This window comes from Allobosea caraganae, from assembly GCF_003351345.1.
Taxonomy (GTDB): domain Bacteria; phylum Pseudomonadota; class Alphaproteobacteria; order Rhizobiales; family Beijerinckiaceae; genus Allobosea; species Allobosea caraganae.
The window spans coordinates 1-56,366 of sequence record NZ_QQTO01000007.1; the positions used below are offsets into that span (position 1 = coordinate 1).

Below are 56,366 nucleotides of genomic sequence, written 5' to 3' on the forward strand. Positions count from 1 at the left end.
ACGCCCAGCGCCACCTCGTCGAATGCTGCTTCAGCAAGCTCAAACAGTTCCGAAGGGTCGCAACCCGCTTCGAGAAGACCGCAAGGAACTACCTCGCCGTGATCACCCTCGCAGCAATCATCCTGTGGCTACGATAAGTGTCCACGCAACCTAGTGGCCATCAGCGACACATGGGCCTCCAACGGCGGCCGCAGTTCGAACGCCTGCGGCTCTCGTGCGAAATTCCACAACCGCACCAGTCGCCAATCGTCACGACGCTCCTCGGCAACGGCCAGTTCATTGCGCGTGATGTGAAACGGTGTGAGCTCCCAGCCATTGGTCGTTTTCACCTCGATCAGCCGATCGCTGCCGTCGGTTTCGAAGCTCAAGATGTCATAGCCGGCACCATCACCATCGACGTGCGACACCCAGCGGATGCGCTCGGCAAGATCGGTCCGACCGACAGCGAGCAGGCTGGCACGCTCGTGGGCAAGGACGCGCTCTTCGCCTGCGCGGCCCAATGCTCGATTGCGGGCATCACGCTCGGCGACATCGTATTTGCGGGCGATGGCGGTCATCTGCTGGAGCTCGTCAGGCGGCGGCGCATTGCTGTGCGTCGGCGGCGGGCCGATCCACAGCATGGCTTCTTCCCGAAGCACTGCTGGCGACGGCCCCATTGCCATTCGCGCGGTGGGGGCGAGCCAATCCGGATGGCGATCGAGCCATCGCACCACCGCATCGACGAGCGAGGCCTGGAAATTAAAGGCGGGCTTGTAGCCGGGAATCCAGTCCTCACCGAGACCTTTGAGCACAGCACTGATGTTCTGATGCTTATATTCGATCGACCCGCGCGGGCGGCCGATCACTGCCTGCAGGAAGCGGTTGTGCTTGGCCTTGCTGTAGGGCCGCCCGACGATGTCGTTCGCGAGCATCACGAAATAGTCCGCCACGATTGCGTCGTTCTGCTCGTCGGGCCAGTCACCGGCCATGGCGGCTCCCGAGCGGGCCGGCCAAGCTGGAGAAGGCCCGGATCACGCCAGCAACTGCGCTGGCACGCCAAGCGCTGGCCCGGCATCGGCGAGCCGCTGATCGAGCGTATGCACCGTGGCGCCATGCTCCGAGGCGATGGCGAGGTGCAATGCATCCCCAGCACGAAGCCCAAGTGCATGCTGATCGGCAAACCTGGCCGCCGCCCGGAACTGCCCGCCTGTCACGCCTAGCATCGTGAAGCTCTCGGCGACGAGCTTGTTGAACGTGGCGAGCGCCGCCGCTCGCTGCTCTAGGCTGATCTGTCCGGTCCGCAGTTTGATCGCCATGGCCGAGGACATCTCGGTGACGGTCCAGTCGCTGATCAGGAGCTGCGCCGGGTCTTGCTCCGCCAGCCAGGCCTGAACGCGCGGCGTCATCGCTTCGTTGGAGAGCGCCGCGACGATCAGCGACGTGTCGAGATAGAGCATCAGTAGCGATCGCCATCCCGCATCGAGCGCACGAGATCGGCGGCGCTCTGGGACTGTGGCGGCATCGCCTCCGTCAGCGATTGTAGCAATGCGGCATCGATCGGCTTGCGCGGCCTCGCCACGGCGGTGAGCCGCGCGACCGGTTTGCCGCGGCGAGTGATGTCGATCGAATCGCCCGCTTCGACCCGGTCGACCAACTCGCTCAGATGGGCTTTGGCGTCCGCCAGATTGATCGCATCCATGTCATGCTCCTGACCATATAGATAGTCATATAGCGTGTTTGCCTTAAGAATTCTAGCGGGGCCTCGCTCATGATAGGAGAGATCAGCAGCTACTCGCCGTCGGAAAGCCATCGCGCCGTTCGGCGCGATGGCTCCGCCAATGCGCTGGGCTCAGCGCTCCCTCACCGGGCGCGTCTTGCGCAGGCGGACGTCAGGCGATGGCGCTTTCCTGATGCGGCCGGCATCACTGTCCGCACGACGCTGTCTCAGCCAAGCCTCCACCTCGCCGAGGTCCCACACCACGCTTCGTGGCGTGAGATAGAAGCGGCGCGGGAATTCGCCTCTGACCTCCATGTCGTAAATCGTCGAATCCGCCAGAGGAACGATCATGCGCAGCTCATGTCGGCGGGCCGTCCGGGTCAGCCCGGTCAGCACGGTGGGTGGGCCGGCATGTTCGGGCAGTTCGGTAGGTTTGCCGTCCTCGTATGGCGCCATCAAGATAGGAAGGCGATTGGGAGTTCTGGTCATGGTCATCTCCATCTTGGATTGAGATGACAGGACAGGCGTGCCGAACGTTGAGCGTCCAGCTTTGGTCGGAAACACGACTGGATGGCGGGACGGGTCGAACTTAATCGCCGACGTGGCGCTTTGGCGATTGAGAAGTGTCAGAAAACTGCATAGATTTCTGACGGCGAGGACGTGATGCAGGGACTGGCAGAACGGATCATGGCACATGCGGGCGGCTTGCCCGAAGGTGCCGCCGTGTCCGCAAAGGGGCTGCTCCATCTCGGCAATCGCGCGGCGATTGATCAGGCATTGTCGCGCCTTGCCGAACGGGGCCGGCTGATCCGGGCAGGGCGCGGTGTGTATGTTTGTCCGGTCACAGGTCGGTTCGGCACAAGGGCCCCGTCGGTCGAGCAGGCGGTCCAGGCGTTTGCCAGACTGCGGGGCGAGGTCGTCGTTCCGAGTGGAGCTGCTGCGGCTAACAGCCTTCGCCTCACAACCCAGGTGCCTGTTCGATTGGTCTATCTGACCTCGGGTCGTTCCCGGAGCATGAGTTTTGGCAAGCAGGTCGTCGAGCTTCGAAAAGCGCCGAAATGGCAACTGGTTCTCGAGGATCGGCCGGCTGGCAGCGCGATCCGAGCGCTGGGCTGGCTGGGGTCGGAGAATGCGGACGCCGCTTTGAAGATATTGAAGCGCAGGCTTTCGTCGACCGACTTCAGCGAACTCGTAGCGGCCGTACCGCAGTTGCCAACCTGGCTCGCTCAGGCCGTTGGGAAGGCCGCATATAGCTGAAATCTTTTGGGCTCTGATGCCGGCTTAAAATGTCCGATGCTGTCGATAGATGGCGAAGGGTGCGTTTCCTGGAAACGCCGAAATTTGCCAATGAAATCAACAGCGAGCTTTTCGAGACGGTACGGGTGACGGTAGTCTTCGGGCGCGAAATTTTTTACACCAGCAATTTCAATGTGCTAACTGTAGAGCGAACAATCGAGTGGGAGTGAGGGGGGCGAGACGGCGGCACTAGCGTCGGTAAACCAGACCGGCGCCTCACCCGGAATCGAGAAAACGGGATGCCCTGACTAACTTTGGGATTCCCTGCTCATCCGCCTCCTCATCAGGACCGGCATAACTAAGCGTGTCTACGGTCGCCGGTCGTTCTCAGGCGTCTCCGGCCTGGCAGCCGGCACGTGCGGCCTGGACGCGGAGCTCGGGGGATACAGGACCCATGGCCAAGACCTTGTCCCAATCAACTGGAGACCTGCCCGGTCACGGCCTTGTCCGGGCGCTGTCGGGCAAGATGATCGCGCTGGGGATCATCCTGATCATTTGCGGGGGCGTCGCGATCGCGAGCCCTGCCATCTCGACCATGGCCGTCACCTTGTTCCTCGGACTGGTCCTGGCGGTGGGCGGCATCGTGAAGATCGTCCAGTCCTTCCTGATGAAGGAATGGGGCGGCTTCGTCTGGCAATTGCTGGTCGGAATGATCGAATTGCTCGGTGGCCTGCTCGTCTACTTCAACCCGATGAAGGGTGCGGTCGCCATCGCCATCGTCATCGCGCTCGTGCTGATGGCGGAGGGGCTCGCCCAGCTCGGGCTCGCCTTCAGGATGCGCGCGCGGCGCGGCGTGGTCTGGATGTTCCTGTCCGGCATCGTCTCGATCGTGGTCGGCGCGGCGCTGGCGCTGCGGCTGCCCTATGACGGGGTCTATGCGCCCGGCACGCTCGTCGGCATCTCGCTCGTCTTCGCCGGCTGGGCCTATATCGCGATCGTGCTGGCCGCCCGCAGGGCCGCCGCCTGAGGGCGAAGACGAGATTCCCGAAGGGCGACAGGATGCGTGGTTTCATCGGCAAGACGCTGAGGCGAGGCGCTGCGGTTCTCGTGATCGTCGCGCTCTCCCTGTTCGGATTGCGCATCTACGACACCCAGCGCGGTGCGCCGCTCGAGCCCTGGCATACCTTCGTCCCGCAGGAGCTCTCGCTCGCCGAGCTCGATCGCGGCAGTTGGGCCGACTACCTGAAGGCGGAGGATGCCGCGTTTGCCAGCGTCCGGGCCGAGGTCACGCAGAAGCTGGCGCCGGACGAGCGCATCCCGGTCAATCGCTATTTCGATGGCAGCGCGATCTATCCCGGCCATTTCAAGCAGGACTGGAACCGGTCCTACGTCATGGAGCCGCAGGGCAAGCCGGTCGGCGTTGCGGTCTTCCTGCACGGGTTGACGGATTCGCCCTACAGCCTGCGCCATGTCGCCCGGCAATATCGCGATCGCGGCTTCCTCGCCATCGCGATCCGCCTGCCCGGCCATGGCACGGTCCCGGCCGGCCTCAGCGAGGTCGAATGGGAGGATTGGCTTGCGGCGACGCGCCTGGCCGTGCGAGAGGCGAGGCGGCGTGTCGCTCCCGACGTGCCGCTGCATCTGGTCGGCTTCTCGAATGGCGGGGCGCTCGCACTGATGTATGCGCTCGACGCGATCGAGAACCCTGAGCTGGCGCGGCCGGACCGCATCGTGCTGATCTCACCGATGGTCGGCATTACCGCCTTTGCGCGCTTCGCCGGGCTTGCGGCGCTGCCCGCGTTCCTGCCGCGCTTTGCCAAGGCGGCCTGGCTGAGCGTCCTGCCGGAGTTCAACCCGTTCAAGTACAATTCGTTTCCGGTCAATGGCGCGCGGCAGTCGCATCTGCTGACCAATGCCTTGCAGCAGAAGATTTTGCAGCTGGCGCGTGCTGACCGGTTGAAGGACCTGGCGCCGCTCATCACCTTCCAGTCGGTGATGGATTTCACCGTGAGCACGCGGGCCATCATCACCTCGCTCTATGCGCATCTTCCCGCCAATGGCAGTGAGCTCGTGCTGTTCGACCTGAATCGCTCGACCAAGTTCGGGCCGCTGCTCAGCTCGGCCTCCGACACGCTGCTGACCCGCATCCTGCCGGCGCCACCGCGCAATTTCCGGGTTGCGGTCATCACCAATGCCAGCGCTGATTCCAGCGCCATGGTCGAACGGGTGACGGAGGCTGGCGCGAGCGCGGAGACGGTGCGCGATCTCGGCCTGTCCTATCCGTTCGACGTGTTCTCGCTCTCCCACGTCGCCCTGCCGTTTCCGACCAGCGATGCGCTCTATGGCCTCAACCCCGATCCGGGCGAGGACTTTGGCATCAAGCTCGGCGCCGTCGCGGCGCGGGGCGAGCGCGGCACCCTCATCGTGAACCTGGATTCGCTGCTGCGCATGTCGTCGAACCCGTTCTTTCCCTATCTGATCGACAGGGTCGACGAGCCGTTGCGCGGTATGGCGCCGGCATCGACGGCGGTGCCGACCAGCAAGTAGCGTCGGACTTCGCTCAGAACCGCCAGATCAGCGGCACGTAGAACACCGACATGATGAAGAACCAGATCATCAGCGGCGTGCCGAGTTTCCAGTAGCTGCTGAAGCTGTAGCCGCCCGGGCCCATCACCATCAGGTTGGTGGCGGTGGCGATCGGGGTCAGGAAGGAGGCTGCGCCAGCAACGCATAGGCTCATCATGATCGGCCGCGGCGAGACGCCCATGCTGGTCGCCGCCGCCATGGCGATCGGGATCACCAGCATGGTCGTCGCCGTGTTGCTCATGATCTGGCCGAGGCTCGCGGTCAGCACGAAGAGCCCGGCGAGAAAGACGAGCGGACCGGCGCCACCCGTGAGCGCGACGAGGTGGTCGGCGACGAGCTGGGCCGCGCCCGATTGCACCATGGCGGTCGAGAGCGGCATCATCGCGCCGACGAGGATCACGGTCGTCCAGTTGATGGCGCGATAGGACTGCTCGACCGAGACGATACCCGCGACGATCAGCGCGCAGGCTGCCGTCAGCCCCGCGACCGCCGGCGGCACGATGCCGGTGGCGAGCATCAGCACGAGGCCGGCAAGCGCCGCGACTGCGATACCGGCGCCGGTGCCCATCGGCACGGCCTGCCGCCTGACGAGATCGGGCGAGTTGACCACTAGCACGTCGGGATCGTCGAGTCGGAGGTCGAGTGCCTTCCAGCTGCCCTCCAGCAGGATCGTGTCGCCGGCCTGGAGCACATCGCTCGGTTCGAGGTCGGCGCCCGCACGCTGCACCGCGAGCACGACGAGGTCGCCGCTATCGGTGACCATGCCCGGGAACATCTGGCGGCCGATCAGGGCTGAGCGCGGCGGGATGACGACTTCGGCAAGGCCGGAATGACGGCTGAACAGGCTCTGCCCTTCGTCGGCGGCATCGTCGCGCAGGGCGAGGTGCTTCTCCGCCGCGAACTTTGCCGCCGCTTCGGCATCACCCTTCACCAGCAGGTAGTCGCCCTCGGAGACTGCTGGCGCACGCAGTGGCGTTGCGGAGGCCCCGGCCTGCACCGCCATCAGCTCGAGGCCCGGATACCCGGCCAAATCCACATCCGCCGGCGCCATGCCGACATAGGGGGAGCTGGCGCGGATGCGCAGCCGGAAGACGCCGTCGACCAGTCCGTAATGCTCGACCAGCGTCTGGGCGTGGCGACTGAAATCGGCGGGCAGCCGCGCGCTGCTCTGCTCCGGTAGCAGGCGCCTGCCGAGCAGCAGGATGATCGCCATCGTGCCCAGCAGGAGCGGCAGCCCGACCAGCGCGAACTCGGCGAAGCCGAAGCCCGGCAGGCCGGCATCCTCCAGCGCCTCCGAGACCAGGATGTTCTTCGGCGCGCCGGTGAGCAGCATGTTCGCTCCGGCATGGGCGGAGAAGGCAAGCGGCATCAGCAGTTGCGAGGGCGACTGGCGCAGGCGGATCGCCGCCATGACCACGACCGGCATCAGCGCCGCCACCGCCCCGCCGCCGCTGATCAGGGCGGTCAGGCAGCCGGCGGCCGTCATGATGATGATCAGCAGGCGCGTGCGGTTGTTCTCGCCGGCCTTGGCGATGAGGATCTGGCCGGCCCAGGCGGTCACGCCGGTCTTTTCGAGCGCCGCGCTGACGATGAACAGGCTGGCGATGAAGAGCACGGCGCGATCGCCGAAGCCTGCCAACGCCTGTTCCAGCGTGACCACGCCGGCCGCCCAGAGCGACAGGGCGGCGGCGAAGGCGACGACGATCACCGGCAGCCTGTTCCACGCGAACAGGGCGATCGTGACGGCGATGATGATCGCGGTGCTTTCAATCGGGCTCACGTGTCGCGTCGTCCCGTGTTGAGGAAGCTTGTATTTCGTCCGGAGCGGCGGCCGGCCCTGACGCCGCTCGTTTCAGCCCCTGCATCGGCGTGTCGTCCGGAGACCGGGATGCTGCATCGTGACATGGATCAGGCTCCAAGCATCAGCGCGCCTGCGAGCAGGGCTGCAATTGTCACGAGTGACAGCCCTGCTGCCGGCCATCGACGCAAGGCGGCGTCGGCCTGCTGGATGCCGAGGATCAGGCGGCCGAGGGCCGGACTCCCAACCTCTGCGAGCACGACGATATCACCTTCCGGAATGGCTCCCCGCAATTTCGGAAGCCGGCTGACGGCGATCATCGCGAGCCCACCCAATGCCATCGGCCAGAGCAGCTTCCAGAGCGCCTCGGCCTGGAACAGGCTCTGCACGGTCTCGCCGGCAATGGCGGGGTAGAGCGACCAGGGGATGACCAGCGAAGCTGCCGCGACTGCGAGCCAGGGCAAGACCTGTCCGGGCGGGGCCGAGGCTTCGGGATTCTGCCTGGCATCACGGGCGACCGTCGCGAGGAAATGCAGCATCAGGAGCGTGCTGCCGACTCCGGCAAGGGTCATGGCGTAGCCGAGTGCGCCATAGCCGAGCATCGGCTTGGTCGCGAGCTTGGCCAGCGCGCCGCTGGTCAGCGGCATGCCGCCGAGGCTGAGCGCGAGGATGGCCGTCAGCAACAGGACGGGGCGCAGGCGCGCACCGCCGGTTGCGGCCAGGATGCCGACGGCCAGGAAGAGTGCGCCCTTCACCAGCGTGTGGTGCACCGCGTAATAGGCGACAAGCGTCGTCGCGCCCGTGTCGGCGTTTTCGAGGCCGGTGCCGATCAGCACGGCGAGCAGGCCCATCTGGCTGACCGTGGAATAGGCGAGGACGGTCTTGGCCCGCGTCTGGGTCACGCCAATGGCGACGCCATAATAGGCCGTGACGATTCCGACCGCGATCAGCACGGTTCCCCAGACCGGCACTCCGGTCTCGAAGGGCAGGAAGCGGATCAAGCCGATCACGCCGGCCTTGACCACCACGCCGCTGAGCACGGCCGAGGCCGGCATCGGGGCGGCCGGGTGGGCCAGCGGCAACCAGATATGCAGCGGCACGAGCCCCATCTTCAGCCCGAAGCCGAGGATGAGGAGGGCCATGATACTGTCGCGCATCGGCGACGCGGGCAAGGTCGCGACGACGTCGCGGATCAGCGGGTTGGCGTCGGGATGGCTGGCCGCGAGCATGACGAAGGCCAGCAGCAGGCAGGCTTCGCTGAGCAGGGCGAGGACGACATAGACGACGCCCGCCCTGTGTGCGCTCGCCGTTTGTTCGTGGACGATGAGCCCGTAGGCGGCCAGGCTGACCAGCGTGTAGACGAGGTAGAAGCTCGCGACGTCGCCGACGATGAAGACGCCGAGGCTCCCAGCCAGGGTCAGCAGCCACCAGACCGCGAAGCGCACCGTCGCCGGCTTCCGGCCCATATAGGGCGAGGCGAAGGCGCCGGCAGCGCTCCACAGAAGAGCCGCGCCGCCGAGCAGGATGGCGCCGGGCCGATCAAGCACCAGCGACATCCGGAACGGAGCCGGAAAGAACACGAAGGTGCCGTCCGGGACTAAGAACGCAGCCAGCAGCGCCGGGAGCGGCGCGGCGGCGAGCAGGAACGGTGCGCGCGCGCGGATGCCGCGGGACAGGCAGCAAGCCGCCATGGCGAGCGGCACGAGCACCGCGGCGGCCAGCAGCAGGCCGGAGGCGGTCATGGCGCGATCACCGTCAGACTGTCGGGCCTGCCCAGTTGCAGGAATCCGAACGGCTGGAGCGGCACGAGGCCGAGCAGGACGGCCGCCAGTGCCAGGACCAGCGCCGCGAGTTCGAGCCGGCGCGGAATCGGCTTGCGCGGGGCGAGCGGGATCGCCGGCGTCGCCAGGGCGCGGTCGACGACACGGAAGACATAGCCACCTGCGAGCAGCCCGCCGGCCAGGATGGTGGCGGCGAGCCAGGGGTGGCCGCCAATGACGGCAGCTGTCAGCAGTAGGCATTTCGCGACGAAGCCGCCGCTCGGCGGAATCCCCATCAGCGACAATCCGGCAAGGCCGAAAGCCGCTGCGCTGATCGGGAGCGCCCGGCCGAAGCCGCCGAGATCGGAGATGCGGTCATGGCCGAAGGCCTCGGCGATGACGCCTGCCGCCAGGAACATGGCGGCCTTGGCGAGCGCGTGCGAGACGAGCTGGAGCGCCCCGCCGGTCCAGGCGATCGTGCCCCAGGGCGGCAACGTCTCGCTGCCGGCGGCGAGCGGGAAGACGATGAAGAGATAGCCGATCTGCGCCACCGTGGAGTAGGCGATCATCAGCTTCAGCCGCGCCTGCTTCAGCGCCATGACGCTGCAGAACAGGATCGAGGCGGCGCCGAGAATGGCGAGGACCTGCCCGGCATAGGCCGCGGCCTGCGGCGGGGCGACATCGAGGATGAGCCGCAGGATCAGGAAGAACGGCGCCTTGATGACCAGCGCCGAGAGGACCGCGCTCGCGGCGGCCGGGGCGCCGGCATGGGCGGGCGGCAGCCAGAGATGCAGCGGGAACAGGGCGGCCTTGGCGAGAAGGCCGGCGATCATCAGCGCCAGCGCCACCGAGAAGCCCGGTCCCTCCGCGCTTGCCTCCGAGAGCAGCCCGATGTCGAGCGTGCCGAAGCTGCCATAGAGCAGGGCGGTGCCGAGCAGGTAGAGCAGCGAGCCGAGCAGTGCGAACATCAGGTAGCGCAGCGCCGCGGCCACGGTTTCGGCGCGGCCGTCGAGGCAGACGAGCGGCACCGCAGCGAAGGTCAGCAGTTCCAGGGCGACGTAGAGGTTGAACAGGTCCTCGCCGACGAAGATCGCGTTCAGCGCGCTCCAGACCGCCATCAGCAGGATCCAGAACGTCGTCGGCGCCCGGCCGTGGCGCGTCGTGGGTTCGAGCCCATGCTGCGCATGGGCGAAGAAGCCGATGGCCGCGACGACCAGGGCCGTCATCGCCAGCATCGCCACCGAGAGCCCGTCGGCCCGCAATGCGAGCCCCAGCGGGGGCTGCCAGCCGCCCACGACATAGGTGAGTGCGGCGCCGGTCCGCAGCAGTTCGACCACGATGGCGATGGCGACGCCCAGGCCGGTGGCGAGGGTCGTCAGTGCGATGCGCGCGGTCTGGCGCGGGCCGAGGGCCAGCATCGCGAGCACGGCGACCACCGGCAGCATGACCGCGAGGACAAGCAGGAAGCCGCCCGGCGTCGCGACATGGGCGGGCGCAGCCGCGAGCGGGGTCATGGCTCGCTCCGCGGCAGATGCTCCGGCTGCGCTTCCAGCGTCTCGCGCCCGGTCAGGTCGAACAGGCGTTGCAGCAGCGCGACGGCGAGGGCCGTGGCCGAGAAGGCGACGACGATGCCGGTGATCACCATCGCCTGCGGCACCGGATCGCCCTCGAAGCCGGCGCCGGCCCCGCGCCGGGCAACCGCGCCGAAGACGAGGAAGATGCCCGCGCCAAGGAGGTTGAAACCGACGATCCGGCGCAAGAGGCCGGGATGGGTGATCACCACGAACAGGCCGATGCCGACGAGGGCCGCCCCGCACAGCCCAAACAGCGTCGCCGGGCCGAGCCATGCGGCAGTCATCGACCGGGCGCCGTCTGCGCGGGGCCGGCAACGAGCAGGCCCAATGTCGCGGCGATCGACAGGGTCAGGGCTGCCTCGATGCCGACGATCAGCGGCTTGGCGATGCTCTCCGGATAGGCGAGGAAGCCGCCGGCCATCGCGAAGCCGAGAAAGCCGATCGCCAGGAACAGCGTCGGCCCGCCGATCAGGACGAGCCGCACTGATCTGCGCCGCGTCTCGGGGGCAGGACGCAACCTGGCCAGCATGACGAGCAGCCACATCGCCGCAAGCACGGTGCCTCCCTGGAAGGTCCCGCCCGGGGCATCGGCTCCGACCCAGAACATGTACACCGCGATCAGGACGCCGAAGGGCGGCAGCGTCTGCGCGAGATAGGCGAGCGGCTCGGGCACGACGTCCGGGCGCAGGCTCGGGGCCCCGCCCCAGAGATGGTCGGGGGCGAGCGACCACACACCGATCAGCGCCAGGATGAGGACGACCTTTTCCAGCAGGGTGTCGAGCGCGCGATAGGCGAGCAGGACCGCCGTCACCGGATTGCCGAGGCCGGTGCTGGGCAGAGCCGTCGCCGCGGCTGGCGCGAGCGTCGGAGCCGGGGAGGGGAAGGCGAGGACGGCGAGCGCGAGGCCGGCCGCGACCATCGCGCAGGCGATGGCTGCCAGCGTCTTGCCGCCGTGGCTCACTGAGGCGCCGCTGGCCTTGCCCGGGCGCAAATGCGCCTCGGCCCGGAGTAGCAGCACGCCGGTGACGCCGCCGCCGATCGCGGCCTCGGTCAACGCGACGTCGAGCGACGCGAGCCGCGTCCAGCCGAGCCCGAGCAGCAGGCCGAAGCCGATGAAGGCGACGATGGCGTTCCGGTCGTCGCGGACGCGGGCGATGTGCAGCGCCAAGGCCAGCAGCCACGCGACCAGAGCAAGGTCGAGCAGCAGGGTCACGGGCCGGACTTGCGGCGATACACGGCGCCGGCGATGAGCTGGCTCGCGGTCGCGGCCGAGAGTTGCGCCAGCAGCCAGACGCAGACCAGTTTCAGGCCGGCCGTCACGCTGTCGCATTGGGGCAGGAGGCCAATGACGATCAGGCCGAGCCCGAGATTGTCGGCCTTGCTGAGCGCGTGCAGGCGGCTCAGCGTATCGGGAAAGCGCAGCAGGCCGAGCGTGCCGGCGAGAAACAGGATCGCGCCGGCCGTGACGAAGAGCAGCGTGAAGGCGTCGGCCGGTGCCATCACGCGCCATCCTCCCTGCGTTCGGCCCCTTCGACGCTGGGGCTCGCCTGGCCGAGTGCGAAGGCTGCGCAGGAGAAGGCGGCGAACAGCATAAGCAGCAGGGCGACGTCGGTCATCGCGCCCGTCCCGGAGGCTGCTCCGAGAAGCAGGAGTGCGGCGGCCCCTCCGGTGCCGAGCAATTGCACGGCCATCATGCGCTCGACCGCGAATTCGGCGCGCAGCACCCGGAACAAACCGAGCGCCGTAACGGCCAGGATGAAGAGTGCTGCGCCGGTCAGGATGTCAGCCATGGCCGGCTCCGTCCCGCAGCATGCCGCAGAAGGCCGCCTCGTCCGCTGCGGTCTGCTCTTTGATGGGCTCGCGCTGGTCGAGGCAGTGAATGTGGAGCGTGCCGTCCGGATCGACCGCGACCGGCAGCTTGCCGGGCTGGAGGCTCATCAGCGCGCACATGGCGCGGCGGGCCGTCCCGGCTGGGAGGCTCGTCCGGCAGGCGACCAGCCCTGGCTGGAGCATTGGGTGAGGCGCGAACGCACGGCGCGCCACGTCCACGCCGGCGACGATTGACTGGGGCAGGAAACGCAGCACGAAGCGCAGGAGGCCGAGAGCGTCGATCCCGCCATGGGCAGGCCAAAGCAGCCCGCTTGCCCAGGTCGCGGCGGCTGCGGCGGCCAAGCCAATGAGCAGGTTGATCGGCGTCGTGCCGATCAGGACGACCCAGAGGATCAGGAAGCCCACACCCCTGGCGAGGAGCGATGAGAGCGGTCGTGGGCCGATCGCTGGCGTCATGGGCATCCACCGTTGATGAGATCGGCGAGTAATCGTCTTAATTGCCTGATAATAAAGTAGCATTCGCCCCTTGGGCGGTCATCGACCACCTGTCCCACTTCTGTGCCTGGCGTCCCAATCTGGCCCTGGCCGCGTTGCGCCGGCCGCGAGCGCGTGCAAGGCCGTGGCATCGGCGGTATGTCCTTGGACATGGCCGGCCGGTTCGGCCGTCCGGGCGTCGCGGCGGGGGCGAAGCATGACAGTTCGGCGCCAGTTTCGGCCGATCAGCACCGTCAGCGTCGCGCTCAGTGAGCCGCGGCCATGATCATCGAACCGCGCGCCGGCGACGCCGAGGACGATGCCAGCAGCACCAAGAAGCGCTCCCTGCTCGCCATCGCCGGAAGCCTGCTCGGAGAGATCAACCTGCCCAAGCTCGCGCTGGCTTGGATAATCCTCGCCGGCCTGCCCGGCCTGTTGCTCGGGCTCGCGCCATTGGTCGTCACGGCCTGGTTCGCGTCAGTCTCGGACAGGATCACCGCGCTCGCGAGCATCGGGCCATTGCTGATCCTCGCGCTGGTCGCGGCCTTGGGCTGGTATGGTGTCCGCCCGCTGTTTCGAGCCGCTGAGCGTAGCTTCTGGTCGCTGAATTCGCTGATGGTCCAGCCGGGCTATGCCCTGTGCCGGGAGGGTCTGCGACACCTGGCTGAACGCTTTCTGGCGTCGGAGGCCAGCGAGGACAAGCGCGCCCGGTTGCGGGCCGCGACGGCGTTCGGCGCCGGACTCGGCGCCTGCGCTGCCGCCGCCGGGCTGGCCGCGCTCGTCTGGCCATCGACGCGCTGGTCCGGCGAGTTCGCGGACCTCGCCCAGCCCTTGCGACTGGTCGTTCCCGCGCTCGCCAATACCGTCGTGCTGATGGCAGGCTATTTCGCGATCGCCTCGCTCGCCTGGGGCGTGGCCGATGCGAGCATGGACCAGCCGCGCGATCTGGCGGCCTTCGACGAGGTGCCGCCCTCAGCCGCCAGATGGCGCGTCGCCCATCTCTCCGACATCCATGTCGTCGGCGAGCGCTACGGCTTCAGGATCGAGAGCGGCCGGGCCGGTCCGCGCGGCAACGAGCGGCTCGCCCAGGTCCTCGAAACGCTCGGCCAGATCCATGCGAAAGACCCGCTCGATCTCGTCCTGATCACCGGCGACATGACCGATGCCGGTCGTTCGGCCGAATGGGCCGAGTTCCTCGACGCGTTGGCGCGCCATCCCGCGCTGTCCGAACGGACCTTCATCCTGCCCGGCAATCATGACGTGAACATCGTCGACCGCGCCAATCCGGCCCGGCTGGAACTGCCGACGAGCCCGGGCAAGCGGCTGCGGCAGATGCGGACGCTCTCCACAATGGCTGCGGTTCAGGGCGAGCGTGTCCGTGTTCTCGACCAAAGCAGGACACAGCTCGGCGGCACGCTATCGGAGGCGCTGGAGCCGTATCGCCGGACCATCGCGAGCTTCGCTGATGCCGGGACGCTGCGCCTGTCGGCAGGGCTGGCCAATATCTGGGCCGATGTCTTCCCGATGGTGCTGCCACCGGCCGATGAAGACGGGCTCGGAGTGGTGCTGCTCAACTCGAATGCCGAAACGCATTTTTCCTTCACCAATGCGCTCGGGCTGGTGGCGGAGGAGGACATGCAGGCGATGCTCGCGATCCTCAGGCAGTTTCCGAAGGCGCGCTGGATCATCGCCCTGCATCATCATCCGGTCGAGTACCCCAGGAGGGCGAAGGCCTTCTCGGAGCGGATCGGTACGGCGCTGATCAATGGCAGCCGCTTCGTGCGCCAGCTCAAGCCATTGGGCCATCGCCTGGTCGCGATGCACGGGCATCGCCATATCGACTGGATCGGCCGCTGCGGCCCGCTGAAGATCGTCTCGGCCCCGTCTCCCGTCATGGAAGCGACGGATGACCAGCCAACGAGCTTCTACATCCATACGCTGGCTGCGGCGCCGGATGGCGGATTGGCGCTCCTCGCACCGCAGCGGATCGATATCGCGCCGGAGCCGGCTGCGGACCTTACGTCTTGAGAGGCTCAGGGTCCTTCTCCGGTGAGCCAAAAAGTTCCGCCAGCCACAGGCTCGACGGATGCTGGGCGCAGAAGGTCAGGAAGGCGATGGTGATCGGCACGCCGATGAAGGCGCCGAAGACGCCCCAGAGATAGCTCCAGAAGAACACCGAGAACAGCACAGTCGCGGGCGAGATCGAGAGTGCGCTGCCGGCGACGCGCGGCTCGATATAGCTGCCGACGATGAACTGGATCAGATTGAGGCAGGCGAAGACGGCGACCACGGCCTGCCACGAGCCGAACTGCGTCATCGCGAACACGGTCGGGAACACCGTCGCGACCAGCGGTCCGATGAAGGGGATGTAGTTCAGCGAGAAGGCGATGAAGCCCCATTCCGCCGCGAGCGGCAGGCCGACCAGCGTGGCGAAGCCCCAGACCAGAAGGCCAGTGATGACGCTCATCAGCGTCCGGACCAGCATGTAGCGCCGGATCTTGCCGGCGGTGGCCGAACTTCCCCGGAACAGGACCTCGCCGGTCTCGCGATTGCGCATCGCGCGCACCTTGCGCCCGAAATCATCGACCTCGAGCAGCCCGAGGATGACGTAGACCAGCACCACCAGCCAGAAGCTCATGGTGCTGTTGAGCCGGCCGGTCAGGGTCTGCGCCGTGCGCAGGACCCAGCCCATGTTGAAGTTCTCGGACCAGACGCCGGCCACCGCGATGCCGTGCCCCTCCAGCCAGGTGGTGATCTGGTCGTAGAAGAGCTGGAAGCGCGCCGCGTCGCTGACGATCCAGCGGCCGACCCGCCCGAAGGCCCAGACGATCAGCGAGCCGAACCCGGCGAAGGCCACGACCATGATCACGACGCTGATGGCGAGCGCGAGCAGCTTGGGCAGCACGCTTTGCAGCCCCTTCTGCAACGGCCAGACCAGCGCGATGATGAAGAGCGCGAAGGCGACGGGCGCAAACACCGAGCTCGCCACCGAGAGGGCGGCGACTGCCAGGATGGTCGCGATCAGGATCTGCGCGCCGTGTTGGATCTTGCCGGTTGTCATCTGAATCCCTGGTCAGGCAGGTCGAGCGAAGTCCGGGTGGACACGCAGCGTGGCGCGCCGTCTCGCGGGGTCATACCCCCTCGGTCAACTCGTCGAGGTCCAGCGTCGACCGCTTGCCGAGATCGTCCTTGTGCTCGCGGTAGAACGCTTCGGCCGAGTGCCGCCCTTCGTCGTGGAGCATGGTCAGGAACTCCCACTCCGCGTTGAGCTTGGAAGAATAGCCGAGATCGGCCATCGCCGCGCTGGTGACGCGGTGGATGCGCATCTTCGCCCAGCGTTCGCATTCACCGCTCTTGGGATTGGCCTGCTGTTGCAGCATCGCCATCATCCGCAGTTCCTTCAGCAGCACGGCGTTGAACGAGACCTCGTTGAGGCGGTTGAGGATGTCGCGCGCGGTGCGCGGCGTGCCCGGGCGCTCGACCGGGTTGATCTGCACCAGGATGGTATCGAGCGCGTGGCTGTCCCGGATCAGCGGCGTCATGGTCGGGTTGCCGGAATAGCCGCCGTCCCAGTAGCCGTCGCCGTCGATCTCGACCGCCTGGAACAGTGTCGGCAGGCAGGCGGAGGCCAGCAGGGCGTCCGGCGTGATCTCGGCGTTGCGGAAGACGCGGCCGCGGCCGGTGCGCACATTGGTCGCGGTGACGAAGAGCTGGATCGGCCCAGTGGCCAGCGAACCGAAATCGATGACCTCGGACAGAATGTCCGTCAGCGGATTGCTCCCGCCCGGGTTCAGGCTGTAGGGCGAGACGAGCCGGGACATCATGTCCATGGTGACGAAGAGCGGCGAGTTGTCGAGCGTCCAGCGGCCGAGCAGGACATCGAGCGGGCTGCGCTGGAACGGGCTGAACCGGGCGGCGTCGGAGACCTTGCGCCAGAACAGCTCGAGCGCCTGGCGCGCTCCCTCGCGTCCGCCCTTGGCATAGCCGGAAGCCAGCACGGCGGCGTTCATGGCGCCGGCCGACGTGCCGGAGATCGCGTTGATCTCGAGCCAGTCCTCTTCGAGGATCCGGTCGAGCACGCCCCAGGTGAAGGCGCCGTGCGCGCCGCCGCCCTGAAGCGCGAGGTCGATGGTCAGGAGCTCGCGTTTGCCGGTGCCGTGGCGGTCTCTCTCCGCGCTGGCAACTGAGGGAGCGCTGGTCATGTCGTTCTCATCCTGGTTGCAAGGCGAGCGGCCGGGTCACGGCGACTTCACCAATCCCGAAAAGCCGGCCACCGCCAGCAGGCTCAGAGCCCAGCCGACGATCGACTGGAAGTAGAAATAGTTGATGGCGATGCGACCGCCCGGCTTGGATGGGTTGGGCCGCCAGAAGGTCCTTTGTCCCATGTCCAGCACCGGCAACAGCGTATCGAGCGAGTACATCCAGGGGCTGAAGGCCGGGTAGCTCGATGCCTCCCAGCGCCGGCGGAAGCAGTCGAGCTGGGTCTGGCCCGGCTCGGCCAGCCCGTTCGTCTGCTGGGTAGCGAAGAGCGAGCGGTGCTCGGATCTGTCGATGCCGCACAGGGTCCATTCGGGCGCTCGCAGGACCACGGCGCTGTTCGGCATCACGGCGCCCCGATGTTCGGCATAGCCGAAGATGACAACGCCCAGGAACCAGAAGAGGATCAGCCAGACGAAGGCCAGCAGAGGCTGACGGCCATAGGCAAGCGTGACTCCGAGCACGCCGTCGGCGGCCGTCAGAAGTCCGCGCAGCAGGGGATTGCCGGCCCGTGCTCGCCGTGCCTTGCGCTGCAGGCGTTCCTTGACGACGAGCACGGCGCGAGCGTCCTCGCCATGGCCCATTTCGCGAAAGACGACTGCGAGCTGTTCATAAGGCTGGGGCCAGAAATCCTCGCCGCAGCGTTCGGGCATCTGACGCGCCAGCCAGTCGAGTCGGCTGTCGGCATCGACCGGACCGTCGATGAAGGCGCCGTAGCGGCAACGGTTGAGCAGCAGATCGCCGGTTTTCGGCCATGATGAGGCCTCGTCATGGATCGTGCCGACGGAGGCGCCGGTCAGCGTCAGCATGCCATTGATCTTGGCCTCGCGGCGCAGGAAGAACGCGCCCTCGACCACCGCGCGGCTCATGTCCAGTGCGGCCTCGCCGGGATTGTCGAGAACCGCGCCCGAGCAGTCCATGTCGGCGCCGATCCGGGACGCCGTCAGGCGGGTCTCGCCCTCGATGCGGGCGCTGCGCAGCAAGACGCTGCCGCGAGCCTCGAGCTCGCTCGCCTCGATGGCCACGCCGTCGGCGCGGGTGACGACGGCGCCGGCGCAGTCGAAATCGGCTGCGAGCTGCGCGCCCGACAGGTTGATGCCGCCGCGAAGATTCGAGCCGCGCAGCAGCACGTTGCGTACCTCCAGGCTGGGGGCGAGCAGGGCGTAGCCGCCGGGGGCACGGATGCTCGCGCCGTCGCATTCGAGATTGCCGCCGAGGCGGGACTGGACGAGGTTGACCTCGCCATTGATCTCGGCGCCGCGCAGATAGACGCCGCCGCGCGCCTCCAGCCGCTCGGCCTGGAGGCCCGGCAGCAGCGAGCCGTCGAGGAACAGGCGGTTGATGATCGCGGCCCGTAGGATGGGCGCCGCTTCGAAATGGCAGTCGTTCAGGCCGATGTCGCGGAAGATGCGGCAGGCCTCGAGGTCGAGCACTTCCGTGATCCAGGCGCCGCTGATCCTGATGCCTTTCTCATGCGGCCGGCAGCCTTCCTCGCCGCCGAGCAGGAGGAAGCGCAGGAAGCGCGCCCGGACGAGCCGCGCCGGGTCGGGTTCGACCGGGCGCGAGCCGTCTCCGAGCCGGTCGAAGCTCCCGCTCAGAAGCTTGGCGACGACGTCCTCTTCCGCTGGCAGGAGTGGCCGGAAGTCGTCGAGGTGCGCGGTTGCGGTGGCCCACTGGGCTCGCTCCGCTTCCGCCCCGACGCCCCAGTCCGTCATCATGTGGCCGCTGGAGCTGCCGCCTCGCTGGTCGCGTGAGCCGCCAGCGCCTCGCGCAGAGCCGCTTCCTTGGTCTCGTCGAAGGAGGTGCTGATGAGCGTGCCGCCGACGCCCTTGAGGTCGGCGAGGACCTTGTCGGTCGTCATCTTGCGGATCAGCAGGAAGAGGCCGGCGGTGTTGGGCTGGAGGGCGCCGGCGGCATCCTTCATGAACTTGTCGTTGATGCCGACATCGCTGAGCTTGCCGCCGAGCGCGCCCGAGGCGGCGCCCAGCGCCGTCCCGACCAGAGGTGCCAGGAAGATGAAGCCGATCAGCGTGCCCCAGAGGGCGCCCGAGGCCGCGCCCGCCGCGGTGAGGTTCATCATCTGGTTGAGCTTCACGTTGCCCTTGTCGTCCTTGACGACGACGACGGCGTCGCCGAGCTCGATCAGATACTCGCGCTGGAGGGAAAGAACCTTCTGACGGACCTCTTCTGCTTTCTGCTCGGTCGGGAAGGCGATGAAAACCAGATCGCTCATGAGTTTAGTTCCATTGTTGGGGGTTGGGAGAGTGGGCGGCTGAGCGCCGGCGCCGATTCCGCGGCGCGGCTGATGAGGAACTCGGCGAGCAGCGGCACGGGGCGACCGGTCGAGGCCTTGGCGGCTCCCGAGATCGAGGCAGTGCCGGCAATGTCGAGATGGGCCCAAGGATAGGCCGTGGCGAAGCGGGCCAGAAAGCAGGCCGCGGTGATCGCGCCGGCGGCGCGCCCGCCGAGATTGCTGGTATCGGCAAAGCTGCTGCCGAGCTGGCCGACATAGTCGTCCCAGATCGGAAGCTGCCAGACACGGTCCCCGGACACGCTCCCGCACCTCAGCAACTCGGCGGCGAGGGCGTCGTCATTGGCGAACAGGCCGCTCGCATGCGAGCCGAGGGCCACGACGCAGGCCTCGGTCAGGGTCGCGACATCGATCACGCAGGCCGGTGCGAAGCGCTCGGCATAGGTCAGGACATCGCATAGCAGCAGCCTGCCCTCGGCCTCGTGGGTGCGGATCTCGATGGTCTGGCCCGACATCGATGTCACCACGTCGCCCGGGCGGCTGGCGCTTCCGACCGGCATGCTCTCGGCCGCGGCGATCAGGCCGACGACGTTGATGGGCACCGCCAGGCGCGCGATGGTACGCATCACGCCCAGGACGCTGCCGGCTCCGCTCATGTTGAACTTCATCTCGTCGGGGTCGGCGCCCGGCGTCAGTGGGGTGCCGCCGATATCGAAGGTGATGCCCTTGCCGACGAGGACGACCGGCCTGCTGCCGATCCCGCCGCCGTTGGACTTCAGCACGATGAGCTTGCAGGGGTTGGCGGAGCTCCGGCCGACCACCAGGAAGGCCCCCATGCCGAGCGCCTCGAGATCCTGGCGCTCCAGAATCTCGACCTCGAAGCCGAATTCCTCGCCCATCTCCCGCGCGGTCTCGGCCAGGTAGGCGGGCGTACAGATGTTGCCCGGCAGGTTTCCGAGGTCTTTCGCCAGCGCGACGCCCTCCGCGATCGCGACGCCCCGCCGCAAGGCGCCGACGAGTTCGGAGGTCAGGGTCTGCGGGACGAGCAGCATGATGCTGCGCCTTGCGCGGGCTCGCGCCTTTGAGCCGCAGGGCTGCGTCTCCGGCAGGACGAACGCATAGCCGCCATCGGTCAGGACTTGCGCGGCCTGCTGGACACGCCAGTTCAGCGAGCGTCCGGGTACTTCGCTCTCCGCGAGGGTCACGACGGCTTCGGAGGCCACGCTCCCGGCGATGACCTTGGCGGTGGCTGCGAGAGCCCGACAATAGGCCCGGTCGGAGAAGAGCGCTCGCTTGCCGAGGCTGACCAACAGGATGCGGGCCGCGACGGAGCCGGGCAGATGATGGATCAGCAGGGTCGTGCCGGGAGCTTCGTCCAGTTCGCCGCGCTTCAGGATCACGGACAGACGGCCCGCCGCCCGCCGGTCGAGTCGACGCGCCGACCTGGTCAGGGGGCCGCCGCTGAACACGCCGACGACGAGGAGTTCCGTCCTGAGCTTTTCCGCGTCGCCGACTGCGGGGATGATCTCCATAAAATCTCTCCACGGGGGCATCATGGCATCGCTTGGCTGGAGAAATGGCGTGATCCTGCCAGGACTTGTTCTGGTCGCTCTTGTCCGCTTCGGGCGGAGTGGTGCCATCTCCGATTACGAGGGGGACATGGCCGGGTGTCCCGGTTGCGGCAGCGCGGCAGCATTGCGGTCAACCTCCGGCGCTGGCGGGAGCTGCCGCACGCGCTGACCGAGATGCAGGGCCTGGATGCCGCCCGAGACGATGATCTCGCCGGGCTCCAGTCCTTGCGAGACGATGACCTGGCCGGGATCGAAGCGCAGCACATCGACATTGCGCAGCGAGACGGTCGATTTCGCTGGATCGACCACCCAGACGGCGGGCGAGAGGCCCTGCTGAGCCAGGGCGCTGGCAGGGATCGAGACGACCGAGTCGGAGGTCAGCTCCAGCGTCCCGACCACGGTCGACCCGAGCCGCATGGCTTCCGGAGGGTCCTGCAGGCCGACCCTGACCTGGAAGGTCCGGGTGACGGGGTCCGCCTGCGGCGCGACCTCGCGGACCCGGCCGAGCGCGGTGACAGTGGGGGCGTCGGCGAGTGCGACCCGGATGGTGCTGTCTCCGGCCTGCGTCTCCAGCAGCCGCGCGGGCACGTTGAAGACCGCGTCGCGGCCGTCTTCGCGCGCCAGCTGGACCACGATTTGCCCGGGCTGCACGACTTCGCCGGGCTCGACATTGCGGGTGGTCACGACGCCAGCGACACCGGCGCGCAAGTCGGTGAAGCCGAGCCGATCCTGTGCCAGCTCGACCTGCGCCTCGGCATTCTCGAGCTGGGCCTGCGCCACCTCCTGCGCCTTGAGCGCCTGGTCGAAGCGGGGCCGGGTGGTGAAGCCCTGCGCCATCAGCCCTTCCTGGCGCGCGAAGGTGCCGCGCGCGGTGTCGACCTCGCCGCGGGCCGCTTCGAGCGCGGCCCTGGCGGCGGTCAGCGCGTTCTGCTCGAGCGTCGGGGCGAGGCGGGCGATCACCTGCCCCGTCTTGACGCTGTCCCCGACATTGACCGACCGCTCCGTGACGCGCCCGCCGATGCGGAAGGCGAGCCCGACATTCTTCTCGGCCTGGATCTCGCCGCTCAGCTGGACGTCGTTGGCGAGCTTGCCGGCCTCGACCGTCACGACGCGAACTGGCCGTCCCTCAGTCGTGGCGGCTTGCTCGTTCTGGCAGGCGGCCAGGGCCAGGACCAGCGCCGTGGCGGCCACGCTGCGAACGAGGCCCATGCAGGCCGGCCGGAACCGCGTCTCTGAAAGGTGCGTCATCGTGCAGAAACTCCCATGGCGGCTTTGGCCGGGGCTCCCGCCGTCTTCGGTGCAGACGAGCCGCGACCGAAGACGGTAACGTAGAGAACAGGCAGCAGGACGAGGGTGAGGACTGTCGCGACGAGGAGGCCGCCCATGATGGCGAGGGCCATAGGTCCCCAGAACACGGTCGGCGCGATCGGGATCATGCCGAGCACCGTCGAGACCGCCGTCAGCATGATCGGCCGGAAGCGCGTGCCGGCGGCATCGAGCGCCGCCTCGACGACGCCCTTGCCGGTGGCCCGCTCGGCCTCGATCTGACCGACCAGGATCACCGCGTTCTTGGTGATGATGCCGATCAGGGCGAGGATGCCGAGCAGCGCGACGAAGCCGAGCGGCTTGCCGGAGAGGAGCAGCGCTCCGACCACGCCGATCAGGCCGAGCGGCGCAATGCTGAGCACGATGGCGAGCAGCCTGAAGCTGCGCAACTCCGCCATCAGCACGGTGAACATGATCAGGAGCATCACCGGCACGACCGCGATGACCGAAGCCTGCGACTTGGCGCTTTCCTCGACGGTTCCGCCCACAGCGATGCCATAGGCCGGCGGCAGCGTTTTCCTCAATTCGTCGATGGCGGGCTGCAGCGCGGTGACGACGGTCTCCGGCAATGTTCCGGGCTTGACGTCGGCGGCGACGGTCAGGTTCGGCACTCGGTCGCGCCGCCAGATCAGCGGTGCGTCGAGCCCGTAGCTGAAGGTGACGAACTGCGACAGCGGCACCGAGCGGCCGCCGGGCAGGGCGACCTGCATCGTCCGCAGCGTCTCCAGCGAGACGCGGTCGGCATCCTGGGCGCGCACGACGACGTCGACGAGGTAGATGTCGTCGCGCACCTGCGTCACGACCGTGCCGGAGACGACCGCGTTCAGGGTCGTCGCCAGCGCCTGCGAGCTCAGGCCGAGGCGGCGCGCCTCGTCCTGGTCGACGCGCAGGCGCAGTTCGCGTGACGGCTCGATCCAGTCGAAATTGACCTGCTCGGCCTTGGGATTCGCCGCGACGACCTGGGCGAGCTTCATCGCGATCGACCGGACTTCGGCGATATCAGGCCCGGTGACGCGATATTGCACCGGCCAGCCGACGGGCGGCCCGAGTTCGAGCGGGTAGACACGTGCGACGACGTTCGGAAACTGGTTGGCCAGAAGCGCTTCCAGCTTGGTCTTCAGCCGCTCGCGCGCCGCAACGTCCTTGGCGACGATCACCGCTTGGCTGAAGAAGTCGTTGGGCAGCTGCGCATTCAACGGCAGGTAGAAGCGAATGGCGCCGCGGCCGACATAGGTGCTCCAGCGCTCGACATCGGGATTGCCTTTCAGCGCCGCGTCGAAGCGGGTCGCGAGCTGCTCGCTGGCGTAGATCGAGGCGTTTTGCGGCAGCGTGAGGTCGACGAGCAGTTCGGGCCGGTCGGAGGCCGGGAAGAACTGCCGCGGCACCAGCGGTAGCGCCAGCACGGAGGCCGCGAACAGTGCCAGCGTTACCGCGATCGTGATCCAGCGTAGCCTGATCGCACGCGAGAGCAGGTTCCTGAAGGTCCGTTCGACCCGCCCGGGTCCGGAGCCGGCCGATGCCGCATCCGGGGCCTTCAGCATTGCGACGCCGAGCACGGGCGCGAAGATCACGGCCACGAACCAGGATACGACCAGGGCGATGCTGACGACGGCGAAGAGCGTAAACGTGTACTCCCCGGCGCCGCTCGCCGCGAAGCCGATCGGGACGAAGCCGGCTATGGTCACCAAGGTCCCGGCCGCCATCGCCATGGCGTATTTCTGGAAGGCGTAGGTCGCCGCCTTGGTCTTTTCCTCGCCGGCCGCCAGGCGCGTCACCATCGCGTCGGTCGTGGTCATGGCGTCGTCGACCAGCAGCGCGAGCGCGATGATCAGGGCGCCGAGCGAGATGCGCTGCATGTCGATGCCGCTGACCAGCATCCCGGCGAAGACGATGGCGAGCGTCAGCGGAATCGACAGGGCGACGACGAGTCCAGGGCGCACGCCCAGGCTGATGAAGCTCACGACCAGGATGATCCCGACCGATTGCCAGAGCGAGGTCATGAAGTCGGCGATGGCGTGGTCCACCGTCACGGCCTGGTCGGCGACGAGCCAGGGCTCGATGCCGAGCGGCAGGTTGGCGGTGATCCCCGCCATGACCTCGGTGATGTTCCGGCCGAGCGCCAGGATGTCGCCGCCGTCGCGCATCGCGATGCCCAGCCCGATCGCGTCCTGGCCGTTGACCCGGAACATCGGTTGCGGCGGGTCGGCCTGGCCGCGGCGCACCGTGGCAATGTCGGCGAGGCGGACCATGCGGTCGCCGACCGGGAAGTTGACGCTGAGAAGGTCCGCCTCGGATTGGAAGGCGCCGGAGACGCGCAGCGAGAGCTTCTCGTCCTGCGTCTGGATGATGCCGGCGGGCCGCACGACGTTCTGGCTCTGCAGGGCGCCGAGCAGCGCATTGCGGTCGATGCCGAGATTGGCGAGCTCCCTGACCGAGAACTCGACGAAGATGCGTTCGTCCTGCGCGCCGATGATCTCGATCTTCGAAACGTCGGGTACGAGCAGCAGGCGCGAACGGGCCGCCTCGACATGGTCCCGCAGCTCGCGGCTGGTGAAGCCGTCGGCGGTAAAGCCATAGATGATTCCAAAGGTGTCGCCGAACCGGTCGTTGAAGAACGGGCCGAGCGTGCCCGCCGGCAAGGTATGCCGCATGTCGGCGACGAGATTGCGGACCCTGTACCAGGTGTCCTGCACGTTGCGCGCTGGGATCGACTCCTTCAGGTTGACGAAAATCGTAGTCACGCCGGGCGTCGTGTAGCTGCGGACGGTGTCCAGGCCGGGCGTCTCCTCGAGCTGGCGTTCGAGCCGCTCGGTGACCTGTGTCAGCGTGTCCTCCATGGTCGCCCCCGGCCAGGCCGCGGAGACCACCATCGACTTGATGACGAAGGACGGGTCTTCGTTGCGGCCGAGCCGGACGAAGGCGAGCACGCCGGCTGCCACCGCGATGATCATCAGGTAGATCACGACCGAGCGGGTCTTGAGCGCCCATTCCGAGAGGTTGAAGCTCATCGCGGCTCCGTCCCGGCCAGCCGGACGTGCTGGCCTTCCTTCAGAAGGCTGGCGCCGGCGGTGACGACAATGTCGCCAAGTGCGAGGCCCTTCTGGATGAGGGCCTCGGCAGGGTCGGCGCTGAGCACGTCGAGCTTCCGCATTGAGACGGTGAGGCTCTTGGGATCGACGATCCAGACGCCTGTGTCCTGCCCGCGCCGTGTCAGGGCCGTCGCCGGGATGGCGGTCCCGGAGGATTCGCTGCCTCGGATCGCGCCCGAGACCGCCGTGCCGAGGCGGAACGATTGCGGCGGCTCGGACAGGCCAACCCTGACCCGGAACGTCCGCGTCACCGGGTCGGCCTGCGGCGCGACCTCGCGCACACGACCGTTGACCGTCACGCTCGGATCGCTGGAGAGCGCGACATGCACGCGTGCGTCGGGCGGCAGCGTGCGGACCGCATCGGCCGGCACTTCGAAGACGGCATCGCGCCCCTCGCGCCTGGCGAGTTGCACGATCATGCGGCCGGCCGCGACGACTTCGCCCGGCTCGGCGCCGACGCGGGTGACCAGACCCGGCGCGTCGGCCTTCAAAGTCGTGAAGCCGACCACGTCTTCCGCTGACCGCACGCGCGCCTGCGCTGCGTCGACCTGCGCCTGCGCCGCGGTGCGCCCCTGCTCGGCGGCCTCGAAATCCGCCCGCGTCGTCACATTGCGCTCAAGCAGGTGGCTCTGGCGCTGCAACTGGTTCTCCGCTGTCCGCAACAGGCCTTGGGCGCTGACGAGAGCGGCCCGTGCCGAGCGCAACTCGTTGAGTTCGTTTTCCGGATCGAGGCGGGCGACGACGTCGCCCTCGCGCACGCTCGTGCCGACGCCGACCGTCCGCTCCGCCAGCCGTCCACTGACGCGGAAGGCCAGCGAAGCCTGGTCCTGCGCTTCGATATGCCCGGTGAAGCTGACATCGGCCGCTTCCCGCGGAGGCTCGACCGTGATGGTGCGCACCATCCGGACAGGTGGCGGAGCCATGGCGTCGTCTCGGTTGCAGGCTGCGACAGAGACGACGATGGCCGCGAGCGCCACGGCATTCCGGTATTGCGCGAAACTGGCCGTGCGAGGCGCGCTCATGCCTGCGTCCCCGTGGGTCGGGCCGACGTCGATTGCGGACTTGTTGCGCCGGTCAGCCCGCTGCCGCGACATGGTTTCTCCCGCAAGCCTTCCGGATTCATCATGCTTTTCCTCAGGCAACCGTAAGGCGGAGGCCGTGGAATCTCGGACGCAAAGCGAGATCCGTCGCACCAATCTCTTCGGATGGCGCAATGGACGCTATCAACAGCGCGGGACACGCGGATTAGCTCAGAATCCCAATTCTGCGCTGGTCATCCCAATTTTCCGAGCGGTGGCTCCACCTCCGCAGCGACGGCGAGCGGGAGGAGATCGTCGCGTCTGAGGTTGGCCGCGACGGGGATCAGGAGCAGGACGCCGACGCCCGCGGCAGCGGCCATCAGGCCATAGATGTGCTCGCCCCACGAGCCGTACAGATAGCCGGCAAGCGCGGTCAGGGCCGCCATCGCCCCGGCCCAGCCGGCAGCCAGCCAGGCCTGAGCCTGGGCCAGCATCCCGCGCGGAGCGAATTTGGCGAGTAGGAAGACGCTGCTCAGATGCGTCGCCCCGAAAGTCAGGCCGTGCATCAGCTGGAGAAGGACGACGAAGGCGATATCGGGATCCGCGGCCATCCCAGCCCAGCGCAACGTGGCAACCACTCCGCTGATGGCGAGCAGAGCGGCGGCGCCGGCTGGGCCGCGCACGACATGTCCCAGTAAGCTGAAGACGGTGATCTCGGAGACGATGCCCGCTGCCCAGAGGCTGCCCATGGTTCCGCCCGAAATGCCGAGGCTCTGCCAATGCAGCGTGCTGAAGCCATAGACGGCGGCATGGCTCGCCTGAACGAGCGCTGCGCCGGCGATGGTCAGGACCAGCAGATGCGGCCGCCCACGCCCCACGGTCGTTTCCCCGGAAACGGCTGGCGCCTCTGGCATGCGCATCCGCGCCACGACGATCGCAGCGAGCGCGGTTGCCAGCGCCGAGAGCAGCAGCATTCCGATGATGGAGGATGCCGGAAGCCAGTCGAGCAGCCAGCCCGCAGAGAGACTGGCCAGGGCGAAGCCTGCCGAACCCCAAAGGCGGATGCGTCCATAACGGAGCTCGGCGGAACGCAACCCGTTCAGGCTGCGCAAGGTCACGGCATCGGTCAGGGCGATCAGCGGTCCTTGAGCGAGCGCAATCGCGACCACCAGGAGCAGGATCGGCAGGAAGCCGCGGGCAAATGCGAGCAGGGCAGTTCCGATGACGACGGCGCCCGAGCACACGACCAGTGCGGCGGACATGCGCCCATGCCGGTCGGCAAGGGCGCCGACGACCGGGTTGGCAACAATGCGGATCAGCAGAGGCGCGGCGAGCACGATCCCGATCGCCTCGTCGCCAAGCGATTGCGAACGCAGCCAGAGCGGGAAGAACGGCAGATTGACGCCGAGTTCGAAGAATAGCGCCGCATAGAGAAAGGAGAGGCGCCCGGTAGCCCGGTTCATGCCGGATGCCTCAGCCTTGCCGGCTGGCCGGCGGGGCTGCGAATGATTGAGGGCCGGTGCGGCCATCTTCGCTGCCTCGTGCCGCTGACGAACTGGGCGCGATGTCCGGTGTTGCGTCGTGGAGGCCAAGCGGTTGCGTAGGCAGCCTGGCGAGGCTCCGCTCGCGCGCCTCGGTCGGGCTGTAGCCGAATTCGCGCCGGAATGCCCGGCTGAACGTCGAGTGATCGATGAAGCCCACTTCGTTGCCGATGACGTGTATCGAGAGGGCGTCGCGAGGCGAGTTGAGCCGGCGATGAGCCTCGCGCAGCCTTTCGCGATTGATGAAATGGGCGACGCCGCCGGTGCTCTCGAAGAACCGGTAGAGTTTGGAGCGGGACATCGCCATCAGCCGGGCCAGCTGCTCGGGGCCGAATTCGGGGGCGGCCATGTTCTGCCGGACGACGAGGCGGGCCCGATCGATCAGAAGCGAGGCGAGGGGAGCTTCCGCAGCTTCGGAGCGCTCCGCGCGCGGCGCGATGCAGGCTGCGACGAGCGAGCGGGTCGCGGCGGCCAGGCCGTGCGCATGGTCCGGCGGTATATGCGGCAGCTGCCGGGCGAGATTGTCCATGTAGCCCGCCAGCAGAGCCCCTAACTCGGGATCGATGTCGAGGTCATGCGCCCGCTCGAATTCCTCGAGCTCATCCCGGCAGAAATCCCGTGGCAGGAACAGTGTCAGCACTTCCGTATCCTCGGCCTGCCCCTCGAATGGCAGGGCCAGCGAGCGGAAGCTGAGACTGCCCTGGCGCGCGTTCGCCAAGGGTAGCGAGTCCTGGCGGTCGGAACGGGAATGCGCGAGCACGACGCACCAATGGTCGAGGAAGGACCTCTGCCGGTGCCGCCAACGGCGCGCGGGCGCGTTGGCGTAGAGCGTTCTCGTGAAGACGACGTCCCCGAACGTCCAGCAGGAAAATTCGGCCTCGAATGTCTCCGCGGCTTCCGGCGTCGGCAGCAGGTCGATCGTCTCGGCCAGCAGGGAGCGCCATGCATCGAACTGGTCTTCGGGGCGCAAGTCCTTCGTCGAGAACCGTCGAGCAAAAGCAGCGTCGGTCGATGCCTCCGGACTGGTAAAAGAGATGGCCCGCACGACATCCTCCTTCCACTGACGTTGATGCAGCTTAGAGCCGAGGTCATCCGCGAAAAGGTTGATTTCCTACATGTGCTGAAGAAAGTGTCGCGCCCTGCGCTAACATTGGCAAGCAATAAACCGCTGAAATTTTCTAAGCTGGCGGAAGTGACTGATCCCCTACGGCAATCCGGCTCTTATCGGCGTGGCGACGCGGCGTCGAATACCCGTATCGGCGCGGTGACGAGCAAGGTTGCTGCGGAACCGAATGCATCAACTGCCAGCAATGGGCCGGACGTGTCCGAGTCGGTGATGACCTGCCCCTGCAGCAGCCTGTCGCCGATGAGGCGGACCGCTTGGGGGCTGGCCGCATAGAGGTCGTGGTTGATGCGGTCGCCGGCGTTGATGGCGCTGAGATCGAGCACGGTTATACCTGATAGGCCTGCCAACTGCTGCTGGTACTCATCGCGCGTCAGGTCGATTCCGCCGAGACGCGTCGCACCCCGCGAGATGAAGCGGGAGAGCTGCAGTGCCCGGTCGTTCTGCGAGACGAACAGCGTGATCCGCGGACGCTGCGGCCCCATGTCCTCGACCTGCCGCCTGAACACGCCGACATCGAGATCGGGCGAGGCAAGGACCAGGTTGCTGATTTTCCGGGGCACGCCGCCGCGTTCCAGCGCCAGCTGCCGGATGGCCTCCACCGCCGGCCAGCTTCCCATGGAATGGGCCAGGATGATGATCTCGCCAACGGATGGGCTGCTCGCGGCCGTCTTCAGAAGGTAGGCAAGGTCCGAGCGCGAATACGACGCATTGTCGAAATCGCGGCTGTAATCAAGCAGATGGCCCCGAGAGGGCCATGAGAACAGGACGGGTGAAGCCTCGGCGTCGGCATCGTGCGTCAGTTGGGCGAAGCGAAAGACCGCCCGGTCGAATGGGGTGTTGAACCCGTGCACGAAGACGAAGACGCGCCGCTGTCGCCCGCCCGTCATCCGGAACCAGCTCGCGAGCTCCGCCTTGGCGACAGGATTCGCGGACGTGACGACAAAATCCGTGGCTGGATTGCCCGGCACGCTGCGCGGCAGCTGGATGGTGCCGATCTCGCGCTGCCCGGGAATGGAGACGACGATGTTGCTGAACGAGACACCGTCGCCGCGGTCGCCACTATAGAGAACACCGGTTTCGTCGGAGGGCGCGCGCGTGGTCGCGGCGAGCATGTTGACGCGGTCGGTTCCAGGAACGGGCGCGACCGGCACGAGCATTCCTCTCGGCGCGGATGCGCAACTCGCGAGGGCGAGCGCCAGCATGATGCTCGCAACCGGCCCATGCCGGGGGCGGCATCGCGAGGGCCAGCCTCGGGGCGCGGGCTCGACAACGCGGGGCAGCTTGGTGAGCGAGCAGCGATCGGCCGCGCCGCCGTGCCCTTTGCCGGTCGTTGGTCTCACGTCGACCCGCTCCATCCGCCGCATGAGATCGAGGCTTCCGATCGGCGTCAGAATAAAGAACCTGTCCGGTAGCGGCAATACGTACGGTAACTTTGGGACAGGCGGCCCAAGTTTTGGGATTCTGTGCCGATGCCCAATCCGTGCGGAGAACTAAGGTCCCGGACTGAAGATCCGGGGCCGCTGCCCGGCGGCTATGCCAGCTGCATCATCCCCTTCGGGGGCACGGAAACCTTCGGCACGGGGGAAGACGATGACAATCGAGAGCGTCGCGCCAAAGACCACGATGCAGAAGTTCCTCGATGCCGTCGAGAAGGTGGGGAACATGGTTCCCCACCCGGTGGTCATCTTCCTGATCCTCATCGGCATCGTCATCGTGCTGTCGGCGGTGCTCAGCCTGTTCGGAGCGGCGGTTACCTTCGAGCGCATCAACGCGGAGACGCATCAGGTCGAGACGGCGAGCACGGCGATACGCAGCCTGCTGAACATCGACGGCATCCGCTTCATGTATTCGTCGCTGATCCCGAACTTCATGGGCTTCACCGCGGTCGGGCTGATGATCGTCGCAATGATCGGCGCCGGCGTGGCCGAGGAATCCGGCCTGGTGACGGCGCTGATCCGAAAACTCGTCATCGTCTCGCCGGGCTGGGCACTGACCTACATCCTGTCCTTCGTCGGCATCATCGCCAGCATCGCGGCGGATGCCGGCTATCTGGTCCTGATCCCGCTCGCCGGCATCGCCTATCTCGCAGTCGGGCGCCATCCGCTCGCGGGCCTGGCGCTCGGCTTCGCGGCGGTCGCCGGTGCCTTCACGGTCAACATGCTGATCAAGCCGCTCGATGCGGTCCTCGTCGAGTTCACCAACGACGCCGCCCATCTGGTCGATCCCAACCGCTCGATCGGCCTGGCCTCGAACGTCTGGTTCTCCTGCGCGTCGGTGGTGTTCCTGACCGTCCTCATCGCCTTCATCACCGACAAGGTGATCGCGCCGCGCCTAGGAACATACAACCCGGCCCTCGCCGCCGAAGGCACCACGACGGAGCAGGGCGCGACGCTGTCCGAGCAGGAGTCCCGCGGACTGCGCTTCGCCGGCTTCGGCCTGCTCGCGCTGATCGCGGTCTTCTGCCTGCTGACGCTGCCGTCGGGGGCGCCGCTGCGCAACCCGACCACGGGCGAGCTGATCGGCAACTCGCCCTTCATGAACGGGCTCATCGCCCTCATCATGCTGATGTTCCTGACGACCGGCTGGACCTACGGCATCGGCGCCGGCACGCTGAAGACGCTGCCGGAGGTGATCGCGGCGATCGAGAAGTCGATCAAGAACCTCGGCGGCACGATCTTCCTGTTCTTCGTCCTGAGCCAGTTCGTCGCCTATTTCACCTATACCAACATGGGCACGGTGATGGCGCTGAGCCTGTCCGGCGTGCTGCAATCGGCGAATATCGGCGCCCTGCCGCTGCTGCTCGGCTTCATCGTCGTCGTGGCGATCATCGACCTGTTGCTGACCGGCGCGATCGCCAAATGGGCGATCTTCGCGCCCGTCTTCGTGCCGCTGCTGATGAAGCTCGGCGTCGAGCCTGAAGCCGTGCTGGCGGCCTACCGCGTCGGCGACTCGCCGATGAACGCGATCACCCCGCTCAACGCCTATTTCGCGCTCGTCGTCGGCTTCGCCCAGAAATACGACAAGTCCGCCGGCGTGGGCACGATCGTCTCGCTGATGCTGCCCTATGTCGTGTGGATTTTCGTGCTGTGGACGGCCCTCTTCGCCGTCTGGAAGATGCTCGGCCTGCCCTGGGGGCTGTGACGGCCGATCGCGTGATCCGAAACGACGCAACCCTCACTTGATCGGATGGATATCATGAGCAGTTCCTCCGTCCCTCTCGATGTCGATGCCGCGATCGACCACCTGATGAACTTCCTCTCGGTGGAGGGCGTGACCGGGCAGGAGGCCAATATCGCCGCCGCGGTCAGCGATGCGCTGAAGAAGATCGGCGTGCCGGCCTCGGCGATCCGCTTCGACGACGCCAACACGCGCATTCCGGTGCCGACGCAGACCGGCAACCTCATCGTCGACCTGCCCGGCACCAAGCCCGGTCCGCGCCTGCTGTTCTCGACCCATCTCGACACGGTGCCGCTCTGCGCCGGCGCCAAGCCCAGGCGCGAGGGCGACCGTATCGTCTCCGACGGCACGACCGCGCTCGGCGGCGATGCCCGCACCGGCGTCGCGCTGCTGGTGGTACTCGCCGAGACGCTGATCAAGCACAAGCTGCCCCATCCGCCGATCACCCTGCTCTTCACCGTCCGCGAGGAAAGCGGCCTGCACGGCGCCCGCGAGCTGAAGCCGGCGGAGCTTGGCGGCGCGGTCATGTGCATCAACGTCGACGGCCAGCTCGCCTCCGAGCTGATCATCGGCGCGGTCGGCCAGGAGAACTGGGAGGTCGAGATCAAGGGTCGGGCGTCCCATGCCGGCGTGGCGCCCGAAAAGGGCATCTCGGCCACGCTGGTCGGGGCGATCGGCCTGTCCGAGGCGCACAACGCCGGCTGGTTCGGCAAGGTCGTCAAACCCGATGGCCGCGGCACCAGCAATGTCGGCATCTTCGGCGGCAAGGGCGGCACGGTCGCGGCCGGCGACGCGACCAACGTCGTCACCGATTACGCCTTCATCAAGGGCGAGGCGCGCAGCCCCGAGCTGACCTTCGCGGGCAAGATCGTCGATGGCTATGAGGCCGCCTTCGCCAAGGCGAAGGCTGCGGTCAAGGACCATGAGGGCGACACCGCCGAGGTGACCTTCCGCCGGCAGCCGGCCTATCCGCCGTTCGAACTGGGCAAGGACACCCCCGTCGTCCAGCGCGCCACCAAGGCGCTCAAGCTCCTCGGCATCGAGCCGACGCTGCTGTTCTCCAATGGCGGGCTCGATGCCAACTGGCTCGACAAGCACGGCGTGCCCACGATCACCATTGGCGCCGGCCAGGCCGAGATCCACACCATCAAGGAATTCGTGAAGCTCGACGAATACGAGAAAGGCTGCCGTCTCGGCATCCTGATGGCGACGCTGGACGATTGAGGCCTTGTCGGATGCGGCTCGCCGGCACTCCCTCGCGTCGGCGCTCTGCGCCTCGGGGCGTGCCGACGGGCCGGCTGGACAGTTAGGGAGCTGAGCGATTGAGCCCGATAGCCTATACCGGCACGATCATCGCCGTCGCGGTCGTCCTGTTCATCTGGAACAGGATCCCGGTGGTCATCGTCGCCATGCTGACGGCGTTGTCGCTATGGGCGACGGGTGTCCTGACCCTGCCGCAGGCGCTCGGCGGCCTCGGTGATCCCGCGGTCATCTTCATCGCGTCGCTCTTCGTCGTCAGTTCCGGGCTCGAGATCACCGGCGTCACGGCCTGGGCGGGACAGTTGCTGATCAGGGGGGCGGGCGAGGAAAGCCGGACGCGCCTGCTCCTTCTGACGATGCTTCTGGTCTCGCTGCTGACCGCGCTGATCAGCCTCAACGGCGCCGTTGCTGCCTTGCTGCCGGTGGTTGTGGTCATTGCAGTCCGGCTGAAGCGAAACTCCTCGCAATTGCTGATGCCGCTGGTCTTCTCCGCCCATGCCGGTTCGATGCTGGCTTTGACGGGGACGCCGGTGAATGTCCTGGTCTCGGAGGCGGCGAGCGATGCCGGTTTCGGCGGCTTCGGCTTCTTCGAGTTCACGCTGATCGGCGTGCCGCTGCTCGCCGGCACGATGGCGATCATCATCCTGTTCGGGCAACGTCTGCTGCCGGAGCGCAACGGCGCGACCATGCCCGCCGATTTCAGCCGCCATGCCAAGACCCTGGTCGAGCAGTACGGGCTCGCCAGCGGCATCTACCAGATGCGCGTGCGCGCGAGCTCGCCTTATGTCGGCGTCGCGCCGGCCACGATCGACCTTTCCACCTTTCCCGGGCTGCAACTCGTCGCCATTCAGGAGGCCGACACGGCGGGTCCGCTGCGGCGATCTCTCGTGGCCGAGGGCGATCACCTGCTGGTGCGGGGCGACGCCGACGCGGCCGCGGCACTCGCGGCCAAGCTGCATCTCGCCTTCCGCGAGGAGGCGAAGCAGGGCGAGGGCGCGGAGACGCTGTTCAACCAGCGCTCAGGCCTTGCCGAAGTCGTCATCCCGCCGCGCTCGGGCCTGATCGGCCAGAGCGTCTTCCCGGGCATGGTCACCGAGAGCGGCGACCTGATCGTGCTGGCCGTGCAGCGCGCCGGGGCGGAGATCGCCGCGGCGACCGCACCCAAGGATTCCGGCGGCATCGTGCTTCAGGCCGGCGATACGATGCTATTGCAAGGCACCTGGAAGGCCCTCGACATCCATCTCGACGATCCCGACGTGCTGGTCGTGAGCTCGCCGGAGATGGTGCGCCGCCAGGCCGTGCCGATGGGGCCGGGCGCCAGGCAGGCCGTCATCATCCTGATCGCGATGGTGCTGCTGCTTGCGACCGGCATCGTGCCTCCGGCGGTCGCCGGGCTGCTCGCCGCCGGCGCGATTATCCTGTCCGGGATCATGAGCGTCGAGCAGTCCTACCGTGCCATCAGCTGGACCACGGTTATCCTCGTCGGCGCCATGATGCCGCTCTCCACCGCGATGGTCGAGACCGGGGCGGCGAAGCTGATGGCCGAGCGCCTCGTCTACATGGTCGGCGATGCCGGCCCGTTTGCACTGCTTGCCGGCCTGTTCGTGCTGACCGCTGTCATGGGCCAACTGATCAGCAATACGGCGACTGCACTCATCGTCATCCCGATCGGCGTCGCGGCGGCCGCGAGCATGGGCATCTCGCCGCGCCCGGTGCTGATGAGCACCGCCGTCGCCGCTGCGGGGGCCTTTCTCACGCCGATCGCCACGCCGACGAACCTGATGGTGATGGGGCCGGGCGGCTACACGTTCAGCGATTACTGGAAGCTCGGGCTGCCGTTGCTGATCTGGTTTTTCGTCGTCGCGGTTTTCATCGTGCCGCTCATCTGGCGCTTCTAGCGAAGGCCAGGGGCGTCACAGCAGTACTTCCACCAGAGGCCGAGGGTAGATCATGAAGAAAATTCTCATCATTGCGGCGTTCTCCACAACACTTGCTGCTTGCACTGCGCACGAAGAGCGCACGGCCGGTGGCGCGCTGATCGGCGCCGGAGCCGGCGCGATCATTGGCGGCGCCGTGACGGGCCGGCCCGGCGGCGCCCTGGCCGGTGCAGCGATCGGTGGTGCCGGCGGCGCGCTCGTCGGCTCGGCGACATCGCGGACCCGTACTTGCGTCGGACGCGATGAATTCGGCCGGCGGGTTCGCTTTGATTGTTGAGCGAGGCCGTCATTGACCTGCCATTGCCGGAGCGCAGCCTCTTTGGCTGAACTCGGCGATCGAACGCTGGCTACGTCGTGTGGCCTCTAGAGAAAGGTCCGGTTCCCGGCTGCCTCGTCCGCGCGAAAGCCGCGGGGCGCAGGACCGAAACACGTGGGCGCGAGACACCGGCGGATCGCATTGGTCCATGCGGCCTGCGGCGCCTCGCCTTGAACCTATCGATTGTAGCCTTGGGAGCGCGGTGATGATCAGGGTCGGAGCGAAATACCAGCATCTTATCCGCAGCGGCGGCTGCATCTGCCACAATCCGCAAATGCGCAGGGTCTCGGAGCGCCTGACCGATTTCTCGCGCCGCGGCTTCCTGGCTGGCCTGGGGGCGGCGCTGGTCGCGGCGGGGCAGCCCAGGCCCGTGCTCGCGGCTCCTGCGGTCTCGTCCGGCCCGGTCCTGTTCCGGAACCTCCGTCTCTTCGACGGCAAGGCCGACGCGCTTCGCACCGGAATCCAGGTGCTGGTCGAGGGCAGCAGGATCGCCGCCGTCGATACGACCAACAGCCCGCCGCCTGCCGACGCCCGCACGATCGATTGCGGCGGCCGCGTGCTGATGCCGGGCCTGATCGATGCGCATTGGCACGCGCTGTTTGCCGCCGTGCCCCTGGCAATCCTGATGGCGGCGGATCCCGGCTATATCTTCGCCGTCGCCACGGCCGAGGCCGAGCGCACCTTGCTGCGCGGCTTCACGACGATCCGCGACCTGGGCGGCCCCGTCTACTCCTTCAAGCGGGCGATCGACGACGGGGTGATCGCTGGGCCGCGCATCTATCCGTCCGGGCCGATGATCACCACCACCGGCGGCCATGGCGACCTGCGCCAGCTGACCGACCTGCCGCGTACCTCCGATCGGCTCAGCTCAGTCGAGACGCTGGGCGGCGCCATGATCGCCGACAGTGTCGGCGAGGTGCAGATGCGCACGCGCGAGCAGCTGATGCAGGGCGCTTCCCAGCTCAAGATCGTTGGTGGGGGCGGCGTGTCCTCGCCGCGCAGCCCGCTCGACATGTCCACCTTCAGCGAGACCGATCTTCGCGCCGCCGTCGCCGTGGCGAAGGACTGGAACACCTATGTGACGGTGCACGCCTATGCGCCGAATACGATCCAGCGCGCCATCGCCGCCGGCGCCGCCTGCATCGAGCATGCGCATCTGATGGACGAGGAGACGGCGAAGCTGATGGCCGACAAGGGCGTCTGGCTGAGCATCCAGCCCTTCCTGAGCACCGAGGATGCCGTGCCGCTGACCGGCCCGAGCGGGGAAAGGCTGCTGCAGGTGATCGCCGGGACGCACACCGCCTACGAACTGGCGCGCAAATACAAGCTCAAGACGGCCTGGGGGTCCGACATGCTGTTCTCTCCGGCCGTGACCGCCCGGCAGGGAACGATGCTGACGCACCTGGCGCGCTGGTATGGCAATGCCGAAATCCTGCAGATGGCCACGTCGACGAATGCCGAACTGCTGGCCCTGTCGAATCTCCGCAATCCCTATCCGGGCCGGCTCGGGGTCATCGAAAAGGGCGCCTTCGCGGATGTCCTCCTGGTCGACGGCAATCCGCTCGAGACAATCGGGTTGATCGCGGACCCGGACAAGAATCTGAAGGTCATCATGAAGGACGGCAAAATCTACAAGAACACCCTTGCCGCTTGAGCAGGGAACGGAGGGACCGCCGCTGCCGGGACGCACTCAGTCCACATTTCAACGGTAGGCGTTCTTTCGGCTGGCATTATCCGGGGACTGCAACGAATGCTCGTGCAGATCGGAACGCTCATCGCTGCCACGGGCCTCGTTCAGCTCGCCAACGGCTTCTTCAACACCTTCCTGTCGCTGCGGCTCACCGTAGAGGACTTCGGCGCGACGCTGACAGGTATCGTGCTCAGCGCCTATTTCATCGGCTTCACCATAGGCGCGGTGAGCAGCGGGCAGGTGATCCAGCGCGTCGGCCACATCCGCGCCTACACGGCGTTCGCCGGCATGGTGGTGATCGCGACCGCGGTGATGCCGCTTTTCGCTTCGCCGATCGCCTGGATCCTGTGCCGGGCCGTCATCGGCATGGGGTGCGTCGGCCTGTTCATCACCACCGAGAGCTGGTTGAACGCCAAGGCGCAAGCCGACCAGCGCGGCCGGGTCTTCGCGATCTACATGGTCGGCACGTTTCTGGCGCTGGCCGCCGGGCAACTGCTGATCGGCAAGCTCGCCATCCAGTCGTCGACGCCCTTCAACATCATCGTTGCCCTCTTCGCGCTTGCCCTGGTGATGGTGAGCACGACGCGGGCCGAACCACCCGCGGTCACGCCGGAGGCCTCGACGCTACGCTATGGCGACCTCACCCGGCAGGCGCCCGTCGCGGTGGTCGGCTGCGTCATCAGCGGAATGATCAGCAGCGCCTTCTACGCGCTCGTGCCGGCCTGGATGCTGAGCAATCACGTCGCACAGGAGACCATCGCGCTGTTCATGCTCGTCGCGGTATTGGGCGGGCTCGCGCTGCAGGTCCCGGTCGGCCGCCTGTCGGACCGCGTCGACCGGCGGGTCGTTCTGGCCGGGCTCGCGCTCGGATTCTCGGCTGCCGCCATCCTGCTGGTGCTGCTGCCGCGGCGCCTCGCCGCCGTCCTGCCGGTGGCTGCGTTGCTCGGCGGCTTCATGTCGACGCTCTATCCGGTCTGCGTCGCCCACGCGCTCGACCGCATGCCGGCCGATCGCGTCGTCGCCGTCAGCGGCAGGTTGATCCTCGTCAGTGGCTTGGGGTCGGCGCTGGGGCCGATCGTCGGAGCCGGCGTCATGGCACGGCTGGATATCGACGGGCTGCTGTATTTCATGGCGGCGGCGGCTGCTCTGCTCGCGGGCGTCGCCGGGCTGCGCATCTTGGCCAGGGCGCCTCCAGTGAAGGTGGAACGCCCCTTCGAGGTCATCGATCCCATGACCGCACCGATCTCGCTGGAGCCAGAAGCCACCGACGAGGACGGCACGCCGCGCCCGGTTGCGGCGTGACGCCCCGGCGATACCTAGGCGACGGTCGGCGCCGCGGACAGCTCAGGCTTCCACTCGGCGTCTGGAACTCGGCGCGGTACCGCCCGGTCAGCTCGAGCAAGGTGCCGAGATTCTCTTGCGGCGCGTCGGCCTCGACGTCGAAGGACAAGCGGACAGGTACAGCGGCCGAGTTTGTGCGACCGTATAAAGGCCTTCCACGAATGAGGTGCCTCGCTGACGGTACTTTTCTGAGAATGAACCGCTCTGCGGGAGGGCGTGGCAGTGTATCGAAAATGCGATAGTAGGTGATAGATGAGCCGCCCCAGATTGGGCAAATTATTCAATGAAATCAAAAGCGTAGATTATGGCGGCCTTGCAGCGGACACATTTCGGAGACAGGTATTTTCATAAATGAAAACAGTAGCTTAAAGCACACCCGAACAATCGAGTGGGAGTGAGGCGTGTAGGCGAAGGATGTTCCAGGTAGGGCTGCGCCGAAGCTGTCGTTGACGACCTATTCGGCGGGGACCGGGATGATGGTGGTGAAGCGCCACCCTTGAGTCGTGCGGACGGCGATCTGATTTATTAGGAACCTCAGCGTCCGTGCCGCTTGGCCGGGGGCGCCAATCGTGATCCGCGTGGGCACGTAGAGGTGCATTGTGTCCGGCCCGAGCCGTGTGATGCGGCACTCTGCAATCTCCGGTTCGAACTGCCAGGTGCCCCTGAAATTGTTCTCGAAGCGCTGCAGCACGGCTTCTCGCCCGAAAAACTGCCCGGCGCGAGCCACAAACATGACAGAGCCTGCGTAGGCTGGCGTGTCGGGGGCGAGGACGGCGTCGATTCCGGCGAGGTCGTGTGCATTCTCGGCTCGCACCTGGCGTTCGAACAAGGCGCGGACTTCGGCAGCTTCATCCGTTTGAGCCGCGCTCGGGCCAAGGTCGGCGGGAAGTGTTTGCGTCATAGGTCCAAATCTTTCTCGGGTGCGCACCGTAGCGTCCAATATGCATTTGCGCCGATATGGGCGGCGATTTCGAGGCTATGGCCGCAGAGTCCCGTGTGCACGACAAATTGGCGCATGGGCGTCCTACTCACAGGACCTGGCGACGCGTCGAACAGGTGTTGGTGCGCATTGGAGCCCTGGCGCACGGCGCAGCGTCACCTTGGCCGGCGCACCGCTCTCACCTTGCCGCTGTTTCCGCCGCCGCAATAGAACCGCTCGCCGCCGTCGGCTTCGAGGCCGGACACGAAGACGCCTGCGGGCATGTCGAGCCGCTCCAAAACCTCGCCCGTTCGCGGATCGACGCGCCTGAGATCGCTCTCATCGCCTTCCCAGGTGCCGTGCCAAGCTCGCCATCGCTCCAGGTCACCCCGGTGACGAAGCGGTTGGACTCGATGGTGCGCAGGATCGCTCCCGTCTCGGGGTCGATCTGGTGAATCTTCCGGTCCTGGTACTGGCCCACCCAGAGCGTCCCCTCGGCCCAGGTCAGCCCCGAATCGCCGCCGCCTCCGGGCGCCGGGATCGTGGCGAGCACCTGGCCGGTCTCCGGGTCGATCTTCTGGATGCGGCTCTCGGCGATCGCGGACGGGTTCAACGGCATCGTCGTCCATCTGGCGAACCATGACGTCACGCTGACGGCGGTGTCGCGGGCGCCACTCGCCAAGCTGCAGGCCTTCAGGCAGCGAATGGGCTGGACGTTTCCCTGGGCCTCGTCGGCCGGCGGCGAGTTCAATTACGACTTCAACGTCTCGTTCTCGGAGGAGGCGCAGCGGGCGGGAGCGATCGACTACAATTATCGGCGCGGCGGCTTCGTGATGGACGCGCTGCCGACCACCGGGCCTGTCGCCGAGTTCGCGGCCATGTCCGGAACCGACGTGCCGACCTATGCACGCGACAGGCCGGGCCTGAGCGCCTTCGCGCTGGAGGATGGCGTCGTCTACCATACCTACTCCACCTATGCGCGCGGCGTGGACGGCATCTGGGGCATGTTCCCCTGGCTCGACCGTGCGCCCAAGGGGCGCAACGAGGCCGGCGGCCCGTGGTGGCGCCACCACGACGACTACGGCAGGGGCTGAGTGAGGCCGTGGCGATCCGTCGTGAAAATAGCGCGGCGTCCGCTTTCGGCACTGCCGATTGGCTCGGCCTCGCGGCCGCGCCAACCTTCGCGATCATGGCGCTGCTGACGGCAATGTTCGGTCGCGGTCAGCCGGACATCCTCTGTTCGGCGATGCATGATGCGTCGCCCCTGAGCGGAATGGTCACGATGTACGCGCTGATGAGCACCTTCCATTTGGCGCCTTGGCTGAGGCTGATCTCCAGCCAAGCCCGCGGCGGCCGCCGGAGCTGATCCGGCGCCTATGTCAGCAGTACCGTCGCGCCGGTCGTCTGCCGCGCCGCCAGCCGGCGGTGCGCCTCCGCTGCCTCCGCGAGCGGCAGGCGGGCATGGACGGGGATCTTTACCGCCCCGCTCAGGACGACGTCGAACAACTCCTCGCTCATGGCGAGCACGTCCTCGCGCTTTGCGAGATGCGTGAACAGCAGCTGCCAGGTGGCGAAGAGCGAGCCCTTCTGCATCAGCAGCATGATGTCGAATGGCTCGATCGGTCCCGAGGCCGTGCCGAAGCTGACGAAGGTGCCCAGCGGCCGCAGGCAATCGAGCGAGGCCGGGAAGGTCGCCTTGCCGACGCCGTCATAGACGACATGGCAACCCGCGCCCCCGGTGATCTCCCGTACGCGCGCCGCAAAATCCTCTTTGCGGTAGTCGATGACATGGTCGCAGCCGTTCCGGCGGGCAAGCTCGGCCTTCTCGGGCGAGCCGACCGTGCCGATGACGGTCGCGCCGAGATGCTTGGCCCATTGCGTCAGGATCAGCCCGACGCCGCCCGCCGCAGCGTGCACCAGGATGATGTGTCCGGCCGCGACGCGAAAAGTGCGGCGCAGCAGGTATTGCGCCGTCAGCCCCTTCAGCATCATCGCTGCGCCGGTCTCGAAAGCGATGGCGTCCGGCAAGTGCACGAGGTAGCGGGTCGGCACGATGCGCTCCTCGGCATAGGAGCCGAGCATCTCGACATAGGCCACGCGGTCGCCCGGCGCGAAATCGCGGACGCCTTCACCAACCGCGACGACCTCGCCCGCGCCCTCGTTGCCGGGGATGAAGGGCAGGGCAGGCGGCGCGTAGTCGCCGGTGCGGAAGTAGATGTCGGTGAAGTTGAGGCCGACAGCCCTGTTGCGGACGCGGACCTCGCCGGGCCCGGGCTGGCCGATCTCGACGTCCTCATAGGTCAGCACCTCTGGCCCGCCATGGCGGTGAACACGGATCGCTTTCATGATGTCGGCTTCCTCGCTGCGTTGCATGCCGGCCCGGGCTTGGCGGGAGATAGCGCGCAGCGAGCTACGGTTGTAGGCTGATATCGGCGACATCAGAGTTCACCAAAAATGATATCCGACCAGATCGGCCTCGACCTTCTCCGGACCTTCGTCGCGGTCTGCCGGCAGGGCAGCCTGAGCCGGGTCGCGGCGCAGACCGGCCGCACCCAATCGGCGTTGAGCATGCAGATGCGCCGGCTCGAGGGCCTGCTCGAGCGGCATTTGTTTCAGCGCACCGGCCGCGGCGTCGTGCCGACTCCCGAGGGCGAGCTCTTCCTGGGCTACGCGACCCGCATCCTCGCCCTTGGCGATGAGGCCGTGACGCGTCTGCGGCAGGCCGAGATCAGCGGCGTCGTGCGCGTCGGCCTCGCGGAGGAGATCGCGACCGCGTCGTTGCCGGCCGCTTTGGGACGGCTGCACCGCGCCTATCCCGACATCCGCCCCGACGTCGTGGTCGAGCACAGCGTCGCGCTCGGCCGGCTTTGGGGCGAAGACGGCCTGGACATCATGATCGGCCCCACCTCGGTCGTCACCGCCGATGCGCTGATCACATGGAATGTCGCGCTCCAATGGGTCGGAGCCCCCGACTATGCCCCAGATCCGGAGCGGCCGCTCGACCTCGTCGCCTTCGCCGCGCCCTGCCTGTGGCGCCGGCGCATGATCGATGCGCTGGTCGCGGCCGGCCGGGAGCACAAGGTCACGTTCACGAGCCAGAGCGTCACGGCTCTGCAGGCGGCGATCGAAAGCGGATTGGGCATCGGGCTGCTGCCGGCCGAATCCGTTCGGGCCGGGGCGATGCGGGTGTTGAAGACGTCGGCCGGCGTGCCGGAGCCGCTGACCGTCCAGTACGGCCTCTACGCCCATGACCGGCGAAAGCCGGTCGTGGACGCCGCGATCGCTGCGCTGCGGGAGGGCATACCGGCAATGCCGGGGCTGTGACCCATTCTCGGGTTTGGCGATAATCGGCGGCGCGACGAGCGGCCTTCGGCGCAGACCGGAGATCTGCAAAAATATTTTGGTCTCGATGTCGATTTGGCATGGGCTCGTTCGTCGAGACCCTGAGGGGTGGGAGCACGACGTCGTCGCGCCAGTGCCCTCGGCAAGGAGACGAAGACATGCGTTTCATGATGATGGTCAAGACCGGTAATACCGCGCCGCCTACGCCCGCGCTGATGGAGGCGATGGGCAAGCTCATCGAGCGCGAGTTCACGGCGGGCAGGTTGATCGACACCGGCGGTCTGCTGCCGAAGCCGATGGGCTTCGAGGTCCGGCTGTCGGGCGGGAAGGTCGAGGTGATCGACGGCCCCTTTACCGAGGCCAAGGAGGTTATCGGCGGCTATGCCATCTTCGAGCTTGCCGGCCGCGACGAAGCCCTCGCCAGCGCGCTCGAGTTCATGAACCTGCATAAGGAGCTGGCCGGGGACTGGGAGGGCGTCTGCGAAGTGCGCCCGATGGAGGCCCACGGGGCCTGACCGCGCGCCGTGCGCATCGGCGGCCCGATGCGCACGGCCAAACCCTTGCGCGCCCGAGTCATTCGTGAAGATTTTCTTGCTTGCAGTGTTCTCTATTTGTTCTAAATTAGGGCAATTCAGTCTGTGTTTGAGTAGGCGTTGAGATGCGTGCTCCTTTGAAAGCGACTCCTGGTCGCCAAGGCGCAGTTGCGCCTTGGGCCCAAGGCCGGGACAACTACTTTTTCGCGGTGGTGCCGGATCGTGAGGCGGCGGCCTGGATCGATGATGTCGCTGATTGGCTGCGATCGCGATACCGGCTCAAGGGCCAGCGTTTCGCTGCGGAGCGTTATCACGTCACGCTTCATGGCGGCGCATTGCCGGGCGGGACGGAGGCTGAGCTCGTCGCGCGCATGGCGGCGGCGGCCGATGGCATGTCGCCAGCGGGTTTTGCCGTCGGTTTCGACCACGCGCTGAGTTTTCCCGGAGGCGGGGAGGAGCACCCTTTCGTGTTGTCGTTCAGCGATCAATTATGGGGGCTGAGGACGCTTCACGCCGCCCTCGGGCGGGCCATGGCCGCAAATGGGCTGCTCGTCGCGCGCTCGTTCACCCCGCACCTTACGATGCTCTATGACCCATGCGTCGTGCCCGAAACGGATATCGAGCCCATCCGCTGGACGGCGCATGACTTTGTGCTGATCCGGAGCCTGCACGGCCAGTCGCACTACCAGTTCCTCGGCCGCTGGCCGCTCAAGCCCTTGCCGACGCACTGACCGGGTCGATTCAAGGCTGCGGGCTGTCCTCAGCTCCGCGTCACTTAGTCGAGCCGATCCGGCCCCGTCTGCGGCAGCGCTTCCAGCACGTGCACCGCCACGCCCTCCCGCTCCAGCCGTTCGCGTCCGGCCATTCCGGCCAGCTCGAAGACGAAGAGCGCGGTGACGCACTTGGCTCCCAGCCGGCGGATCAGCTGCACGGCGGCAGCGGCAGTGCCGCCTGACATCAGCACATCGTCGAGAATGGCGACGGAACGGCCTTCGAACCGGCTCGCCTTCGAGACGACGACGCCGCTGCCGAGCTCGTAATTGGCCATGACGCTGCGGATGACGTCGACCCGGATCGAGTCGACCTTGCGGATCTCGATGAAGCCGAGCCCGTTGCGATAGGCGAGGGCGCCTGCCAGGCCCAGCCCGCCGATATCGATCCCGGCCAGCACCTCGACATGGTCCGGCAGGCGCTGCGCCAGGGCCGAGACGATCTTCTGCGTCGTCCGGCCATCGATCGTGCCGGCGCCGATATCCGGAAAATCCGCGCCGGCGACAGGATGGTCCTTCCAGCGGCGATACGGAATTCGCAGGTCGCCGCCGCTGCCTGGCGCGAGGAATGTGACGCGATTCATGCTGCTCGCCGCCTTTGCCGCTTGTGTCGGAGGGGTCTCATATGTCCGTGCCGTATCGATGACAGCTGCAAGAAGGCGCCCTGCGTGACCTTGAGGCGAGCGGCCGGAATACTGTGTGGCCAAGAAAATATGATTGCGCCAGCCGCGTCAAAAATGGGTTAGTCCCGATTAGGGGGCCGGTGCTGCGGCCAGGCATGGATATAGTCGCGCTCTCTTGATCGAGGGCGCACCATGCTGTCTGAGCCCGTCATCATCCTGGGCGAACCGCCGCAGGCCGGACTTGCCCGGCCGGCTGGGCGTTCCGGCCATGTGTCGACCGCTCCCGCCATGTCGGTCGAGATCGCGACGCCCGAGCGCTTCTTCACGATCGAGCGGGAATGGCGGGACCTGACCGGCCGCGCGCTTGCCGGCAATGCCTTCATGGAGCCGAGCCTCGTGGCTGCGGCGGCGCATGCCGACGGGGTGCGCGTGCATGTCCTGCTCGCCTGGGCATCCTTGCGGCCGGGCGAGCCTATTCGCCTTGCCGGCGCCTGGGCCTTCGCCTGCCGGCACCCGTCCTCGGACATCCCGGTCCAGGTCCTCAAGACCCCAGTCCACGGCCATGCCGGCCTCGGCATACCGGTGCTCGATGCCGGCCTCGCCGCTGCCGTCCTGGCGCAGATGCTGGATGCGGTCGCCGAGGAGCCGGACTTGCCGAAGCTGATCGAGATCAACGGTTTCGACGGGGAGGGCCCGGTCGCGTCGTTGCTGATGGACGAACTGGCGCGACGCGGCTCGCGCCATGTCGAGCTCGAACGGCGCTGCCGGCCGCAACTCGTCAAGGGCGTCGCCGAAGCCGCGCCGCTCTCGGCCAGCCGCGAGCGGGCGCTGAGGCAGAAGCGCCGGCGCCTTGCCAGGAGCGGGCAGTTGAGCTGCACGGTCCATTGCACGCAGGACGAGGTGCATGCTGCGCTGGACGAGTTTCTCGCCCTGGAGGTCGCCGGCTGGAAGGGCAAGGCGATCGAACGCGGCCACGCGATCCGGCGGGAGCTTGCGCTCGAGGCGTTCTTCGGCCCGGCTCTCGACGGGCTGGCCGCGCATGGGCTCGTCAGGATCACCGCGCTTCGCAGCGATGGCAGGCCGGTCGCCATGCAGGTGACGATCCGCTCCGGCGCGACGGCCTTCACCTGGAAATCCACCTATGACGAGGCGCGGCGGGATTGCGGGCCGGGCCTCCTGCTGCTGCAGGACGTCACCGCCGCGCTTCTCGCCGACCCCGCAATCGGCGCGGTCGATTCCTGCAATCACCGCGACGATGGCTACATGGCCGAATTCTGGAGCGGGCGTAAGCCGGTCCTCGACATGGTGCTGGACGTCCGGCGGGGGCGAACGCTCGGCTTCTCCCTGCTGAGCTCGTCCGAGTTCGCGCGCCAATGGCTCAAGGCCGAGGCCCGGCGCGTGCACAAGGCCCTGCGCGTCGCCACGGGGAGGGTGTCGTCGGCGATCCGATCCCTGAAGCGGGGCGAAGCGGGGAGCGGGCAAACCCAGGTGGCACCGCCCGGCGCCGCGCAATCCCGCGACCAGACTTCCGGAAGGCTGCCGCGATGACGATGTCCTCGGCTTTGCGCGAGCGCTTCGACGGCCTGCCGTCGCGCGGAACTGCCACGGCGGTGGCGCCGACGGCATTGGCCCAGAACGATATCAGGGTGGAGCTGGCCGACGCCGCCCGCTTCGGCGCGCTGGCCGAAGCCTGGACCTCGCTCGCCGCCCGCGCCTGCGTGCCGAATGCCTTCATGGACCCGGCGGTGGCGCTCGCGGTCGCCGAGGCCTGGCCGTATCCGGTTCGCGTCCTGCTCGCCTGGCGTGATGCCGAACCCGGCCCGGCGCCGCTTCTGGTCGGCGCCTGGCTGTTCGTCGAGCGGCGCACGCGCCAGTCCTGGCCCTATCGGGCGCTGGTCTGCCCGCCCTGTTCGGTCGCCTATCTCGGAACGCCCGTCGTCGATCCCGACCATGCCCGCGCCGTCTTCGCCGCGATCTTCGCGACGATCCGGGAAGCGCCGGACCTGCCGAAGATCGTGCAGGTCGGGGATGTCTCCGACGACCCGCTCCTGATGGACGCCCTGCGCTCGGCGCTGCTGGACGGAGCGGGAGCCTGGACGCCGATCGGGCGGCGCAGGCGCGCCAAGCTGGAAACGCGGCTCGACGCGAAGACCTATTGGGCCAACTCGATGTCTGCGAAGCACCGCCACGGGTTCGAACGCATGAGGCGGCAGCTCGCGCAGCAGGGCAAGCTGGAATTCGTCGCTGTCGGGCAGCCCGCCGCCGTTGCCGTCGGAATCGAGGAGTTCCTCGCCATGGAGGCCTCGGGCTGGAAGGGCGCGCGGCGCAGCGCGCTGGCCTCCGACCCTGCGACTGCGCTGTTCACACGCCGGATGCTGCAGGGCCTGGCCGAGCGCGGACGGGTCTCAGTGCAGTCGCTGCGCCTTGACGATGTTCCGATCGCGATCCTCGTCGTGCTCTATTCCGGCCCGGGCGCCTTCACCTGGCGGGTCGCCTATGACGAGCGCTACCGGCGCTATTCGCCCGGCATCCTCGGGCTTGAGAACACGACGGCGCACCTACTGTCCGATCCCGCGGTCGCGTCGGCCGATTCCTGCAATCACATGGATGTCGGCTACCAGGCCGAGCGCTGGGGCGAGCGGCACGAGGTCATCGACTTCCTGATCGATCTCGGCTCGGCCCGCCCGCTCCGCCTGGCCGTGCTGGGCCGGCGCGAACGCGCGTTCCTGCGCTGCAAGGCGCTGGCGCGGCAGGCCTACCATGCCGCGCGCCGGAAGCGGGCCGAGCTGACCCTGAAGCTGCGGGCGCGGCTCGGGCATGGCCCGGGACCCGCGGCAGCTCCGGGGGCGTGAGGGCAGCATGCGCCAGGTCGACATCGCCATCATCGGAGCAGGTCTTGCCGGTTCGGCCGCGGCGGTGCTGCTCGGCCGCAGCGATCATGAGGTCGTGCTGGTCGATCCGCATCCGGTCTATCGCCCCGATTTCCGCTGCGAGAAGCTTGCGCCCGCCTCGGTGCGGCTGCTGCGGCGGATGGGGCTTGCCGGCCTGGTGCTGCCCCAGGCCGCGTGCAGCGGCGATCTCTGGATCGCGCGCTTCGGCCGTGTGGTCGACAGGATGCCGATCGATCAATACGGCATCCTCTACCAGGACCTGGTGAATGCGGTTCGGGCCGGCATTCCCGACAAGGTGCCGCTCCTTGCCGGCACCGTCGCGGCGATCCGCCCGAGCGACGACCGCCAGATCGTCACGCTGATGACCGGCGAGGAGATCGAGGCTCGGCTCGTCGTGCTGGCGAACGGGTTGAACTGGGCGCTGCGGCGCTCGCTCGGCATCACCTGCCGGCTGCTGAGCCCGGTCCATTCGACCACGCTCGGCTTCGACATCGTGCCGCTGGATCGCTGCCGCTTCGCCTTCGACTCGCTGACCTATTACGGCGAGCGCCCGCAAGACCGCACCTCCTATCTGACGCTGTTCAGGATGGGCGAGGGCGTGCGTGCCAATCTGATGACCTACCGGACGGCCGATGACCCGTGGCTGCAGGAGTTCCGCGCCACGCCGGAAGCGGCCCTGCTGCGCGTCATGCCTGGGCTTGCGCCTCTGCTCGGCCGGTTCGGCATCGTGGCGCCCATCCGCGTTCGCCCGGCCGATCTCTATGTCGCGGAGAACCTGGCGCAGCCCGGCATCGTGCTGGTCGGCGACGCCTTCGCCACGTCCTGCCCGGCAGCCGGCACCGGCACCGAGAAGGCGCTGAACGATGTCTGGCGCCTGTGCGAGGCGCATGTCCCGCATTGGTTCGCCAGCGATGGCATGGCGGCCGGCAAACTCGCCAGCTTCTACGACGACCCGGAAAAGCAGGCCGTCGACCGCAATTCGGAACAGGCTGCCCATGCCCTCAAGGCGGTGACGCTGATGCCGGGGCCGGCCTGGCAGGCGCGGCGCTGGGGACGGTTCGGCGGGCGCTGGCTCAAGGGCGTCCTGCGGCGCACGCGGATGGCGGGACGGATGACTTTCGCCGGGCATGGCGGCCGGTAGGCCGGCTCCGCTCGGCTTCGCGGTTCACGGGCGGATCGGGGCATTTGCGATGGGTGGATCAGGGGTGACATTGGCTCGGCTGGCCGCGGCGCCGCGCGGGCAGGAGGCCTTGCGCCTCGAAATCCGCGAGGATGTCGCGGCGCTTCATCGGCATTGGAGCGAGCTCGAGCAGCGCTGCGCCGACTGCACGATCTTCCAGACGGCGGATTGGTGCCTCGCCTGGGTCGAGGCGGCGCGGGAGGCGGGCGTGGTCGAGCGACCCCGCATCGTCGCGATCTGGCGCGGCTCCCGCCTGGTCCTGCTCTGGCCGCTGGCGATCCGGACGCTGTCGATGTTCCGCATCCTCCACGCGCTGGCGGAGCCTGCGACGCAATATGGCGACGTGCTGGTCGATGAGGACGAGGATCGCGCGGCGCTGGTCGAGATGGCCTGGCGGGCGGTGCGCGCCATGCGCGATGTCGACGCGATCGAGCTTCGCCGGGTGCGCAACGGCTCGCAGCTTGCCGGCCTGCGCGACCTGATCGCGCATGGCGTCGACCGGTCGCGCGAGAGCGCGCCCCTGGTCGATTTCCACCTGCTCGCCGCGACCCCGGCCGAGGCCCAGCGCACCAGCCGCACGCGCAATGCCCTGCGCCGCCACGAGCGCCTTCTCGCGGAGCAGGGCCCGGTCGGCTTCGAGATCCTCGCGCGGCCGCAGGAGCAATGCGAGGCGCTGGCCGAAGCCTTCGCGCTCAAGCGCGAATGGCAGAAGGAGAAGGCGACGATAAGCGCCGGCTACGCCCATGGTGCCAGTGACGGCAGCCTGCTGCGCCTGGCGCGGGACGGGCACCTCTTCGTGGCGCGGCTGCGGGTCGGCGAGCGGACGGCGGCGCTGGAGATCGGCGCGATCAGGCAGCGCCGCTACTGGTCGCTGGTCCAGAGCTACGACCTGCGCTTCGCCAAACACGCTCCGGGGCGGCTGCTGTTCTGGCACCTGCTGGCGAAATGCCCGGAGCTTGCGATCGACGTCTTCGACTTCCTGGCGCCGGCCACCCGGCACAAGCTGGAATGGTCCAATGCCGAGACCGGCATCCGCGACTATCTCGTCCCGGTCTCGCTCAGGGGCCGCGTGGCGGTGTCCTATCTCACCATGGTCAAGCCGCGCCTGCGCGGTCTCTACGGCCGGCTTCCGCCGGGCCTGCGCCAGCGCCTGGGGCTGCTGGTCCGCGGCCTGAGCTGAAGCGCTGCTGGCGCTCATCGGAGGTACTCCAAGCGCGAGGCTCGACGCCGCCTGCGGCTGCGCGTTCAATGACCTGTCCGGACCTGCCCGCCGCGCGCGGGCGCTACGGGAACGCCGGCGGCGGGGGCTGCGCCGGAATCTGGCTACCCAAGGAACAGCGATGCCGCTCTCGCTCACAGCTCCGGTGACGGCCCACCCCGTCCGCGCCGAACAGGGGCGGGATTTCGGTGATCGCTACCTCGTCCTGCTCTGCGGCCTGCTGCTCGGCTATGCCACCTTCGGCAAGGGCTTCGCCTATATCGGCGTGCCGCCGCTCTTCGTCAGCGAGATCGTGCTCGTGCTGGGACTGGTCGCGCTGCTGGCGTCCGGCTGCTGGCTCGCCATGCTGATGACGCTGCCGAGCCTCGCGATCGTCCTGCTGATCGGCTGGGTCGTGCTGCGGACCTTGCCCTATCTCGGGCTCTACCGCTTCGATGCGCTGCGCGACAGCGTGCTCGCCATCTACGGCGTCTTCGCCTTCATCATCGTAGCGCTCCTGCTGCAGAAGCCGCAGCGCCTCGGCTGGCTGATCGGCAATTACAGCCGCTTCGCCCTGTTCTACGGCTTTTCCGGAGCGGCGCTGGCCTACGCCACCAGCGGCCTTTCCGACATCCTGTCCTGGCCGTTCTCCGGCGTGCCCGTGGTCTTCGTGCGGATGGGGGAGGCGTCGGTCCATCTCTGCGGGGCGGCGGTCTTCGTGCTGCTCGGCCTGCGGCGGGTTCCGCTGCTATGGGTCGGGGCCGTGCTGGTCGGCTTCGTCATGGTGTCGGTCAGCCGCGGCGCGATGCTGTCCTTCATCGTTCCGCTCTGCCTTGCGGCGCTGCTTGGCGGCAAGCTCCACCGCATCGTGCCGATCGCAGCAGCGGGCGGCGCGATCCTGTCGCTCGTCATGGTCCTCGGCGTGCAGGTCGAGACCGACGGCGGCCGCGTCATCGGCCCGGCGCAACTCATCAACAACGTCGAGAGCCTGGTCGGCCGCAGCGACGCGTCGAACCTCGACGGCACCAAGACCTGGCGGCTGCGCTGGTGGCATTCGATCGAGGACTACACCGTGCACGGCCCCTATTTCTGGACCGGCAAGGGTTTTGGCGTGAACCTCGCCATCGATGACGGCTATGTCGTCGGCGAGGACGGCGGCCGCGGCAGCGGCCAGCCGGTCCGCGCGCCGCATAACGCCCATCTCAACATGCTGGCGCGCGCCGGCGTGCCCGGTCTTGCGCTCTGGCTGTTCGTCTTCGCGACATGGTTCGCGCTGCTCTTCTCGCGCATGCTGGCCGCGCGCCGGAACGGCGACGAGGACTGGGCCAAGCTGTTCATCTGGATCGGCTGCTACGGGCTCTCGCAGCTGATCAACGCTTCCTTCGACGTCGCGCTGGAGGGGCCGATGCTCGGCATCTGGTTCTGGTGCATCGTCGGGCTCGGCATCGGCTCGTCCATGCTCTACGGCGCGGCCCAGGATGTCAGGCTGTCGCCGGGCTCGCTGGCGCGGGGCGGGCGGTGACGCGCGCGGCATGGCTGCTGGCCGTCCTCCTGCTGGGCCCGCTCCCGGCCATGGCCGCGCCGGGCGAGCGCAAGGCCTGCCCGGCCGGGGCGATCCGCATCGGCACCGAGCAATCGCTCTTCGCTGCAGTGGAGGAGGCCGCGCCCGGTGCGAGCTTCTGCATCGCGGCCGGACTGCACCGTCTTCAATTCGCGGCGCCGAAGGACGGGCAGCGCTTCTTCGGCGAGCCGGGCGCGATCCTGAGCGGGGCGAAGCTCCTCGACGGCTTCAGGCCGGACGGCCGCTTCTGGGCCGCGAGCGCGGATATTTCCATCGGGGTGACGCGCGGCGTCTGCGCGCCGGGCTACGAGGCCTGCGCGCGGCCTGTCGGAGTCTTCATCGACGACGAGCCGCAGCGTCAGGTCGCCCGCAAGGAGCTGCTCCGCCCCGGCGCCTTCTTCTACGACCGGCCGAAGCAGGAGATCGTCCTGGCCGAGCCGCCCGGCGGCAGGCGCGTCGAGGTGACCGCCGTTCCCTATGCCTTCTACAGCACGGCATCGTCCGTGCTGATCAGCGGCCTGACCGTCGAGAAATATGCCAACCCGGCGCAGGAGGGCGCGATCCGCGGCGATGGCGAGGCCTGGCGCGTCGAGAATGCGGAGCTGCGGCTGAACAGCGGCGCCGGCGTCTCGGTCGATGCCGACGGCGTCATCGTCAACTGCAACATCCACCATAACGGCCAGATCGGCGCGACCGCGGACGGGGTCGACATCCTGCTCGAAGGCAACGAGATCTGGGCCAACAACATCTCCGGCTTCGAGCCTGGCTGGGACGCCGGCGGCGTCAAGATCACCGTGGCCACCGAGGTCACCTTCCGCAACAACCACGTCCACCACAATAACGGCCCCGGCCTCTGGTGCGACGAGCGCTGCGCGAACGTGGTCTTCGAGGACAATCTCGTCGAGTTCAACCAGGGCGCCGGCATCTTCTTCGAGCTCTCCTCGCAGGCGGTGATCCGCCGCAACACGCTGCGCCAGAACAACCAGGCCGGTGCCGGCTGGTATTGGGGCGCCGAGATCCAGATCGCCGCCTCCGAACTCGCCGATATCACCGGGAACACCATCGTCGTGCGCCCGTCCGGCCGGGCCGTCATGCTGATCGACCAGAACCGCTGGAAGGTCGGCGGCGGCTTCTACAAGACGCGCGGCAACCGCGTGCACGGCAACGACGTCACCTTCCTGGGCGCCGGCGCCACCGGCGGCGTCTCGGTCTCCGATCCCTCGGCCGAGAATTTCGCGATCATGGCGAAGGGCGCCAACGCCTTCGAGGGCAACACCTACCGCGCGCCCGCCGGGCAGGTTCCGGTCTTCGCCTGGGATACCGTCCAAGGGGATTTCGCCGGCTTTCGCGCGCTCGGCCAGGAGCAGCACGGCACGCTGATCATGCCGGAGGCAGCGCGCTGAGCGCTGGCCCACCCGCGACGGCGTCGGGTGGCAATGGCTTGCCGGCGGGCTCGCCGGAGCTCATCCGGCGCAGCCTGCGGTCGAGCGGCTTCTCGACCAGAAGGAAGACCGCGACGCCGACCGCGATGCTGAGGACGATGCCGATGATCCGCGCGGGCAGCACGAGCGAGGCCGGCACGTCGAAATGGCCGAGCAGCTTGCCGCCGGCGGAGAGCACGAACCAGTGCGACAGGTAGATGCTGAACGAGGCGTCGCCGAGCTTCCAGACCAGCCGGTTGAGCGCGTTGTCGGCGAAGAGCCCGCGGCAGGCGATGAAGCCGATGAACAGCATGGCCGCGACGCCGATGCGGTAGATCGGGTGCAGGCCCCATTCCGGCGCGAGCCAGAACGCCGCGAGCGCGAAGGCGGCGAAGGGCAGCGCGCTCAGCGCCCGCTCGACCGGCCGCAGGCCTTCCAATGACCGGATCAGCCAGCCGAGGCCGAAGGCGAACATGAACGGGCTGAAGACATGCGAGACGATCGCCGAGGAGCCGGCGCCGGGCGCCCCCGCGATCACCGGGCTCGGCACCCCGGCGAACACGATCCCGGTCGCGCCGAATGCGGCCATTAGCCAGGCCAGGCCGAGCCGGGCCCGCGTGCCGCCGCCGAGCGTCAGCAGCATCGCCGCGACCGAGCTGTAGAAGATCATCTCGTGCTCGAGCGTCCAGCCGACGCCGAGGATCGGGAAGCCCATTTGCGGCAGGATCAGGTAGGATTTCGCCAGGGTGACGAGGTCGGGCGTGAAGTTGTTCAGCCGCCAGGCGCTGTTCAGCGCATAGGCCAGCACCGCGAGGCTCGTGAAGAGCCAGTACATCGGGTAGAGGCGCAGGATGCGCGAGCGCAGGAACGACCAGCCGCTCTCGGACGTGCCGATGCGCATGCAGATCACGTAGCCGGAGACGATGAAGAACAGCTCGACCCCCATCGCCGAAAACGGCTGATACCAGGCGGGCAGGGCGGCATTGGTGCTGATGTGCTTGGTCAGGAGGAAGGAGTGGCAGACCACGACCTCGCATGCTGCGAGCGCGCGCAGCCATTGAATTTCGACACGCCGTTCCCTCTGCACAGTCAAGGCCTTTCGCAGCGTCCCGCCGCTGGATGGGCCTCGTTGTCTCCGAGGCCTCTTGTCATTTCGCGCCCCGTGCGGTGAGCACCGCAGGCACGGTCTCGAGCAGGATGTAGAGGTCGAGCCAGATCGACCAGTTCCGGATGTAGAACAGGTCCTGCTCCTTCTGCACCGCGAGATCGCCGCCGCTGCGCGAGCTGACCTGCCAGAGGCCGGTCAGGCCGGGCGGCACGCTGACGCGCAGCACCTGGAAGTCGGGGTCGAAGCCGCTCATGTGGTAGGCCGGGAAAGGCCTCGGCCCGACGATGCTCATCTCGCCGCGCAGGATGTTCCAGAGCTGCGGCAGCTCGTCGAGGCTGGACCGGCGCAGGACGTTGCCGATGCCCGGCAGCACCCGCGGGTCGTCGCTGAGCTTGAAGAAGCGGGCCCACTCGGCGGCGGCGCGCGGGTCGCTCTGCAGGTGCTCGCGCAGCCGCTCCTCGGCATTGCCGTACATGGTGCGCAGCTTCAGCACGTCGAGCACGCTGCCGTCGCGGCCGACGCGGCGCTGCCGGTAGAAGGCGGGCCCGGGGTCGGCGATCTTGACCGCGGCGGCCAGGATGATGACGAGCGGGGCTGCGGCGAGCGCGACGGGAAGCGCGATCGCGAGGTCGATCAGCCGCTTGAGCAGCAGGTTGCCGCGCCGGAACAGGTTGAAGCGCAGTTCCAGCCCGGCGGCGGCGCCGAGGTTGCGGCTATGCAGGCCGAGATTGGGGATGCCGCCGCCGCTCTCCGCCACGATCACGTGCGGGAAGGGCAGCCGCGACAGGCGCAGCGCCTCCGTCATGTCGGATTCGCTCAGGTCGGAGGCCGCGACGATGGCGACCTCCGCCAGCCCGGTCAGCCGATGCGCCTCGGTGAGGCCGCACAGGAGCGGCAGCGTGGTTTCGGAGCGGGCGTCCTCGGCCTGGTCGGTGACGATGCCGATGGGCTTCAGGCCGAGCTTGGGGTGGGCGAGCAGCATCCGGCCCATCTGGGCGCATTTGTCCGGAGAGCCGATCAGGATGGTCGACGCTCCCCACAGGCCGGCGCGCATCAGAGCCAGCCGCGCCAGGCTCTCCAGATAGTGGCCGACCACGAAGAGCAGCGCCGCCACCATGCCGAGCGCGGCGATGTCGACCGGCGCGTGCCAGGCCGGCAAGGCGATGAAGGTCACCGCACCGAGGCCGAGCGCGCTGAGCGCGCGCAGCCGCAGCCGCTCGATCGGGCAGGAGCCCCAGCAGCTGTAGAGTCCGAGATAGGCATGCAACGGCAGAAGCACTGCGAACAGCGCGAAAGCCGCTTCAGGCCAGGCCCAGCTCGACGACGGCAGCAGGATCTCCCCGGTGGCGATGGCAAGCGCCGTCGCCAGGTAGTCGCTCGTGACCAGCGCGGCGATGACCGCGACGCGCCGCCGGGAGGCCTGGAGCGGCCGCCGCAATCCGGCGGACGAGGCGCGCTTGCTCCAGTCCAGTGGCACTGTGGCCGATGTAGCCCCCCAACGCATAGCCGTTAGCCCCTGCTTTCATTGCGCCGCTTCGGAGCGGCTATTCCGCCGCCTGCTGCGTAGCCGGCCGCTTGCTCTCGCCTGCGACCATCTCCGCGATCCAGCGATAGGTCGGCACGATGCCCTCCCGCAGCATGATCCGCGGTTCCCAGCCGAGGACTTCGCGCAGGCGGGAATTGTCGCTGTTGCGGCCGCGCACGCCCTGCGGGCGGGAGACGTCATGGCGCTTGACCACGCGCTTGCCGGCGACCTCGGCGACCATGTCGACGAGCTGGTCGATCGTCACGAGTTCGTCCGTGCCGAGGTTGAGCGGCTTGTCGTAGTCCGACTGCATGATCCGGTAGATGCCCTCGATGCAATCCTCGACATGCATGAAGGAGCGGGTCTGCTGGCCGTCGCCCCAGATCTCGATCGTGCCGCCGTCGGGAATACCGGCGATCTTGCGGCTGATCGCCGCCGGC

51 protein-coding genes and 2 pseudogenes (1 of these 53 running past the window's edge) are annotated in these 56,366 nt (G+C 67.7%); 23 read left to right on the top strand and 30 right to left on the bottom strand.

The features are described 5' to 3' along the window. On the top strand, positions 1-137 hold a 137-nt coding region (locus tag DWF00_RS02740; protein WP_147283717.1), incomplete at its 5' end, for a transposase. Here DWF00_RS02740 and DWF00_RS02745 read toward each other — a convergent pair. The 4 genes from DWF00_RS02745 to DWF00_RS02760 form a co-directional block, all read right to left on the bottom strand. After that, positions 129-968: a protein NO VEIN domain-containing protein gene (locus DWF00_RS02745; RefSeq protein WP_114829891.1), complete on the bottom strand. Its 840-nt coding sequence runs from the start codon at positions 966-968 to the stop codon at positions 129-131. The two genes, DWF00_RS02740 and DWF00_RS02745, sit on opposite strands and share 9 nt — an antisense overlap. A gap of 42 nt (positions 969-1,010) precedes the next feature. After that, positions 1,011-1,436, bottom strand: coding sequence for a type II toxin-antitoxin system VapC family toxin (locus DWF00_RS02750; RefSeq protein WP_114829892.1), 426 nt, complete (start codon positions 1,434-1,436; stop codon positions 1,011-1,013). Next, complete coding sequence (locus DWF00_RS02755; RefSeq protein ID WP_114829893.1) at positions 1,436-1,678, bottom strand: type II toxin-antitoxin system Phd/YefM family antitoxin; 243 nt, start codon at positions 1,676-1,678, stop codon at positions 1,436-1,438. Before DWF00_RS02755 ends, DWF00_RS02750 begins: the two co-directional genes overlap by 1 nt. Before the next feature lie 150 nt (positions 1,679-1,828). Then, complete coding sequence (locus DWF00_RS02760) at positions 1,829-2,185, bottom strand: helix-turn-helix transcriptional regulator (protein ID WP_425453045.1); 357 nt, start codon at positions 2,183-2,185, stop codon at positions 1,829-1,831. Positions 2,186-2,359: 174 nt separating this feature from the next. Between DWF00_RS02760 and DWF00_RS02765 the strand changes: the two genes are divergently transcribed. From DWF00_RS02765 to DWF00_RS02775, 4 genes are all read left to right on the top strand, one after another. Then, the gene (locus DWF00_RS02765; protein WP_114829894.1) at positions 2,360-2,953 is read left to right on the top strand and encodes a DUF6088 family protein; all 594 of its coding nucleotides are present in this window, start codon (positions 2,360-2,362) and stop codon (positions 2,951-2,953) included. A 29-nt stretch (positions 2,954-2,982) separates the two neighbouring features. After that, positions 2,983-3,162 carry a hypothetical protein gene (locus DWF00_RS28965; RefSeq protein ID WP_147283718.1) on the top strand — a complete coding sequence of 60 codons (180 nt, stop codon included), beginning with the start codon at positions 2,983-2,985 and terminating at the stop codon, positions 3,160-3,162. A gap of 224 nt (positions 3,163-3,386) precedes the next feature. Further along, complete coding sequence (locus DWF00_RS02770; RefSeq protein WP_114829895.1) at positions 3,387-3,959, top strand: HdeD family acid-resistance protein; 573 nt, start codon at positions 3,387-3,389, stop codon at positions 3,957-3,959. 32 nt (positions 3,960-3,991) lie between these two features. Further along, positions 3,992-5,479 (top strand): alpha/beta hydrolase, encoded by a 1,488-nt coding sequence (locus DWF00_RS02775; RefSeq protein WP_114829896.1) that lies wholly within the window; start codon positions 3,992-3,994, stop codon positions 5,477-5,479. A 13-nt stretch (positions 5,480-5,492) separates the two neighbouring features. Here the strand turns inward: DWF00_RS02775 and DWF00_RS02780 are convergent, their stop codons facing one another. From DWF00_RS02780 to DWF00_RS02815, 8 genes are all read right to left on the bottom strand, one after another. After that, positions 5,493-7,298, bottom strand: a complete 1,806-nt coding sequence (locus DWF00_RS02780; protein WP_114829897.1) for an SLC13 family permease — start codon at positions 7,296-7,298, stop codon at positions 5,493-5,495. A 128-nt stretch (positions 7,299-7,426) separates the two neighbouring features. After that, complete coding sequence (locus tag DWF00_RS02785; RefSeq protein WP_114829898.1) at positions 7,427-9,058, bottom strand: complex I subunit 5 family protein; 1,632 nt, start codon at positions 9,056-9,058, stop codon at positions 7,427-7,429. After that, the gene (locus DWF00_RS02790) at positions 9,055-10,590 is read right to left on the bottom strand and encodes a complex I subunit 5 family protein (RefSeq protein WP_114829899.1); all 1,536 of its coding nucleotides are present in this window, start codon (positions 10,588-10,590) and stop codon (positions 9,055-9,057) included. Before DWF00_RS02790 ends, DWF00_RS02785 begins: the two co-directional genes overlap by 4 nt. Beyond that, positions 10,587-10,934 carry an NADH-quinone oxidoreductase subunit K gene (locus tag DWF00_RS02795; RefSeq protein ID WP_114829900.1) on the bottom strand — a complete coding sequence of 116 codons (348 nt, stop codon included), beginning with the start codon at positions 10,932-10,934 and terminating at the stop codon, positions 10,587-10,589. The genes DWF00_RS02790 and DWF00_RS02795 overlap by 4 nt, the downstream gene beginning before the upstream one ends. After that, positions 10,931-11,863, bottom strand: coding sequence for an MnhB domain-containing protein (locus DWF00_RS02800; protein WP_114829901.1), 933 nt, complete (start codon positions 11,861-11,863; stop codon positions 10,931-10,933). The genes DWF00_RS02795 and DWF00_RS02800 overlap by 4 nt, the downstream gene beginning before the upstream one ends. Then, on the bottom strand, positions 11,860-12,150 hold the full coding sequence (locus DWF00_RS02805) for a cation:proton antiporter (protein WP_114829902.1): 291 nt from the start codon (positions 12,148-12,150) through the stop codon (positions 11,860-11,862). Before DWF00_RS02805 ends, DWF00_RS02800 begins: the two co-directional genes overlap by 4 nt. Continuing rightward, positions 12,150-12,440: a monovalent cation/H+ antiporter complex subunit F gene (locus DWF00_RS02810; protein WP_114829903.1), complete on the bottom strand. Its 291-nt coding sequence runs from the start codon at positions 12,438-12,440 to the stop codon at positions 12,150-12,152. Before DWF00_RS02810 ends, DWF00_RS02805 begins: the two co-directional genes overlap by 1 nt. Further along, entirely contained in the window at positions 12,433-12,936 is a 504-nt protein-coding gene (locus DWF00_RS02815; RefSeq protein WP_181832699.1) for a Na+/H+ antiporter subunit E, read from the bottom strand. The genes DWF00_RS02810 and DWF00_RS02815 overlap by 8 nt, the downstream gene beginning before the upstream one ends. A 300-nt stretch (positions 12,937-13,236) precedes the next feature. Between DWF00_RS02815 and DWF00_RS02820 the strand changes: the two genes are divergently transcribed. Further along, on the top strand, positions 13,237-14,982 hold the full coding sequence (locus tag DWF00_RS02820) for a metallophosphoesterase family protein (RefSeq protein ID WP_114829905.1): 1,746 nt from the start codon (positions 13,237-13,239) through the stop codon (positions 14,980-14,982). On the opposite strand, the gene DWF00_RS02825 is transcribed toward DWF00_RS02820, so the two are convergent. From DWF00_RS02825 to DWF00_RS02875, 11 genes are all read right to left on the bottom strand, one after another. After that, positions 14,972-16,015 (bottom strand): AI-2E family transporter, encoded by a 1,044-nt coding sequence (locus DWF00_RS02825; protein WP_114829906.1) that lies wholly within the window; start codon positions 16,013-16,015, stop codon positions 14,972-14,974. The genes DWF00_RS02820 and DWF00_RS02825 overlap by 11 nt on opposite strands. 70 nt (positions 16,016-16,085) lie before the next feature. After that, entirely contained in the window at positions 16,086-17,156 is a 1,071-nt protein-coding gene (locus tag DWF00_RS02830) for a patatin-like phospholipase family protein (protein ID WP_114829907.1), read from the bottom strand. A 36-nt stretch (positions 17,157-17,192) separates the two neighbouring features. Then, the gene (locus tag DWF00_RS02835; RefSeq protein WP_114829908.1) at positions 17,193-18,929 is read right to left on the bottom strand and encodes a hypothetical protein; all 1,737 of its coding nucleotides are present in this window, start codon (positions 18,927-18,929) and stop codon (positions 17,193-17,195) included. Next, entirely contained in the window at positions 18,926-19,444 is a 519-nt protein-coding gene (locus DWF00_RS02840; RefSeq protein WP_114829909.1) for a DUF1269 domain-containing protein, read from the bottom strand. The genes DWF00_RS02835 and DWF00_RS02840 overlap by 4 nt, the downstream gene beginning before the upstream one ends. Further along, on the bottom strand, positions 19,441-20,994 hold the full coding sequence (locus DWF00_RS02845) for a leucyl aminopeptidase (protein ID WP_114829910.1): 1,554 nt from the start codon (positions 20,992-20,994) through the stop codon (positions 19,441-19,443). The genes DWF00_RS02840 and DWF00_RS02845 overlap by 4 nt, the downstream gene beginning before the upstream one ends. A 114-nt stretch (positions 20,995-21,108) precedes the next feature. After that, the gene (locus tag DWF00_RS02850; RefSeq protein ID WP_245973726.1) at positions 21,109-22,281 is read right to left on the bottom strand and encodes an efflux RND transporter periplasmic adaptor subunit; all 1,173 of its coding nucleotides are present in this window, start codon (positions 22,279-22,281) and stop codon (positions 21,109-21,111) included. Further along, positions 22,278-25,367 carry an efflux RND transporter permease subunit gene (locus tag DWF00_RS02855; protein ID WP_114829912.1) on the bottom strand — a complete coding sequence of 1,030 codons (3,090 nt, stop codon included), beginning with the start codon at positions 25,365-25,367 and terminating at the stop codon, positions 22,278-22,280. The genes DWF00_RS02850 and DWF00_RS02855 overlap by 4 nt, the downstream gene beginning before the upstream one ends. Then, positions 25,364-26,470 carry an efflux RND transporter periplasmic adaptor subunit gene (locus DWF00_RS02860; protein WP_210207898.1) on the bottom strand — a complete coding sequence of 369 codons (1,107 nt, stop codon included), beginning with the start codon at positions 26,468-26,470 and terminating at the stop codon, positions 25,364-25,366. The genes DWF00_RS02855 and DWF00_RS02860 overlap by 4 nt, the downstream gene beginning before the upstream one ends. Before the next feature lie 251 nt (positions 26,471-26,721). After that, a complete protein-coding gene (locus tag DWF00_RS02865; protein ID WP_114829913.1) occupies positions 26,722-27,996 on the bottom strand; it encodes an MFS transporter in 1,275 nt (424 codons plus the stop codon). After that, complete coding sequence (locus DWF00_RS02870; RefSeq protein ID WP_114829914.1) at positions 27,941-29,053, bottom strand: helix-turn-helix domain-containing protein; 1,113 nt, start codon at positions 29,051-29,053, stop codon at positions 27,941-27,943. The genes DWF00_RS02865 and DWF00_RS02870 overlap by 56 nt, the downstream gene beginning before the upstream one ends. A gap of 176 nt (positions 29,054-29,229) precedes the next feature. Beyond that, positions 29,230-30,336 (bottom strand): alpha/beta hydrolase, encoded by a 1,107-nt coding sequence (locus DWF00_RS02875; RefSeq protein ID WP_114829915.1) that lies wholly within the window; start codon positions 30,334-30,336, stop codon positions 29,230-29,232. A gap of 388 nt (positions 30,337-30,724) precedes the next feature. On the opposite strand from DWF00_RS02875, the gene DWF00_RS02880 reads away from it, so the two are divergent. From DWF00_RS02880 to DWF00_RS02905, 6 genes are all read left to right on the top strand, one after another. Beyond that, complete coding sequence (locus DWF00_RS02880; protein WP_114829916.1) at positions 30,725-32,275, top strand: AbgT family transporter; 1,551 nt, start codon at positions 30,725-30,727, stop codon at positions 32,273-32,275. Between the two features lie 54 nt (positions 32,276-32,329). Further along, positions 32,330-33,535 (top strand): M20/M25/M40 family metallo-hydrolase, encoded by a 1,206-nt coding sequence (locus tag DWF00_RS02885; RefSeq protein ID WP_425453046.1) that lies wholly within the window; start codon positions 32,330-32,332, stop codon positions 33,533-33,535. Positions 33,536-33,633: 98 nt separating this feature from the next. Beyond that, positions 33,634-35,469 (top strand): SLC13 family permease, encoded by a 1,836-nt coding sequence (locus DWF00_RS02890; protein ID WP_114829918.1) that lies wholly within the window; start codon positions 33,634-33,636, stop codon positions 35,467-35,469. A gap of 52 nt (positions 35,470-35,521) precedes the next feature. Beyond that, on the top strand, positions 35,522-35,785 hold the full coding sequence (locus DWF00_RS02895) for a glycine zipper domain-containing protein (protein WP_245973727.1): 264 nt from the start codon (positions 35,522-35,524) through the stop codon (positions 35,783-35,785). A gap of 244 nt (positions 35,786-36,029) precedes the next feature. Then, positions 36,030-37,478 (top strand): metal-dependent hydrolase family protein, encoded by a 1,449-nt coding sequence (locus tag DWF00_RS02900; protein ID WP_114829920.1) that lies wholly within the window; start codon positions 36,030-36,032, stop codon positions 37,476-37,478. Positions 37,479-37,574: 96 nt separating this feature from the next. Beyond that, positions 37,575-38,816: an MFS transporter gene (locus DWF00_RS02905; protein WP_114829921.1), complete on the top strand. Its 1,242-nt coding sequence runs from the start codon at positions 37,575-37,577 to the stop codon at positions 38,814-38,816. A gap of 493 nt (positions 38,817-39,309) precedes the next feature. Here DWF00_RS02905 and DWF00_RS02910 read toward each other — a convergent pair whose 3' ends face one another. Continuing rightward, entirely contained in the window at positions 39,310-39,756 is a 447-nt protein-coding gene (locus DWF00_RS02910; RefSeq protein WP_114829922.1) for a YybH family protein, read from the bottom strand. A gap of 194 nt (positions 39,757-39,950) precedes the next feature. Continuing rightward, a pseudogene (locus DWF00_RS02915) lies at positions 39,951-40,372 on the bottom strand (glutaminyl-peptide cyclotransferase); the annotation flags it as partial. On the opposite strand from DWF00_RS02915, the pseudogene DWF00_RS02920 reads away from it, so the two are divergent. Together DWF00_RS02920 and DWF00_RS02925 are read left to right on the top strand one after the other, a co-directional pair. Beyond that, positions 40,365-40,868: pseudogene (locus DWF00_RS02920) on the top strand (DUF899 family protein); the annotation flags it as partial. The pseudogenes DWF00_RS02915 and DWF00_RS02920 overlap by 8 nt on opposite strands. An 8-nt stretch (positions 40,869-40,876) precedes the next feature. After that, complete coding sequence (locus DWF00_RS02925; protein WP_245973728.1) at positions 40,877-41,140, top strand: hypothetical protein; 264 nt, start codon at positions 40,877-40,879, stop codon at positions 41,138-41,140. 8 nt (positions 41,141-41,148) lie between these two features. On the opposite strand, the gene DWF00_RS02930 is transcribed toward DWF00_RS02925, so the two are convergent. Continuing rightward, entirely contained in the window at positions 41,149-42,120 is a 972-nt protein-coding gene (locus tag DWF00_RS02930) for a quinone oxidoreductase family protein (RefSeq protein WP_114830147.1), read from the bottom strand. A gap of 108 nt (positions 42,121-42,228) precedes the next feature. Between DWF00_RS02930 and DWF00_RS02935 the strand changes: the two genes are divergently transcribed. The 3 genes from DWF00_RS02935 (at position 42,229) to DWF00_RS02945 (ending at position 44,380) form a co-directional block, all read left to right on the top strand. Further along, complete coding sequence (locus DWF00_RS02935; protein ID WP_114829923.1) at positions 42,229-43,098, top strand: LysR substrate-binding domain-containing protein; 870 nt, start codon at positions 42,229-42,231, stop codon at positions 43,096-43,098. A gap of 176 nt (positions 43,099-43,274) precedes the next feature. Further along, positions 43,275-43,631 carry a YciI family protein gene (locus tag DWF00_RS02940; protein ID WP_114829924.1) on the top strand — a complete coding sequence of 119 codons (357 nt, stop codon included), beginning with the start codon at positions 43,275-43,277 and terminating at the stop codon, positions 43,629-43,631. A gap of 143 nt (positions 43,632-43,774) precedes the next feature. Next, entirely contained in the window at positions 43,775-44,380 is a 606-nt protein-coding gene (locus DWF00_RS02945) for a 2'-5' RNA ligase family protein (RefSeq protein WP_114829925.1), read from the top strand. Between the two features lie 44 nt (positions 44,381-44,424). On the opposite strand, the gene DWF00_RS02950 is transcribed toward DWF00_RS02945, so the two are convergent. Further along, positions 44,425-45,003 carry a phosphoribosyltransferase family protein gene (locus tag DWF00_RS02950; RefSeq protein ID WP_114829926.1) on the bottom strand — a complete coding sequence of 193 codons (579 nt, stop codon included), beginning with the start codon at positions 45,001-45,003 and terminating at the stop codon, positions 44,425-44,427. Between the two features lie 231 nt (positions 45,004-45,234). On the opposite strand from DWF00_RS02950, the gene DWF00_RS02955 reads away from it, so the two are divergent. From DWF00_RS02955 to DWF00_RS02980, 6 genes are all read left to right on the top strand, one after another. Next, positions 45,235-46,590, top strand: coding sequence for a GNAT family N-acetyltransferase (locus DWF00_RS02955; RefSeq protein WP_114829927.1), 1,356 nt, complete (start codon positions 45,235-45,237; stop codon positions 46,588-46,590). After that, positions 46,587-47,894: a GNAT family N-acetyltransferase gene (locus DWF00_RS02960; RefSeq protein ID WP_181832701.1), complete on the top strand. Its 1,308-nt coding sequence runs from the start codon at positions 46,587-46,589 to the stop codon at positions 47,892-47,894. Before DWF00_RS02955 ends, DWF00_RS02960 begins: the two co-directional genes overlap by 4 nt. Before the next feature lie 7 nt (positions 47,895-47,901). After that, positions 47,902-49,074: an FAD-dependent oxidoreductase gene (locus tag DWF00_RS02965; RefSeq protein ID WP_114830148.1), complete on the top strand. Its 1,173-nt coding sequence runs from the start codon at positions 47,902-47,904 to the stop codon at positions 49,072-49,074. A 64-nt stretch (positions 49,075-49,138) separates the two neighbouring features. Beyond that, positions 49,139-50,293: a GNAT family N-acetyltransferase gene (locus DWF00_RS02970; protein ID WP_181832702.1), complete on the top strand. Its 1,155-nt coding sequence runs from the start codon at positions 49,139-49,141 to the stop codon at positions 50,291-50,293. Positions 50,294-50,453: 160 nt separating this feature from the next. Then, on the top strand, positions 50,454-51,833 hold the full coding sequence (locus tag DWF00_RS02975; protein ID WP_114829930.1) for an O-antigen ligase family protein: 1,380 nt from the start codon (positions 50,454-50,456) through the stop codon (positions 51,831-51,833). After that, complete coding sequence (locus DWF00_RS02980) at positions 51,830-53,275, top strand: right-handed parallel beta-helix repeat-containing protein (RefSeq protein ID WP_114829931.1); 1,446 nt, start codon at positions 51,830-51,832, stop codon at positions 53,273-53,275. The genes DWF00_RS02975 and DWF00_RS02980 overlap by 4 nt, the downstream gene beginning before the upstream one ends. Here DWF00_RS02980 and DWF00_RS02985 read toward each other — a convergent pair. The 3 genes from DWF00_RS02985 to DWF00_RS02995 form a co-directional block, all read right to left on the bottom strand. Beyond that, a complete protein-coding gene (locus DWF00_RS02985; protein ID WP_245973740.1) occupies positions 53,253-54,380 on the bottom strand; it encodes an acyltransferase family protein in 1,128 nt (375 codons plus the stop codon). The two genes, DWF00_RS02980 and DWF00_RS02985, sit on opposite strands and share 23 nt — an antisense overlap. A 61-nt stretch (positions 54,381-54,441) precedes the next feature. Further along, positions 54,442-55,878 (bottom strand): exopolysaccharide biosynthesis polyprenyl glycosylphosphotransferase, encoded by a 1,437-nt coding sequence (locus tag DWF00_RS02990; protein ID WP_181832704.1) that lies wholly within the window; start codon positions 55,876-55,878, stop codon positions 54,442-54,444. Positions 55,879-55,945: 67 nt separating this feature from the next. Next, positions 55,946-56,366, bottom strand: partial view of an NAD-dependent epimerase/dehydratase family protein gene (locus DWF00_RS02995; RefSeq protein WP_114829934.1) — the 3' portion only. 575 nt of this gene lie beyond the right edge of the window; 421 of the gene's 996 nt are visible here — the last part of the coding sequence; the start codon falls outside the window, past its right edge; it ends in the stop codon at positions 55,946-55,948.

What these genes read in the sequence shown, in the direction of transcription:
- DWF00_RS02745 (WP_114829891.1), bottom strand. Translation starts at nt 968, where the DNA reads ATGGCCGGTGACTGGCCCGACGAGCAGAACGACGCAATCGTGGCGGAC.
- DWF00_RS02750 (WP_114829892.1), bottom strand. Translation starts at nt 1,436, where the DNA reads ATGCTCTATCTCGACACGTCGCTGATCGTCGCGGCGCTCTCCAACGAA.
- DWF00_RS02755 (WP_114829893.1), bottom strand. Translation starts at nt 1,678, where the DNA reads ATGGATGCGATCAATCTGGCGGACGCCAAAGCCCATCTGAGCGAGTTG.
- DWF00_RS02760 (WP_425453045.1), bottom strand. Translation starts at nt 2,185, where the DNA reads ATGACCAGAACTCCCAATCGCCTTCCTATCTTGATGGCGCCATACGAG.
- DWF00_RS02765 (WP_114829894.1), top strand. Translation starts at nt 2,360, where the DNA reads ATGCAGGGACTGGCAGAACGGATCATGGCACATGCGGGCGGCTTGCCC.
- DWF00_RS28965 (WP_147283718.1), top strand. Translation starts at nt 2,983, where the DNA reads ATGTCCGATGCTGTCGATAGATGGCGAAGGGTGCGTTTCCTGGAAACG.
- DWF00_RS02770 (WP_114829895.1), top strand. Translation starts at nt 3,387, where the DNA reads ATGGCCAAGACCTTGTCCCAATCAACTGGAGACCTGCCCGGTCACGGC.
- DWF00_RS02775 (WP_114829896.1), top strand. Translation starts at nt 3,992, where the DNA reads ATGCGTGGTTTCATCGGCAAGACGCTGAGGCGAGGCGCTGCGGTTCTC.
- DWF00_RS02785 (WP_114829898.1), bottom strand. Translation starts at nt 9,058, where the DNA reads ATGACCGCCTCCGGCCTGCTGCTGGCCGCCGCGGTGCTCGTGCCGCTC.
- DWF00_RS02790 (WP_114829899.1), bottom strand. Translation starts at nt 10,590, where the DNA reads ATGACCCCGCTCGCGGCTGCGCCCGCCCATGTCGCGACGCCGGGCGGC.
- DWF00_RS02795 (WP_114829900.1), bottom strand. Translation starts at nt 10,934, where the DNA reads ATGACTGCCGCATGGCTCGGCCCGGCGACGCTGTTTGGGCTGTGCGGG.
- DWF00_RS02805 (WP_114829902.1), bottom strand. Translation starts at nt 12,150, where the DNA reads ATGGCACCGGCCGACGCCTTCACGCTGCTCTTCGTCACGGCCGGCGCG.
- DWF00_RS02810 (WP_114829903.1), bottom strand. Translation starts at nt 12,440, where the DNA reads ATGGCTGACATCCTGACCGGCGCAGCACTCTTCATCCTGGCCGTTACG.
- DWF00_RS02815 (WP_181832699.1), bottom strand. Translation starts at nt 12,936, where the DNA reads ATGACGCCAGCGATCGGCCCACGACCGCTCTCATCGCTCCTCGCCAGG.
- DWF00_RS02820 (WP_114829905.1), top strand. Translation starts at nt 13,237, where the DNA reads ATGATCATCGAACCGCGCGCCGGCGACGCCGAGGACGATGCCAGCAGC.
- DWF00_RS02825 (WP_114829906.1), bottom strand. Translation starts at nt 16,015, where the DNA reads ATGACAACCGGCAAGATCCAACACGGCGCGCAGATCCTGATCGCGACC.
- DWF00_RS02830 (WP_114829907.1), bottom strand. Translation starts at nt 17,156, where the DNA reads ATGACCAGCGCTCCCTCAGTTGCCAGCGCGGAGAGAGACCGCCACGGC.
- DWF00_RS02835 (WP_114829908.1), bottom strand. Translation starts at nt 18,929, where the DNA reads ATGATGACGGACTGGGGCGTCGGGGCGGAAGCGGAGCGAGCCCAGTGG.
- DWF00_RS02840 (WP_114829909.1), bottom strand. Translation starts at nt 19,444, where the DNA reads ATGAGCGATCTGGTTTTCATCGCCTTCCCGACCGAGCAGAAAGCAGAA.
- DWF00_RS02845 (WP_114829910.1), bottom strand. Translation starts at nt 20,994, where the DNA reads ATGGAGATCATCCCCGCAGTCGGCGACGCGGAAAAGCTCAGGACGGAA.
- DWF00_RS02850 (WP_245973726.1), bottom strand. Translation starts at nt 22,281, where the DNA reads ATGACGCACCTTTCAGAGACGCGGTTCCGGCCGGCCTGCATGGGCCTC.
- DWF00_RS02855 (WP_114829912.1), bottom strand. Translation starts at nt 25,367, where the DNA reads ATGAGCTTCAACCTCTCGGAATGGGCGCTCAAGACCCGCTCGGTCGTG.
- DWF00_RS02860 (WP_210207898.1), bottom strand. Translation starts at nt 26,470, where the DNA reads ATGAGCGCGCCTCGCACGGCCAGTTTCGCGCAATACCGGAATGCCGTG.
- DWF00_RS02865 (WP_114829913.1), bottom strand. Translation starts at nt 27,996, where the DNA reads ATGGCCGCACCGGCCCTCAATCATTCGCAGCCCCGCCGGCCAGCCGGC.
- DWF00_RS02875 (WP_114829915.1), bottom strand. Translation starts at nt 30,336, where the DNA reads ATGCTGGCGCTCGCCCTCGCGAGTTGCGCATCCGCGCCGAGAGGAATG.
- DWF00_RS02880 (WP_114829916.1), top strand. Translation starts at nt 30,725, where the DNA reads ATGACAATCGAGAGCGTCGCGCCAAAGACCACGATGCAGAAGTTCCTC.
- DWF00_RS02885 (WP_425453046.1), top strand. Translation starts at nt 32,330, where the DNA reads ATGAGCAGTTCCTCCGTCCCTCTCGATGTCGATGCCGCGATCGACCAC.
- DWF00_RS02895 (WP_245973727.1), top strand. Translation starts at nt 35,522, where the DNA reads ATGAAGAAAATTCTCATCATTGCGGCGTTCTCCACAACACTTGCTGCT.
- DWF00_RS02900 (WP_114829920.1), top strand. Translation starts at nt 36,030, where the DNA reads ATGATCAGGGTCGGAGCGAAATACCAGCATCTTATCCGCAGCGGCGGC.
- DWF00_RS02905 (WP_114829921.1), top strand. Translation starts at nt 37,575, where the DNA reads ATGCTCGTGCAGATCGGAACGCTCATCGCTGCCACGGGCCTCGTTCAG.
- DWF00_RS02910 (WP_114829922.1), bottom strand. Translation starts at nt 39,756, where the DNA reads ATGACGCAAACACTTCCCGCCGACCTTGGCCCGAGCGCGGCTCAAACG.
- DWF00_RS02930 (WP_114830147.1), bottom strand. Translation starts at nt 42,120, where the DNA reads ATGAAAGCGATCCGTGTTCACCGCCATGGCGGGCCAGAGGTGCTGACC.
- DWF00_RS02935 (WP_114829923.1), top strand. Translation starts at nt 42,229, where the DNA reads ATGATATCCGACCAGATCGGCCTCGACCTTCTCCGGACCTTCGTCGCG.
- DWF00_RS02940 (WP_114829924.1), top strand. Translation starts at nt 43,275, where the DNA reads ATGCGTTTCATGATGATGGTCAAGACCGGTAATACCGCGCCGCCTACG.
- DWF00_RS02945 (WP_114829925.1), top strand. Translation starts at nt 43,775, where the DNA reads ATGCGTGCTCCTTTGAAAGCGACTCCTGGTCGCCAAGGCGCAGTTGCG.
- DWF00_RS02950 (WP_114829926.1), bottom strand. Translation starts at nt 45,003, where the DNA reads ATGAATCGCGTCACATTCCTCGCGCCAGGCAGCGGCGGCGACCTGCGA.
- DWF00_RS02955 (WP_114829927.1), top strand. Translation starts at nt 45,235, where the DNA reads ATGCTGTCTGAGCCCGTCATCATCCTGGGCGAACCGCCGCAGGCCGGA.
- DWF00_RS02960 (WP_181832701.1), top strand. Translation starts at nt 46,587, where the DNA reads ATGACGATGTCCTCGGCTTTGCGCGAGCGCTTCGACGGCCTGCCGTCG.
- DWF00_RS02965 (WP_114830148.1), top strand. Translation starts at nt 47,902, where the DNA reads ATGCGCCAGGTCGACATCGCCATCATCGGAGCAGGTCTTGCCGGTTCG.
- DWF00_RS02975 (WP_114829930.1), top strand. Translation starts at nt 50,454, where the DNA reads ATGCCGCTCTCGCTCACAGCTCCGGTGACGGCCCACCCCGTCCGCGCC.